Raw genomic sequence first — 56,983 nt, 5'->3', positions numbered from 1 at the left:
CTGATGTACCTGGTGGTCATCCAGTCCGTGTTCACCGCCGTGTCGGGCTCACGGCTGCGCTGGCAACGCATGGAACGGTACGGCAGCCTGCAGGCTCCCGGCGGAGTCGCGGAGCCGGCCCCGGCTGCGAGGGCTGGGTAGTAAGCAAGGCTCGGGGTCTTTGCTGTGGGGCAGGTGACGGGAATCGAATACGGGGGTGAACGTGGTTTCGGAGGTGACTGATGCTGCCGCTACACACGCCGTTGTCCAGTGGGCCGGCCGGTACAACACCGAGCGCCTGCACTCCGCCCTCGACGACCTTCCACCCGAGGAATTCGAGGCCCATTGCTACCGTTCTCAGGCGCCCCCGAACGCCGCCTGAGAACACGCAAACCGGCCGCTACGAAACTCGGGCAGCTCAGTAGCGGATCGGGCAACGGGCAAGGGTGCTCTACTCCGGTACCGCGCCGGCCCCAGCCGCGCCCGGACGGCCGCGCCCGGCATGGTGCGCCTCGACCTCCACGCCACCCCTCTCATCGCCCAACTCCCCGCTCCGACCCGTGCATTCCACACCGGCCCTCCGCTGGGCGGTTCCAGCTGGTGAGACCGCCACCTGGTATACGTGGCGACGGCAAGCAGTCCACTCATAAGGCTTCGGCGGATTCCGCGTGCGTGCCGATGGTGGAGCGGAACCAGGCGACCGTCCGCTCCAGCCCTTCCTCCAATCCGACCTTCGGTCCCCAGCCGAGGTGTTCGCGTGCGTACGCGATGTCGGGGCAGCGCCGGTCGGGGTCGTCCTCGGGGCGGTTGGTGAACGTGAGGGGCGACGCTGAGTGGGTTGTGCGCAGGATGAGGGCGGCCAGGTCACGCATGGATACCTCGTGGGGATTGCCGAGGTTGACCGGCCCTGGCACGGCAGAGGCATGCAGGGTGAGCAGTCCTTCGACCAGGTCGTCGACGTAGCACAGGGAGCGGGTCTGCGAGCCGTCGCCGGTGAGGGTAAGGGCGGATCCGCGCAGTGCCTGGGTGATGAAGGTGGGTACGGCGCGGCCGTCGTCCGGGCGCATGTGGGGGCCGTAGGTGTTGAAGATGCGGGCGATGGCCGTGCTCGTGCCGTGGGTGGCCCGATGTGCTGTTACCAGTGCCTCGGCGAAGCGTTTCGCCTCGTCGTAGGGGCTGCGGGGGCCGATGGGGTTGACGTGTCCCCAGTAGCTCTCGGGTTGGGGGTGTACACCAGGGGATCCGTACACCTCGGAGGTGGACGCCAGAAGGTATCGGGCCTGCTTCTCCCGCGCCAGGCCAAGGGTGTTGCGGGTGCCCGCGGAACCGGCCGCGAGGGTCTCCAACGGGTAGCGCAGGTAGTCGGTGGGGGACGCTGGGGAGGCGAGGTGGAAGACGGCGTCCACGTCTGCGCTGATCCGCAGTTGCTGTGTCACATCCGCATGGATCAGGCGGAACGGCCCGATGGACGGAAGCTCAGCGACGTTGTGGCGGCTTCCGGTGATGAGGTTGTCCACGCAGAGAACTGCGTAGCCTTCCTCCAACAGGCGGCGGGCGAGGTGGGAGCCGATGAAGCCCGCTCCGCCGGTCACGACCGCACATCGCCGATGCACAGGATCTCCCCTCATCGGGACCGGGACCCGGGACACGGGTTAGCTGTCCGCGGCGCCAGGATGAGCCGGAGCCGGCCGTGGCGCCAGAGCCTGGGGTGAATACCGGCCCTTCGGCGAGTGCCTTGAAAGCGTGGGTGCCGCCACCGGTTTGCACGTGTACGGTCCTGCCATGAATCCCGTGGACGGACGAGAGCATCCTCGTGTGTGCGTGGTGACGCCGACGAAGAACCGCCCGGACCGCTTGATACGGGCCATGGAGTCGGTCGCCGCCCAGACCGGAGTGACCACCCGGCACATCGTGATCGGGGACGACTGCCCCTACCTGGCCGATGCGCACCATGCCGAGAGGCTGCGGCGTCGATTCCCCACGGCCACCATACGGAACGTACAGCCCGGCGACCTGCCCGGTGTGTCCATTCAGGAGCTGCAATACGTCTCCGCGCGCCTGGCGCATCTGCGCAACCTCGGCATCCGGATGGCCGACGCGCCCTACGTGGCTCACCTCGACGACGACAACGTCTTCCACCCCGCCCACCTCAGCTCCCTGGTCGACCTCCTGCGAGACGACCCGTCGGCGCAGGTCGCGCACAGCTGGCGCCGCCTGCTCACCGAGGACGGCGCGGAGCTTGTGCCCGATGGTGCGGATCCCTGGCAGGGCGAGCCGTCCAAACGCGCTCACTCTTACGAACGTCTGCGGGCTCTGGGCGTTTTCGAGTCGGGCTCGTGCGTCATGCGGGACACCCTCCGCCCAAGTGGCCAGATCCGCGGCATCGACACGAACGAGTTCCTGGTGCGGACCGCTCTCCACCTGCGTATCCCTTTCCCGACACAGTTCACGCCCCGGCAGCAGGAACTCGGTTTCACCGAAGACCTCGTCTTCAGCCAGGAGCTCGCGCGCCAGGACGTCCTCGTCCTGTGCAGTCGGCGGGCGACCGTCGACTACTACATGGGCGGCTACTCCAACAGTCCGGGCTGGAAGAAGCTGCGCGACGCCCGCCTGAACACGTCTGACGCCACAGGGGATCAGTAGCAACTCCGCAGCAGTGCCGCCTTGGTCACGTCACACGATCAGGCGCCGAACAGCCGGGTGCGGGACCAGCTTCATCAACGCTGGCATCGACCCGCTGCGCGACACGATCAGCAGCGACAACCTGGACTCGAAGAAGCGCGGACTGACCTTCGCGCAGACCGCGCTGTCGCTGCTCCAGTCCTCCATCGCCTCCTCAGCGTCTGCCAGCAGACTGTGTGTGCTCTGCTTCGCCGAGAACAACCACATCAGCGTCGTGGGCATCGGCGGTGACAGCCGGTTCTTTGACGACACGCTCGACGCCTGGCGGTGCGCCCTGACCTGCCTGTCGAGCAGGCCCGGAGTCGTATCGCAGCGGATCGGGATCTGGGACACCAGCTACGCCGGCGGCTACGCCCTCGTGCTCGGCGCCGGCGGCCGGCGGCGGCGCTGTGTGGTCGCCCAGGTCCCCACCACCAGCGGCTACGAACAGGTGAGCTGTACCCGAGCAACTGCTGGCCGCCGCGGTGGACGACGTTACAGGCACGGTCAGCGGCAGCCGGAAAACCGGAGCGCCCACTTCTCCCGAAGCAGGGTCGGGGCACTGCCCATTCGACGAAAATGACTCAGAAGGACTGTTGATCTGTCCGGCCACTCCTGCCGCGAAGAAAGTGAAGCACTTGAGAAACAAACCCGACACCATCGAGTTCGTGTCCGGCGGTGCGCGTCACACCATCACCCGTGCCCAGGTCGAAGCTGCCGCCTCGCGCCTTCCCCCAGCGCACAGCACGACGTTCAGCCAGAACCGCACCTGGTACGCCCTTGTCGGCACCGGCCTCCACTACGTCTTGGATCTGATAGCCGAGGCCACCGGCACCAGGCCTTCCGAAGTGAAGACCGCCCGCCTCGCTCTCGACACCTTGGGCTTCCCAGTCGTCTGCTGGGCCTGGGGTGACCTTCTTACTGTCGGTCACTCCGGCCACACCGCGTCCGCATGAGATGACGACAATCCGCAGCCCAGCCCCTTGAACGACCACTCGCGTTCCCATCTGTCCGGTCTCCCGCCAGGGGCTCGAACCTGCGACTACGATGGAGCCAACTCCAATTCGGTGGTAACCGGCGTAATCCGTGGGGAATTGGTCCAACTCACCCCTCGGACACCAACCAAATCCCCACGGTTTCTCTGAAGCCGTGGGGATTTATCGTTTTTTGGGGGGTGTCGGGGGTGGGGGTGATCTGGGCGTGGATGGTGTGGTGGCCGGGGGTGTAGGTGAGGGTGAGGCCGAGCTGGCGGTAGATCTCGGCTTTGTCTTCGGGGGCGGCTTGGCGGATGGCGGCGGCGGGGTCGCTGATGGAGCGGACGAGGCGGGCGATCTCGTCGCGGGTCATGCGGCGGGGCTGGCTGCCGTGGGTGACGGTGCGGTGATCCACTGGGTGATCACGGTGGGGTCGGCGCCGGCTTCGAGGGCGGCGCGGTGGGTGGCGAGTTTCACGTCGCAGTCGGCGATCATGGCGCGGGCGGCTTCGGCTGAGGCGGCCTGTGGGGCGGTGGGGCGACTCTCGGGTGCTGCGGCGGCCATGAGGTCGATGGTGTCGTCGAGGCGGTGGGGCTGGAACACTGCTGTGAGCCACTCGTCGAGGGCCGGGCTGATCCATTTCTCTCGGAGGTAGACGTTTGCGGGGGTGGTGGATGCGGTTGGCCAGTGCGTATTCCTCGGGGAAGCGGCAGCGGTAGTAGGCATCCCCGTGTGACCACTGGGCCTGCATGCGGCGTGTGCAGGGCTGGCAGGTGATGCGGCCGCGCAAGAGGTAGGGGTTGTGGGTGCGGTGGACGGGGCGGGCGGCACCGGTGTGAGCTCGGCGATGGAGCATCTGCTGGGTGTGGGCGAAGGTGTCGTCGTCGATGAGCGGGGTGTGGACGGTCTTCTTGGAGATGATCCATTTGTCCTGGGTGTTCCAGCGCATCGCGGTGGTGTAGCCGAGGGAGACGTCCTCGATGTCCAACAGTGCCTCGAATTTGCTTTGCCTGTTCCAGATCTGGCGGCCGGTGTAGCGGGGGTTGGTCAAGATGGCGCGGACGGCGCTCTTGGCCCGGGCGAGGGCATCGCGGTGGGGGTTGCGGGGTCGTGGGCCGAGGGGCTGGGATGCCGTCGCGGGTGAGGTGCTCGGCGATGGCGAAGATGCCCAGGCCGCGCAGGAACTCGGTGAAGATGCGGACGACGAACGGGGCTGTGGCCGGGTCGGGTTCGAGGCCGTGGAGGCGTTTGCCGTCGGCGGCCTTGGCCGGGTTGGGGTGTGGCCCCAGGTCACAGAGTCGGTAGCCGTATGGTGGTCGGCCGCCGAGGTAGCGGCCTTCGGTGAAGGCTTGGGCAGCCATGGCGGCGTGGACGCGGACCTTGATGCGGTTGCGTTCGCCCTTGGACATGCCGCCGAAGACAGACATGATCAGGTCGTGGGCCTCGTTGTCCGCGTCGATGGGCCCACCGACTTCCGGGACCCACAGGGGGACGCCGTAGTGGGCGAAGAGCGGGAAGGTATTGCCGAACTGGGCTCCGTAGAAGGCGCGCTGGGGTTCGCCGATCACCACCGCGTCGAAGCCGCGGTGTGGGTCGGCGAGCGCGGCGAGCAGGTTGGCTGCGTGCGGGCGCCGCTTCCACGGCAGGGCACGCGTCTCGCCGATGTCGAAGTACTCGGTGGTGATCAGCCCTCCGGCCGGTTCGATGAGGCTCTGGGCGCGCCTGAGTTGCCATTGGCGGGAGGCTTCGGGGTCCTGATGGTCCTCGGTGGAGACCCGCCCGTAGAAGGCGAACTTCGATCCCGCTCGCAGGTGTCTGTCATCGGTGGCCTTTACGGGGGGGTGAGGTGGGGGTGGGGGGAGCCAGGGGAGAGGGGGTTGGTTTCCGGTCACGGTCGGGGGGCTTTCTGCTGGTGGTGATCGGGGTGGTCGTCCACGGATAGCTCGGGGTGGTCCAGAGCGCCAGCTGCTCTGTCTTCGGTTGCTGGGTTGTGGGGGTGTGTTCGGGTGGCGTGGCGGGTGAGGATGCGCAGCAGGGCCGCGGCGGCCGGCAGGTTCAGTTTGGGTGTGGGTGGGGTGATGACCACGCGGAAGTCGTCGGGCGGTGCATCGCGCCGGGGGCGCGGGCTCATGACGTGCGGAGGAGGGAAGAGGTGGTGGTGTGCATCGGCGGTTGGCGCCCGGGAGTGAGAGGTGAATCCGTCGGGTGCTGACGTGAGTAATAGAGATTCGGCAGTGTGTTTTTGCCACGGTCGTCGACAGGGCTCGAAGAGTCGGTTGACTCTGAGTCGGTGGGGACTGCTGGAGGCTGGCGCCGGGGGAAAGGTGGCCTTTGGCCTGCTCATGCGGCCAACGGGCCAGAGGTGAGCCACTGCCGAGGACCCGCGCCCGGCTCCGCAATAGGTCGGACGGGGCGGCTGGAAATCATCCGGACGGTGGTGCGGCTCGCCCGTTGTTCGCCCGGCGCCGTGGAGGAGAGGCGGAGCCGAAGTGTCGTCCCGCCCGGCGGCTTGGGCACACAGTCCCAAGCCGCCTGCTGCGTACTGCCGATGAAGGGGCGTTAGCAGCCGTGACGACCGTTTCGGCTACACGTGCGGAAACGGAATGCCTCGGTGTTTGGCGGCCTGTGCTCTCGTGGTTGCGCCGGAGCGGCGCGCCGTCCGGGCTTGGTGAACAGCAGGACGTCCTCAAGTGTCATCGTCAAGACCTGTGGATTGGTGACATTAGCTTTTGATCCGTCCACGCCATTGACGCTCGCCGTCGTGCCATGTGTCGGTGGGCGTGAGGCCGACAGCGGTGGCGACTGCGTTTGGTGTCCTCTTCCAACACCCCACGGTCAGCCCCTCGACCACTACCCGGCCAAAGGTCCCATCACTGTCTTGTCCGTCTGCCCGTGAGGGGCCGCGCGTTCTCCGGACAGGGACCCAATAGGGTTGTCCTGAATAGGAAACGAGGAAGAAGTGGCGCCACCGAGTAAGTACTCGCCGGAGTTCCGCGAGGAAGCCGTCCAGATCGCATTGAGGTCAAGCAAGACGATCTCCGAAGTCGCCCGGGAGCTTGAGCTGAACCCGGAGACGCTACGTGGCTGGGTGAAGAAGCACCAGAAACAGCAGGAACCGGCTCCCGCTGCGGAATTGACGGTGAACGAGCGGGTGCGCTTGAAGGAACTCGAACCACGCAACCGCGAGCTGGAGACGGAAGTTACCGTTCTGAATAAGCCGCAGCGTGCTTCGCGAAGGACCCCCGGTAGCAAGCAAGTATGAGTTCATCGGCGAGATGCGGCGCGACACCGAGGAGTACGCATAGAGCGTCGAGTTCATGTGTGGCCGACTCGGCGTATCCAGATCCGGCTACTACGACTGGCGATCCCGTCCGGAATCCGCGACGGTCCAGCGGCGCGAAGAACTGAAACCGCTCATCAAGAAAGCCTTCGTCATGTCCGACAGCACCTATGAGCACCGGCGCATCCAGGCCCAGCTGCACCGCCGGGGCGTCACCGTCGGCTTGGAGCTGGTCCGCCGCCTCATGCGTGAACTGGGCCTTCAGCCCTGCCAGCCACGGCCGAAGAGGTTCAACCTCGCCCAGGCCGCGGCCGGCCAGGTGCCGGACCTCGTCGGCCGCAACTTCACCGCGGAGGCGCCCGGCGAAAAGCTCGTCGGCGATATTACCTACATCGCGACCGGGGAGGGATGGCTGTACCTCGCGACGGTCATCGACTGCTGCACGAAGGACGTCATCGGTTACGCGATGGACAACCACTAGCAAACCCAAACCCCACTGATATCCAGGGCTATCCGCAACGCGGCACGAAACAGGAAGCTCGCCGCAGGCGTGATATTTCACTCCGACCGCGGCAGCAACTACATGTCAGTCCAGTTCGGGAAGACGCTCAACCGGTTTGGACTCCGTAGGTCTTCCGGCCGCACCGGGATCTGTTTCGGCAATGCCATGGCCGAGTCTTTCCTTGGCGCCCTGAAGAACGAGCGTGCATCAAGGGTGACTTGCCTGAACCGGAGGCTTCCCGGCAGGACATCACTCGCTACATCGAATTCTGGCACAATCGCAAACGCCTCTACTCGGCGGTGGGTTACCGCCCTCCACGTGAAGTTCACGCCGAGTACGAGAAGTTGCGAATCCCCCGCGCGAAGATGGACATCAGACACCTGTCCGGAGAACGCGCGACCCCTCAATCGCAGGGGCAGGGGCGGATCTTGGACAGCAGTCACGTTGCGGGGCGAGGGTGCAACACGTCGAGCCGGATTCCGCCGACGTGAGACCGCTCACGACATCGTAGTCGCCTGAACAGCCAGATGACGTACGCCCCAAGTCTGCTTCGTGCGCCCCTCCGTCGTATGTGTGCCCCGGAGGGCACGGTGGGGATTCGGTATGTATGCGGACGAGTTCCGCCCCTCCTGTGAGGAAGATCCGAAGGGGCCAGGGGCAGGATTCGCTTGGTGTGGAGGTGTCTTCTCACCGTCCCGCCCTGCTTGGACAGGGCAGGCGTTCCGCGACAAGTGACGACAAGCAATGTGGCAAGTGACGACAAGCAAAAGGGGCATCACCTATGCCGACTCACATCCTTGCTGGCCTGGGGACTGCCAGCTCCAGCTACAGTCCGCCCATCACCCAGAGCGCGCAGACGGTCACTGTGCACAGCGATACGACATTTGTGCCGCCTGTGCCCTGTGCCGATGACCCTACTAGGCTACTGGTGTCCTCTCAGGTCGACGGCACCTTTGTGACTCAGTGCCTGGGCACCGTCACCGACGCGAACCACCATGGCACGCTCAAGTGGTCGGACGGCACCACCAGCGCGTTCAACGTGGACACGTTCACTGCCGAACGCGTGGAAGGCCACATTGTCGGACATGCCGAGGGCACCATCATCAATGGGCACTACTCGGGTGCCACCATCAATCTTCTCCCTCTCCGGCTGGCAAACCAGACCGCAGCCTGCCTGGCCGGTGGCAGTGTTTCCGGCGGCACTGGTTCAGAAGTGGTCGTCGTGACAGCGCCCTGAGTCTGGATCAACCGGTCGGTAACGGGGGCGCCGGTCTTCTCCCGTCTCGCGCGTCGGCGGAGCCGGGGCGCACAGCAATGAAGAGATGGTGCATGTGAGCGGCGCGACAGCAGGTGCCTTGCGGGACTTGGAGCCGTCGGTGGGGCGTCTGCTCGACCGGCATCTGGCGGTGGCCCGTGAGTGGTTCCCCCATCAGTACGTGCCGTGGAGCGGAGCACGGGACTTCGACGGCCCGCTGGACGGTACGGGCTGGAGTGCGCAGCAGTCGGCGCTGCCGCAGGCGGTGCAGGGCGCCCTGCTTGTCAACTTGCTCACCGAGGACTATCTGCCCAGTCATCACTTCGAGATCGCGGCCCGCTTCGGCAGGGACGATGCCTGGGGCGCTTGCGTGAACCGGTGGACGGCGGAGGAGGATCGCCACGCATGTCTCATGCGGGCCTACGTCCACGCCCGTCGTGCGATGGACCCGGTGGCCCTTGAGGCGCTACGGATGCGGCATACGGGCGGCCGGGTACCGCAGCGACCTGCCGACCGTCCGGCATGCGCTGTCGTACGTGACGGTGCAGGAGCTGGCGACCTGCCAGGCACACCGCAACGTGGGCGTCATGTGGGGTGCCCCGGTGGGTGAACAGCTGATGGCGTGTATCGCCGCAGACGAGAGCTTGCACATGCTCTTCTGCCGGGATCTGTACGCCGACGCCCTCCGCGTGTTCCCGGACGACGCGCTGACGGCCCTGACCGACGTGATCTGCGACTTCAGGATGCCGGGCACGACGATTCCCGGTTTCCGCGCCCGCGCCCTGCGGGTCGCGGCCGCCGGCATCTTCGACCTCGATGTCCACCACCAGCACGTCGTGCGGACCCTTTTGCGCGCCCTGGGAGTGATGTGTGGGCCGGCAGGGGAGCAGGCCCGGGAGCGACTGGGGCAGCAGCTGGAGTCGCTACGGGCGCAGGCGTCCCGCGCGCGAGAACTGTACGAGCGGATGAACGCCGGTGACGGTCCAGGGCGTTCCCGTACCACAGCACAGGAGGTCACGGCATGACACAGGAAGTGGGACAGGACATCCAGCCGGTGCTGCCCGAGCGTTTGGTCACCCTGCTGACCAGTCATCTCGACGTCAAGGCGGACTCGCAGCAGCTGACGGCGACGACGACATTCGAAAGCCTCGGGATGGACTCCTTGTCCTTGATGGAACTCGTGGTGGCGGCCGAGGAGGAGCTCGGGATCGTCCTGCCGGAGGACGCCGTGGAACTGTCCCCGTTAGCCACGCTGGGCGAGGCCGCCCAGGTGTTTGAACGTGCGCGCTGAGGTCGCGGTCACCGGACTGGGTCTGGTGACTCCCGCGGGGCACAGCGCCGAGGACAACTGGGCGGCTCTGTGCCGGGGCCGCTCCCTGGCCGCCTCCGATCCGGAACTCGCCGGACTGCCCGTCGACTTCTCGTGCCAGGTACCCGGTTTCGACGCCGGCGCCGAACTGGGACGGTCGCTCGCCCGGCGGGTGGACCGGTTCATCCAGTTCGCCCTCGTCGCCGCCAGGCGAGCCGTCGCCGACGCCGCGCTCGACCCCACGTCCTGGCCGGCCGAGCGGGTGGGCGTCGTGCTGGGTGTGGGCTCGAACTGCCTGAGCACCTATGTCACCGAGTTCGGCCACCTCGGCGCGGGCCGCCCCGAGCGGGTCTCACCGCTGGCGCTGCCGCGCAGTGTGCCGAACATGGCGGCCGGCGAGGTCGCGATCGACCTGGGCGCCCAGGGGCCGAATTTCATCACCTCCAGCGCCTGCGCGTCCGGCGCGACCGCGATCGGTGTCGCACGGGACCTGCTGCGGTCGGGCACCTGCGACATCGTCCTGGCAGGCGGCAGCGAGTCCGGGCGCTCCCGCATGACGGCGACCTGCTTCACCCGGATGCGCGCGCTCTCCCGACAGCGGGAGCAGCCGGAGCTGGCCAGCCGGCCGTTCGACGCGGCGCGGGACGGCTTCGTCCTGGGCGAGGGCGCCGCCGTTCTCGTAATGGAACGCCTCACACAGGCAAAGGCCCGCGGCGTTCCGGCGCAGGCGCTGCTGCGCGGTTATGGAGCCGGTGCGGACGCCCGTCATCCGGTTGCCCCGGACCCGGCCGGTGCCGGAGCGGCCCGTGCGGTCCGCGCCGCGCTGGAGGACGGGGCCTGCGCTGCGCGTGACGTGGGTCTGGTCAACGCGCACGGTACGTCGACACCGTTGAACGATGCCGCCGAGGCCGCGGCCCTGACCCGGGCGTTCGGTGACGACGTGCCACCGGTGACCGCGTCCAAGGGCGTAATCGGTCACGCTCTTGGCGCGGCTGGAGCGATCCAGGCCGCGTACACCGTCCTCGCCCTGCGCCGCCGCCTCATCCCGCCGGTGGCGAACTTCCAGGGCCAGGACGGCGAGCACAAGCTGGACATCGTGGCCGGCCGCCCGCGCCCGGTCGACACAAAGACCGCTATCAGCTGTTCCTTTGGGTTCGGCGGGCAGAACGCCGTCCTGTTGTTCACGGCCCCCTGAGACGGACAGGATGCGAGTGCGAGCGTTGAGGCAGCTGCCCCCCACCGCTCCGGCCGCTGCCGGAGCTGACGCCTACGCCGGCCGGCTGGAGGACCTGGCGGATGTCATGGCCGTACGCGTCGTACGAACCCTGCCCGCACAGCAGGCGGCCGTGCTGCTGGCCGTCTCTCCGTCCGCTCCCGGCACCCGGGCCTCCCACGACGTGGTGCGGGCCGGGCGGAACACGCCCGCACCCGGCACCGTGGTCGTGGGTGGCCGAGCCGCCGAACTCGCTGACACCGTTGCGGGCGCCCTGCCGTGGTGCCTCACTGCGCTGGGTGTGGGACTGGCGCTCCTGCTCGGCGCCTTCACCCACAGCGTGATCGCGCCGCTGAAGGCGCTGACGGTGGCGGCCGTCAGCCTCGGAGCGAGCCTCGGGGCCCTCGTCCTGATCTACCAGGAAGGCCATGTCCGCGCCCTGCTGGGCGGCTTCACGGTGACCCACCCTCGATGCCTCGCGCCTGCTGTTCGTCCTGATCATCACCGTGGCTCTGTCGGTGGACTACGAGGTGTTCCTGCTGGGCCGGATCCGCGAGGAGTACGTGCGCTGCAGAGACAACCGCACCACGATCGTCGACGGCATCGGCCGCACCGGCAGACTGATGACGTCCGCCCCACCGGCCGTCGCGGTCTCCACGGCGGCCATGGGCACTTCGGATGTGGCCCTGCTCAAGCTCATCGGCATCGGCGTGGCGCTGGGCGGGGCCGTGGACGCCGTATTCGTACGCGGAGTGCTGGTGCCCGCCGTCATGACAGAAGCGGACCGCACACCCGGAAACGAGCGGAGGGTAATCGATGGGGGAACCGGCGCAAGACTCCACCACCCAGACCACATACCGCCACGCACGACCGCCGGCAGGCCCCTCGCCCTCTCCGCGGATCAGGGCGATCAGGACGGCGTTCCCGCCGTACCGCTACCCCCAGCACGAGATCATGGCCACGCTGGCGCGCACCACGCTCATGAACTCCGCGACCGGCGTCCTGATGCTGCGGAAGATCGAGGCCAACGCGGGCGTGGCCACGCGCCATCTGTCCCTGCCCCTGGGCAAGCTCGTCGAACTGGCCGATCTCGACGACTTCACACAGACCAACCAGGTATGGCTGCAAACCGCCCTGGATCTCGGCGAGCAGGCCCTGACCGGAGCCCTGAGCGAGGCCGGGGTACGTCCCGGGGACGTCGACGCGGTCATCAGCACCACCGTGACGGGGCTGGCCGTACCCTCGCTGGAAGCACGACTGGCCCAGCGGACGGGATTGCGGCCGGACATCAGACGCATCCCGCTGTTCGGCAACGGCTGCGCCGGGGGAGCCGCGGGTCTCGCCCTGCTCCGCGACTACCTGAGCGCGCACCCGGACCAGATCGCCGTCCTGCTGGCAGTGGAGCTCTGCTCCCTGGCCTACCAGCAGAAGGACGGATCGATAGCGAACATCGTCGCCGGCAGCCTGTTCGGCGACGGCGCGGCGGTCGTGGTGGCGGCGGGCGGCGACCGGGCAGGCGAGCGTCAGGGGCCACAACTGGTGGACGGCGCGAGCTGGTTGGTGCGTGACAGCGACGATGCGCTCGGCTGGGCGATCGGCTCCCACGGCTTCCGGATCCGTCTGGCGCCGGAGGTGCCCGCGCTCACCGAGGCACACCTGCCCCAAGCCGTGCACTCCTTCCTCTCCCGGCATGCGCTGACGACCGACCGGATCGGCAGCTGGATCATCCACGGCGGCGGGCCGAAGGTGCTCACCGCGGTGGAACGGGCTCTGGGCCTCGCGCCGGACGCCACCGTACTCACCCGCCGCTCCATGGCCGACCGGGGCAATCTCTCGTCCGTGTCAGTCCTCGATGTCCTGGACACCGCGATGGGAAGCCCGCCCCCGGCCGGCACTCATGGGCTCGTCGCAGCCATGGGCCCCGGATTCGCCGTCGAACTCGTTCTCGTCCGCTGGTGATCGGCTGCGGCTGCTGGAAAAGAGATGCCATCATGACCGACGCGGACTTCACCCCCCTCCCCACCTGGGAGAACGCAAGCCACTGTCAAGACCTGTGGATCGTGTCTGCGAGGCGCAGTGGCGGCACCTGAGTCCGTGCCACGCTCAGGGCGCGTTGGGATGATGACTGTCTGCCCCGAGTGGACGAGCGGCCCCATGAGCCTCAAGTGGTGTCAACGTCCTGTTGCCGAAGCCGGTGCCCTGGACGGGAAGTGTGCGGAACTCCGGTGTCACCGGCGCGTCCGCCACCGAGTAGATCAGCGCCTGCTCACCCCGCCGCACCTCCGCGACCAGGTAGGCCAGCGGCGTCATCCCCGGCAGCAGCACCCGGTTGCGCAGCAGCCATGTCACCGCCCGGTCGAACAGCGCCCTCGGCCCCTCCGTCGACACCCACACCCGCCCCGCGATGTACTCCCGCAGCGGCAGGTCGCCCTCCTCGAAGTCCCGCAGCTTCAGCAGCTTCCGGATCTCCCGCGCGTGCTCGTGCTGCGTCGGCAACCGCTCCGGATACAGCTTCAGGCACGACGGATCGTCGATCCCCAACTGCTCCGCGACGAAGTCCGCCACCGACGTCGGCACTGCGGCCGGCTCGGAAAGGAACGTGCCCAGCATCCGCACCGTCCCCCACTGCACACCCCAGCCCAGCCGGTTATGGGAACGGCGCTTCGACCGGGCCATCTCCAACGCCTCGGTGTCCAGCCTGAAGAAGGACTCCAGCTCCTGAACCGACGGCTCACCCGCGAACCGCCCGTACCGGGCAACCTGAGCATCCGATGGGTACTCAACTGGCACGGCCTGTCAACCTGCGGCCATAGGCAGACGGCATGACCACGAGGCTGTCAGTGATCAAATCGATACTCGGCGTTGGCCAGAGCCCTTAGCGTTCAATCCTGGAGCAATACCGGCGGGACCCCTGTGTGCCGGGGTTGACTGTGCGCTACCAGCGGCGCGCGAAGACCAGCACACGGTCATCCAGGGGATCGTTACCCTCTACAACTCCGGGGTCAACGAACGCCGTATCGCGGACGTCGAGCTCCAGAAACACATCATGGCAGGATGCGTCAGCGTCCCACTCCTCCAACCACCGAGTCGTCCTGATCGCCCGTCTACGCCACTGCGATAGTGACGGATGGTCAAGTCCGAGCGTGTTGGGGGCGAACGGGATTCCGGGTAGATCGTCTTGCGGTCAGGCTCGGACCTGTCCGCGGGTGGTCGGACGGCTACGGGTGCGGCCCTGCGTGATCCTGAGGCGTCGCCGATGTGGATGCGGCAGTGCGGCGGTGGGCGTTCCACAGGGTGATGGTGGTCAGAGTGAAGAACATGAGGTTGGCGAGGCTGAGTTGGGTGCCTTGGAGGGGGGTGTCTGCCGGGCCTGGGATGCCCTTGGCGAGGAGTTGCCGATGAGGATGCAGGCGAGGGGGGTGGCGGCGCATATCCAGCGGGGGAACGAGGTGGGGCCGCGCAGGATGGCGACAGTTATCCACAGGGAAGCGGTGAGCCAGCAGGTCAGGAGGAGGAACGGGGGAGGGGGAGGAGCTGGCGGGCCGGGCGCAGGCCGCGGTAGAGGTGCCGGCAGGCGGCGAGATGGAGCGGGCCGGTCAGTACGCCGAGCAGGGCGCCCCAGGCCAGGCGGGTGGTGGAGGCGGGAAGCATCGCGGCGAGGGAGTCGCCGGTGACGCCGTCGTACGCGCCCAGGATCGGGTAGCGGTCTGAGGAGGCCATGGGCTTGCCCAGCAGGAGGATGTCGCCGAGGAGCCAGGCGATGGAGGCCAGGATTCCGCAGGTGCCCGCGAGTCGTACCGCGCGTGTCCATGTGGCCTGGGTGTCGGGGGAGTTGATGTGGGTTGGCTGCTGTGCACGGTGCGTTGACTGGGCCAGCGTGTGCTCCCCTGGTGACATGCGGGATGATTGGTTAGGTGAGCCTAAGTTAGCTGATCTTGAGGTGTTGCGCCGCCTGTGGGTGGCCGTGGCCGTAATCCATGCAGGGCGGCCTGGGTGAACAGCTTCTGGAGGTCGGTCTCGGGGTGCTGCGCGCCTGCCGGGGCCGTCGGCATTCCACCGGCTGCCAGCGCTGCATGGGTAGCAGCCCAGTCGGCGTGAGGGCGCATGCCTCCTTGTGGGATCTCCTCGGCCGGGTATCGCGGTTGAACGTTCTCTGACCAAGTTGCCACCTGGCTCACTCAGCTGGGAATTCCAATCCCGACCTTGGGTAGCCCCTCAGTGATCTGCACTGTTGTCTGTGCGTGGCGTGGGGTTCGTGTCCGCGAAGGGATCATGAGCCGGATTCTGGTGTGGATCTCGGCGGTATGGCCGGACCGCTTCAGCGAGATCACCACCCAGCGCCAGCAAAATCATTACTCGCCTGCGGGACGCTGGAGTTGGGGCGTTCGCGGACTTCGGCCTAACCGGCGGACGATGACCCCGACGACTCGGTCATCGCCGCCGGCCGCCGGGCGCCCCGCGGTCATCCGCTCACCGTCCGGCACGAGCAGGCCGGCCGCGACCCACACCAGCTCTGTGACGAGCAACTTCAAGGTGGAATCGACTCCGTCGCGTATTGCCCTCTCAGTCGGTGACCTCGAAGGCTTTCTTCTCGATCAGCTTGCCGTCGAGGAAGCAGAAGCGGAAGACCGGTTCCTTGTTCCAGCTGCTGCCGTTCTCGCTGGACATCAGCGTGAGGCACTGGGCTGCCTTGGGTTCGGGTGGGGCGCCTTTGTCCAGGCCGTGGGCCAGGAACGAGTCTCCGCGGGGCAGTGTGGCGCGGACCTCCGCCTCGGACTGGCCCACCTTGATCGCGTCGTACTGCTTCGGCTCGATCATGGCCTTGCCCGACTCGCCGACCAGGAAGATCACGGCGAAAGCCCCGGCGGCGACCAGCAGCAGGCCGATCAGTGCCGTGATGCCGCAGCCGATGGCGATGCCGCTGCGTTTCTTGTTCCTGCTCATTGCCTTGACCAGCTCCTTCGGCAGGCCGATTCCGTCGATGTCTGGATCAGCCTTGCCCGGGGCAGCGGCTGGGATCTGCTCCCGAAAGTCGTCCGTGGGGTCGACGAACGTCGAGCGTGCCTGGGTCTGTGCCTGTGCTGGTGTGGCGTACGGCAGGACGCCCGCCAGTCGGAAGCCGCCATCCGGTGTCGGGGCCGCGTGCACCATGCCGCCGATGAGCCGGGTCCGTTCACCGAGCCCGGTCAGTCCCTGGCCGCCGCTCACCACATTCCGGCTACCGGTGCTTGTCGTCTCGGGGACGGGGTCGTTGGCGACCTCCACGACCAGTGCGTCTGGCTCGTACCGCAGTGCGATGGTGATCGGGGCGCCGGGGGCATGCTTGTGGGCGTTGGTCAGTCCCTCCTGGGCGATGCGGTACGCCGCGTGATCGGCGGTCGGGGCCAGCGCGCGCGGTTCGCCGGAGCGTCGCAGTTCCACGGCCGTACCCGCGTTCCGGGATGCCTCCACCAGGCGCTCGATGCCGGCCACCCCGCGTGACGGCGCTGTGGCGTCTTCGTCCCCCAAGGCGTGCAGGGCGGGGGAGGCATCGGTGTGGCCGGGACTTTCCGTACCGTCTCGGAGGAGCCCTACCACCTCGCGCAGCTCGTGCAACGCGGCCACTGATGCCTTGCGCAGCACACCTACGGCTGCCCGTTGCCGCCCGGTCAGCTCCCGGTCCACTTCCAGTGCTCCGGTGTGTACCGAGATGAGTGTGAGCTGGTGGCCGAGGCTGTCGTGCATGTCCTGCGCGATGCGCTGGCGCTCCCGCATCCGGGCCTGGCCGGCGACCATCGCGCGCTCACGCAGCAACTGGGCGTGGTACTCCCGGAGGGTGTCCGTCAGCGTGCGGCGCTGCGACCAGTAGCGGCTGACGAGCCCGGGTACGACCACCATCACCAGCAGCAGCGGGGCGGCCAGGGCGAGGGTCAGCGGCATGGCCTCCATCGACTGCAGGACGGCCGCGCCCAGGCTCAGGACGTACGCGGCAGCGAAGACGCCGACAGCTTTGCCGACCCTGTCGATCCGGCGTCCGGCCGACCAGGCGGCGACCATGAGCAGGGGGCTGAGGCCCGTGAACTCCGCCGAGGCGACGGCGGTCACCAGCAGGACGGTCGCGGGAAGCGTCCGGCGCAGCGGTGTCAGCAGCGCCACGGCCAGGCCCACCGCGGCGATCCGCAGGGTGCTGCCGCCTGGCAGGACGTGGAACACGGTCGGGGGCAGGGCCTGGGACAGGGCCTCGTCAGCCGCCGCCAGCAGCCCGAGCACCACGCTGAGCAATGATTCGCCCACGATGCGCCGCGCAGTCCACATTCCGGGGGCGAAGAGTGCCCGGACCGGGTCGGCGAGCCGCCGGGACGCCGCGCGCAGCACCGTCGCCGGCGTGCGGCGGGCCGCGGCCACAGGGCGGTCCGTACCTTGCACACGAGTCACGCTGCCACGGTAAGCAGCCGCAACCGGACCCCGCACCCGCCGTAGGTCGCGACGCCCCACGACGAAAGTCGCACGGCACCGGGTCTGGCCCCCTTGCCCGGCGTGGGCAAGGGCGGCCAGGCACAGGCAGGAGCGCGACTTTCGTTGGGAGGCTCCTCCTGCGGGCCGACGACCGAACGGCCCCTGAGGCTGACTACCGGGCCACGATCCGCTGCCAGGCTTATGCCATCGGTTCGACGGGGCCGTCCCCGGTGCTGCCGAACCAGTGTGGGACCCGGGTGCCGAACTCGGCGGCCTCGCCCGGCGTCCCCGGATGCGCTGACGGCCGTACCGTGGCAGGCATCCGCCCACCGCCGCAGCCAAGTTCGCGCGACGGAAGTGACGCTGGGGGCCACAGTCGAGGATCCCGCCGGCGACCAACTCGCCGTCGATGTCCCCGACACCTACGACCTCAAGACCGGCACCCTCTTCAGCTCGTCACCCGTCCCAAAGAGCGCGTCGCGGTCGCCCGCCGCATGTACGGCATGCGCTTCCCTCAGGAAGAAACCTCCGGCCTCACCCTCCAGCAACTACGAGGCCGGGAGGGCACACGCATTCGTCGGCTCTACGCTCAGCATTCCGAACGCACCGGAGTACCCTTGGACCAAGCGCGAATACAAACTCGGAGATGCCTTCGCAGAAGGCGACGACGCCAACCGACTGCTGTCCGCGGCGAACTCCGCCCTACACCGGGATTTCATCACCGCCCAATAGCCTGCACATGGAATTGACCAAGCGATATTCCGGCACTCTCGGGTATCGCCTCGAACCATGGAGACTTGGTGCGGAAATTCACTTCACGGCTGACACTGGTCGGCCTGTCCGCTGCTTTTCTCGGAGCAACGCTGATATCTCCGCAGGCACAGGCGGCTCAAGCCGCGGCAGGAGTGGCTGGGCGCTTCGTCGCCGATGCCGACATCCTCTCGGCTCCCGACGGAGCGCTCGTGGGCAAGGGGCACAACGGTCAGCCGGTCACGATCAACTGCCAAACCCCTGACGGCAATTGGCTGAACCTCAATGCCCCCGAAGCCAACGGCTGGGTATGGCAACCGAACCAGGTGCTGCGCGACTGGGGGACCCCCAACCCTCCGATCTGCTGACCAGCGGGGATCTCCTCCTCGGCCATGCGCCGGGACGGCAGCGAAGCGAAATCGCTGAGCGGGTGGGCGACAGCGCCCACAAGGATCGTGGGAACGGCGGGTGACTGTGTGTTCCGGCCGCGCTATTCCCGGTGAGGGGTCCAGCCGCTGTCCGTGCCTGTCTCTCCGGCGTACGCGGTGAGCCCTGGCCACCGCCACGACCCCAGTGGCGGTGGCCAGGGTGCCAGCGTGACGACGGCCGCTGGCGACGACGGGCCGGGAAAGCCGGCGGCCGGCGCGCAGCCCCGGTCCCGGCAACCGCCCGGCTCGGGACCAGGACGGCCACCGGTTGCCTGTCACGGCCCGGCGCCGCCGTCCGCGTCCCACCGCTCTGACACCACCTGCGCCACGTGCCGGCGGCCCCGCCCGGGACGAAGCCGAACGCCGCCCGATGCGCGAGCGCCTGAGCCCCCGCCCCGCCCGGACGGCGTCCCGCCTCGGAGCGCCGGATGCGGCGTGCGCGTATCGCTCGACGCCGGCACTCTGCGACCGAGGTCGCGGCAGGTGGAGCGGTGTCGGAGTGGATACTCCGACGCGAATGAGAGCCATCCACTGGCAAAGCATGGGTCATGTGTGGGTAATGTTGGCACGGCCATGCCGAGATACAGGGATCACCAGGGGGCGCATGGGCGGCTATTTCAAGGTCGAGGCGGACGGTCTGGGACGTCTGCTGAAGGATCTGCACGACAGCCAGGACAACATGCGCAAGGCGCTGGACGCGCTCAAGGACACCGGTCCGAAGTCGATGGGGGCGGAGGCCCTGGACAACGCCTGCGACGAGTTCCACGACAGCTGGGACAACGCGATCAAGAAGATCGCCGACGGCACGCAAGCCATCGAGGACAAGCTCAAGTTGGTCAAGCAGAACTACGAATCGGTGGAGCACGCGCTGCGCGACGCCTTCGCGAAGAACGCCAAGTAGCGCCGCACGGCCTGCACTCACCCGAGCCATCCGTACCTTTGACCATCCGACAGGGGACTTCATGACCACGCGGGACTTCCCCGCCCTCGGCTTCAATCCGGCCCCCGGCGACCTGGGATCCGTCGACTCCCTCACCGGCAAGCTCGACACGGCCAAGCGCTCCTTGGAGTCGGCCCACGCCGTACTGTCCCGCATCGGCAAGAGCGGTGGCGAATGGCAGGGTGACGCGGCGAACGCGTTCGCCGAGAACGTCGGTGACCTGCCGAAATACGTGAGTGACAGCCGCGATGCCATGCGCGATGCGGTGACCCAGCTCCGCTCCTGGCACAGCGCGCTCTCCTCGTACCAGAGCAAGGGCCGCCAGTACGAGGCGGAGGCCGCCGCGGCCAAGCAGACGGTGACCACCAGGAAGACCGAGAACGAGCAGGCAGAACGGGCTTACAACGAGGCCGCAGCCAACCCGGACCTCCGCCTGGCCGGCACCTTCTACACCGACCAGGCCGCCCTCGATGCCGCGCAGAAGAGGATGGACGCCGCAAGCGACCGCTTGGACCGGGCGGACCGGGCCCTCGACACTGCCCGCAGCCGGCTGGACTCCGCGACCGAGGAGTTGGAAGGCATCGTCAAGAAGGCCGAGGAACTCCTCGGCCATCACCAGGACGAGGCCCGAACCATCGCCGACCGCATCCGGCGCGCCACGGAAAACGCACCGGACCCGGGGTTCTGGGAAGGTCTCGGCGACTTCTTCACCCGCATGGGACACAGCATCCAGGAGTGGTGTGCCAAGCACGCCGACCTGCTGAAGGAAATCGGCGACTGGCTCTCGATCGCCTCCAGCATCCTGGGGGTCGCCTCGTTGCTCACCATGTGGTGCCCGCCTCTCTCCGGCGCACTGGCTCTCGCCAGCGCCGGAGCTTCCCTCGGGGCCCTCGCCACGCACGGAGCGGCGAAACTCGGCGGAGCCGATGTGGGCGTCATGGACCTCGTGGGTGACGGAATCGGGGTGATCCCGTTCGGGAAGTTCGGCTCCGTCGCGATGAAGGGGGCCAAGGTCCCCATGAAGCTGGTGCAGGTGGAAGGCCGCACCGTCGCCTCGATCGACAAGGTCAACAAGATCCGCGCCCTGCGTGACGCCGGGTTCACCGGCCGGGCCCTGGAAGGAAAGTCGCTCTTCGGGATGGGCAAGGAATACGTCGGCGGCAGCAAGGTCTTCACCGCAACCGGGGTCGGCAACCGCATGAAGCTGGCCTGGAACAGCCACGTCCAGGATGTGGTGGGCGCGAGCATCAAGGAGGCAGGTATCAGCAAGGGTCTGACCAAGGTCCTGGACAGCGGCCTCACCCCGGATGCGATCAAGACCTCCCTGCGCGGAGCCATGCGGGCCGACGGCTCCATCGACCCGCTCTCCTGGTGGTCGAAGGGCCCGCAGGTGGCTCAGCAACTGCCAGGCATCGCCATCGACACCCACACTCAGATCACCGATACCGGCACACCGGCTGCGGGGAGGCTGTGATGGCGCTGTCCCCGCAAAGCGTCTCGGTCGCGTTGGACACCCCCGAAGGTTTCCACGAACTACCACTGCACCTCCCCGCGGACGTCCTCGACGCCGCCCTGTGGGAGCTGGCGGAGAAGATCTGGCCAGGTGGTACCGAATTCCAGCGCGAGACCACCGCGACCCTCTACTCCGACCTCACCGCGTCTCTGACCGCCGACGAGCTTCTGCACGCCTCCGTCGCCCTCTACGAGACGGAGGACGGCGCCGCAAGCACCGCTCATCTCCTGGTACGTGCAGAGGCCGTGGCCCCGGAGGCGCCGGAAGTCATCGCCGCCTCGTTTCAGGAAACGCTGTCCCTCGACGAGCATCGCAGCGTCGCCCGCGTGGACCTGCCGTGTGGCCCGGCCGTGCTCTCGCTGCACGCCACTGAGACCGAGGGCGAGGCCGTCCTCCCGGCGTTGGAGTTCGCCCAGATCGAGTTGTACGTCCCCTCGCCGATTCAAGGCTGGCTGATCGTGCTCGCGCTGACCACGCCGTGCTTCGCCGATCTGCCGCGGTATACCGGCATCCTGCGGCAGATCGGTGAGTCGCTGGCCATCCGCCCGGCGGAACAATCCGACGAGACCTCCGCGAAGACGCCGGCCGCTGACGATGTCCGTGCGGTCTTCGGCTAGGGACGGAACCCCCATGACGCTTGTCTTCACCCGCCACCCCGACGCCGACCGATACGAACTGCGTCCCCGCGGCTCGGCTCCCGTCCACGTACTCCGCGGCGTCCCCGACGGCCATGCCCTCCGCCACGGGCACAAGCCACGCTTCACCCTCGCGGCCGGACCTGCCTGCGCCGCTCCGCTGGCCGTCGTCGTCCGCAAGGACGGCGGCCGCCTCGCCGTACTCACGCCGGATCACGAGGAGTTGGCCGAACTGCGCCTGCCACCGCGCAAGAAGCGGTGGCGCCCCGCATACGAGATCCACCTGCCCGACGGGACGGTGCTGCACGGACGGGAAGGGACGACGCCATCGCTGCTGCTGTGCCTGGTGCTGCTGCCCCTCGTCCTGCTGTACATGGCCGCCCTGGCCCTCTCCGACTCCCCCGCCGGCGCCACCACCGCGCCGCTGCGAACGGTGTGGAAGAGGCCGGGCAAACCCTTCGGCCGGGCGGCCCTCACCGAGTCCGCACGCGGCCGCTTCCGCGTCCACAGCGCAGAACTCGACCACCGAGTGGCCTACGCACAGGCAGTCGCCAAGTACTGGGAACGCTGACTCGGCCGGATGCCGGATGCCGGATGCCGGATGCCGGATGTCGGAGCGGCTGCGGGCGGCACGGCGTCCGGTGTCCTGGCTGACGAAGCCCTGACCCTTGGTCGCGCCGAACCCGCCGCCGCGCTCGCCGGACGGTGATCGCACACCTGCTGGTGGCTCCCCTGGCCGGCGGGGTGCGCTGTTCACGAACTGCCGGCGCCCAGCTTCGCCCAGGGCCAGCCAGTAGTCCCGTAGCCGGCCGGCCTCGGAGGGGAGGGCGAGGAACGGCTCGTCCAGGAGCTCGGTGAAGTCCACCGCCCCCTCGCTGTCGGCTGCGGCCCGCGCCGCCAGCGGGGTGCCCCTGCGGCAGTGCCGCCAGGCGTCGTTCCTGGGCCACCCCCGCATACTGGTAGCGGTCGCCGTCCGGCAGCGGCAGCCAGACAAAGGCGACATCGCTGGTCCCGTCCGCCAACCCGGCACTGGGGTCGGACCAGTTGACCTGCCGCAGGACGGGCCGCGCGGGCGGGTAGTGGGACACCAGCCTGGTTCGCAGGGCGGGCAGCAAACCGCGGCCGGGGCTGGTGGACATGCCGATCACCAACGTGTGCAGTGCGGCGTTCCTCGCCTCCTCCAGACCCGCGCCGAGCAGGTCTTGGACGTGCTCCCGGATGCCGGCGAAGGATGGGACCTGTCGGCGGGCAGGTCCCGAACGAAAGTCGACCAAGGAGACGAAGAGATGACGGACAACGGCAAGGTCTGGTTGGTCACGAGGGATTGGCCGACCTGGTCGCCGCGGATCCCGACCGGGTGGAGGCGATCGCTCTGGACGTCACCGACGGCGAGCGGATCGACGCGGTGGCCGCCGACGTGCTGGCTCGCTACGGCCGGGTGGACGTGCTGGTGAACAACGCCGGGCGCACGCAGGTCGGGGCGTTCGAGGAGACCACCGACGAGGAGCTGCGCGACCTGTTTGAGCCGCATGTGTTCGGCCCGGCGCGGCTGACCCGGGCGCTGCTTCCGCAGATGCGGAGCGCGGCAGCGGATCGATCGTGAACATCAGCAGTTTCGGCGGACAGCTGTCCTTCGCCGGGTTCTCCGCATACAGCGCGACCAAGGCAGCACTGGAGCAGCTGTCGGAGGGGCTGGCCGACGAAGTGGCGCCGTTCGGCACTGGCGCTGGACGCTGAGAACACCCCGCTGCGGCTCGCCCGCGGCGGCGATCGGCGAACGTCACGTACGCGTCCGTCGAGGCGGAGATGACCACCCATGGCGTCGCTTTCCTGTGCAGACTGCTGGAGGTGGCCCGCCCTTCCTTCTACGCCTGGCTCGCCGGGCGTAAACTTCACAGCGACGCCTTCGTCGCGCCCGGAGACAGCCTGACCCTCGGTGAGTGCCTCGCGGGGATCGACAGCAACCCGGCGGCCTCACTGAAGTTCGACGCACTCGCGAGCAGAGACATCGCGTTCTTGAATGCCATGCCGTCCACCGCCGCGGAGTCATGGTCGACCTCAGGGTTCACGGAACGGCCTCCGTCCGGGCGTTGCTTCGGTCAATGCTCCTCTCCTTCGGCTGACGGCTCGTCGCCGTGGAGCAGCCCGGCCGCCACCGCACGCAGAAAGCCGCCCTGGCGCACGTAACGCAGCTCCCGTTCGGTGTCCACGCGGGCCCGCATCCGCCACTCCGCGACGGGTTCCCCCGCGGCGTTCCGGGCCACCACATCGACCTCCCCGCGGGGGCGCAGGGCCCCGAGCCCGCGGATCTCGACGCCCTCGTGGCCGGTGAGTCCCAGCGCGTCGGCGTTCTGTCCCTGCGGGAACTGAAGCGGGATGATGCCCATGCCGATCAGGTTGCTGCGGTGGATCCGCTCGAAACTCTCGGCCAGGACCGCGCGGACCCCGAGGAGCGCTGGGCCCTTCGCGGCCCAGTCCCGGGAACTGCCGAATCCGTAGTCCCGTCCGGCCAGGATCACCACCGGGATGCCGTCGTCCGCGTAGGCGTTGGCCGCGGCGTGCACGCTCATCCGGCGGCCGGTCGGCAGATAGAGGGTGTGGCTGCCCTGGTGGGAGGGGGTGAGGCGGTTGCGGAACTTCGCGTTGGCGAAGGCGCCGCGGACCAGGACCTCGTGGTTGCCCCGCCGGCAGCCGTAGGAGTTGTACTGCGCGGGTGGCACCCCGGCCGCGGACAGGTAGCGGCCTGCCGGGGAGTCCTCGGTGATGGTTCCGGCCGGGGAGATGTGGTCGGTGGTGGTCGAGTCGCCGGCGAAGACCAGGACACGCGCCCCGTGCAGCTCCGTCAGGCTGCCTCCCTCGGCCTGCTCCTCGAAGAACGGGGAGCGCAGCAGGTAGGTGGAGTCGGCGGGCCAGTCGTAGACCGGACCCGACGGGAACTCAAGGCCCGTCCACTCCGCACCGCCTGAGAAGAGATGTGCCTTCTCCCGCTGGAAGTGCTCGCGCGACACCTGTCCGACGGCCTCGGTGATCTCCTCCGGGGCGGGCCACAGCTCGGCGAGGTGGACCGGGCGGCCTTCGGCGTCGACGCCGAGGGGTTGGGAGGAGAGGTCGCACCGCACCGTACCGGCGAGCGCGAAGGCGACCACGAGCGCGGGGGAGGCGAGGTAGGCGGCGGCGATGTCGGGGTGGATCCGTCCTTCGAAGTTGCGGTTTCCGGAGAGCACGGCCGCGAGCCGGACACCGGCCCGGGCCGCTTCGGTGGCCACGTCGGGCAGTCCGCCGGAGTTGCCGATGCAGGTGGTGCAGCCGTAACCGGCCACGCCGAAACCGAGCTTCTCCAGATGGGGCACGAGACCTGCGGCGTTCAGGTAGTGGACCACCGCCCGGGAACCGGGCGCGAGGGTGGTCTTGACCCAATTCGGGACTCTCATGCCGCGTTCCACGGCCTTCCGCGCCACGAGCCCCGCCGTGACCATGGACCGCGGGTTGGAGGTGTTGGTGCAGCTGGTGATGGCCGCGATGGCGATGGCGCCGTCCGGCACGGCAGCAGGGCCCGCAGTGGTGCGCGGCGCCTGCGTCGCTCCGTTGCCGGACGCCGGGAAGCCGGCGGCCACCGCGCTGAGCGGCAGGCGCTCCTGAGGGCGGCGCGGCCCGGCGACGCTGGGCTCGACGGCGGACAGATCGAACTCGAGGGTGCGCGCGCAGACCGGCTCGGCACCGCCGTCGCCGAGCGGCACGAACAGCCCCTGCTCCTTGGTATACGTCTCGACCCGCGCGACCTCGGCGGGCGAACGGCCGGTCAACCGCAGGTAGTCAAGAGTGGCCTCGTCCACCGGGAAGAACGCCACGGTACTGCCGTATTCCGGCGCCATGTTGGCCACGGTCGCACGGTCCGGCACGGCAAGCGTGCCCACACCGGGGCCGAAGAACTCGACGAATTCCCCCACGACACCGGTCCGGCGCAGGAACTGCGTCATGGTGAGCGCGAGGTCCGTCGCCGTGCTGCCCGCGGGCAGTTCGCCGACGAGCCGCACACCCAGCACCGGGGGGCTCAGCAGTGAGATCGCGTGGCCCAGCAGCGCAGTCTCGGCCTCGATGCCGCCGACACCCCAGCCCAGCACGCCGAGCCCGCCCGCCATCGGGGTGTGCGAGTCGGTCCCCAGCACGAGGTCGGGTGCGAGCAGCCCGGCGGGGTCCGGCATCACCAGGCGGGCCAGGTGCTCCAGATGCATCTGGTGGACGATGCCCCGGCCGGGCGGCACCACCCGCAGTCCCGGTATGCCCTGCTGCGCCCAGCGCAGGAAGCGGAAGCGCTCGTGGTTGAGCCGGTGTTCGCGGGCCATGTTGAGACGTACCGCGTCCGGCCGTGCCCAGGCATCCACCTCGACGGAGTGGTCGACGACCAGGTCGACCGGCAGCGCGGGCCGGGCGCGCCGCGGGTCGAGTCCCCGCTCCTGAAGGAGGGAGCGCAGGGAGGCGAGGTCCGCCAGCACGGGAACGCCGGTGTGGTCCTGGAGGATCAGTCGGGTGGGACGCAGCGCGGTCTCCTGCTCCGCTCCGGCGCCCGCACAGGCCAAGACCAGTGCGGTGGCGGCGGAGACCGCCCGGCCGAGCGCTTCGTCAGCGCCGTCGTGGCCGTCGGCCGCCGTCACCGCGGAACGCAGGACGTTCTCCACCAGGATCCGCACGGTGCGGGGAGCGGTGGACAGGCCGGCGACCCCACTCTCCTCGGCCGCGGTGAGGCTGACGAATCGGCCCGTCCCGTCCGGTAGTTGGAGCGTTCGCAGCAGATCGTGCCCGGCGTACGTGGCGTGCATGGCGTGGCTCTTCCTCCAGGGTGTCGGGCGGGGGCCGCGGCCCCTAGGGCGCCACGCCGTGCGCTCACCCGCGCACGGCGTGGCGCGCGGATCAGCGCCAGGGGTCAGGACCGAAGTGCGAATCCGCGGACCCGCGTCGGGGATCAGACAGCGGTCGCGGCGAGCGCCTGCTTGTAGATGCCGACCAGGTCCTCCTGGGAGACGGCGCCACCGGTACGGATGGACTGCGCCCGGACCTCCTCGAGGCACTGGGCGAGCAGTTCGTCCCTTGGTTCGACGCCCTGCTGCTCCAGCGCCCAGGCGACCAGTGCCCGGCCGGAGTGTTTGCCGAGCACATAGCGCCGCTCGCCGCCGACGTGTTCGGGCGGGAAGGGCTCGAAGGTAGAGGTGTCGCGGAGCATGCCGTTGGCGTGAATGCCGGACTCGTGCGCGAAGACGTTGTCGCCGATGACCGGCTGCCAGGGCAGGACGGGATGCCTGGCTGCCTCGGAGACGAGCAGACTCAGCTCCTTGAGCTTCGTCAGGTCGATGCCGAGGTCCCGGTCGTACAGCTTCTTGAGCGCCACGACGACCTGGGCCAGATCGGCCATGCCGGCTCGCTCGCCGATGGCGTTGACCGTCACGTGGAAGTACCGCGCACCGGCCTTGAGCCCGGCCAGGGTGTTGGCGGTGGCCAGCCCGAAGTCGTTGTGGGCGTGGCATTGGACATCGATGCCGGTCGTTGCCACCACGGCGCCGACCCGTTCGCCGTACGCCTCCGGACCCAGCAGCCCGACGGTGTCGGACAGCCGCAGCCGGTCGGCGCCTGCCTCTTTGACGACGCCGGCGTATTCCTGGAGGAAGGAGATCTCGGTACGTGCGATGTCTTCGGCGCTGATGGAGACGAAGGCGCCGCGGTCCTTGGCCATGCGGACGAGGTCCCGGGCAGTCGCCAGCAGCCAGGTGCGGTCCTTGCGGACGCTCGCCTTCAGATGCCCGGCGGACGTCGGCAGGCCGATGTGCACGGAGTTGAAGCCCATGTCGAGGGAGCGCTCGACGTCCTCACGGACGCCGCGGTGCCAGACGACCAGCCGAGCCTCGTCCTGGCGGTCCACGCACGAACGGATGAAGTCCAGTTCCTCCCCTCCCATGGCCGGGATGCCGATCTCCACCGACTGCACCCCCGCGGCGATGAGGGTGTCCAGAATCCTGGTCTTGGTCTCCTTCGAGAAGGCCACGCCCGGCGTCTGCTCGCCGTCGCGCAGCGTGGTGTCCTCCAGAACCAGGTCATTGCGTATGGACATGCTGCTGCTCACACACCTCTCCAAAGCCTTGGGTGGAAAACCGAAGTTCGACGGGCACCGAGCGGATTCACCCGACGACTACTGGCCCCATGTCAGATCGTCATCGTCGGCGGGGGCGGAGGAAACGGGGGTGGTGGCGCCTACCACGCCGGTGGTGGTGTGCCGAACGGAATCCTCGTTGGGCCCGGAAATTGCCGCCAGGGCCAGCACAGGCACGGCCAGGGACAGTGCGATGACCCTCGCGGACCGGCCTCCGACAGCGAACTTGAGGTTGTTTAAGGCACTCACTGGTACGTCTCCAGGAAACATGGGCCGAGCAACACGAAAATGCATCGGGAGTTCACTGCAGGAGCCCTCTGCCGACTCCCGTCGACTTCCTTCCGACGTTTTCCACTGTGGCGATGCGCAAGGGCGGAAGGAAGGGATTTCCACTGGACGAAACCGGCCTTGGCACATTCCGTCCAGTGGCAGGCCGGTCGGCGGGCGCCGTTTATCCGGTACGCGGGAGCCAGCCGTTGCGGACCGCGTGGACACCGGCCTGGAACCGGCTCCGTGCTTCCAGACGCTCCATGAGATCGGCCGCCACGCGACGGGCGGTCCGCGGTGAGACGCCGAGCCGGGTGGCGATGGCCTGGTCGGTCAGCCCCTGCGCGAGCAGGGACAGGCTCTCCGCCTCCTGCGGAGAGAGCCCGGAGGGGTCGGGGGAGGCGGCGTCGCCCAGCGGAACGGCCGTGGCCCACACACTTTCGAACAGCGCGCACAACGCGGCGACCACGCCCTCCACGGAGAGGATCACCGCGCCGGCGCGGGCATCGGAGGTGTCCATGGGGAGCACTGCCTGCCGCCGGTCAACGATGATCATCCGAACGGGAAGCGTGGGAGCAGTGCGCACGCGTCCGCCCTGGCTGTTCAGCCACGCCACGTGGTCCAGGGTGGGCTGGTGGTTGCGGACACTGTCCAGGTAGACCGTGCGCATGCGCACCCCGCGAGCGAGCAGCGCGGCGTTCGGTCCCCGGCTGGCTTCCAGGTCCGCCGTGGAATGGGCGCCGCCCGGCGCGAAGGTCATCACCTCGGACTCGGCGGTGTCGCCGAGCCGCGCCAGCCGCTCCCGGATTGCCTCTGCACCCCGGATCTGCTGCTCCGCATCCAGGCTCCCGGCCTGGGGGGTGAGCGTCGAACACTCGGCGATCAGCCGTGCAGCGGCGGCTCGCGAGGCTTCCAGCCGCTGCTGCTGCGCGGCGAGCTCGGCCTGCTGCTGCGCCAAGAGGATTTCCATCGCCACCTCGGGGGCGACCGTCCGGAATCCGATGCCCTCGCTCTCGGAAGGGCGCACCAACGCGAGCGCGCTGAGCGTGTCGAGGCCCTTGCGGGTCTCGTACTCGGAGATCTCCAGGTGTGCGGCCAACTGCGCGACGCCATCGGCTGGATACGCCAGCATCGCACGGTAGACCCGTTCGGCGAGCGGATCCAAACCCAGTGATTCCAGCACCCGACCCCCTTTGTAGGCCCCCTCATACCCGGACTCCCGGGACCGAGGTGATCGACCGCAGCCGGAGGAGCGCTCGGTCAACTGCTGGCTGCGGCACGTCGTTTCAGGCATGGTCCATACGCATAGGCGCAAGCGAACGGATTATAAACAGAGCCTGACATGAAGGGGCTGGTCAGGGGCGCTATCTGCGCAGACGCTGGCCGGTTTCGGCAATGGCATAAAGCGTCCAGCCCGGTGGTCTGTGCAGGCCCGCCGCAGGCGTTCGATGATGCGGACATGTACCTAGTCCAGGCCCGACTGCGGGGGGCGGCCGATGCGATGCTGCCCCCGGACGTTGCGGCACGGATCACCCGGCACGCCGAGGCCGGAACAGGTCTTGAGCACGTCACCGTTCATCCTGAAGACAAGGGAGAGGCCGTCCTGGGGCTGTTCCTCGTCGCCGCCTCCGCCGAAGCGGCCGAGAGCGCAGCGTGGGAGATCTGTGTGCGTACCCTGGCCGGCACTCCCGAGTTGGACGCGTTCTGCCTGAAAAGCTGTCGCGTTTCCGTTCCCGTGGTGTGTCTCGAATGGCTGCTCAGGGACGACGACCGGCTTGGCTGACCGCCGCAGGGTGAAGGCGGAAGACACCACCGACCGGCACGGGCCGTGGAGTGACGGCCCGTCCAGCACTGGAGGAAACGTGAACAAGCGAGCCATGCTGCGCAGGGCCATTGCGCGCAACGAATTCTCCCTCGCCGCGGGTGTGCACGACGCGCTCAGTGCCCGTATCGCCCAGCGCAGCGGATTCCAGGTGCTGTGGGCGAGCGGCCTGGGAATTTCGGCGTCGTACGGTGTTCCGGACGACAGCATCCTGACGATGACGGAGTTCCTCAACGCGGCGCGTGCCATGAACGACGCCACCGAGCTGCCTGTTCTCGCGGACTGCGACACCGGATACGGTGACATCCGCAACGTGGCCAGGATGGTTGACCAGTACGAGCGGGCCGGAATCGCCGGCGTGTGCATCGAGGACAAGGTCTTCCCGAAGAGGAACTCCTTGGGGAGCGGCGCACAGGTCCAGGAAACCGTCGAGGCGTTCTGCACCAAGATAGAGACGGCGAAGAAGACGCAGCGTACATCCGACTTCGTGGTGGTCGCGCGGATCGAGACCTTCATTTCCGGAGGCAGCAAGGAAGACGCGATCCGCCGCGCCGACGCCTATGCGGAGGCCGGAGCGGACGCCGTGCTCATCCACTCCAAGGCCAGGGACGGCCGGGAGATTCTCGACTTCGGTCGCAGCTGGCCGAACAAGGACGTGCCCATGGTCGCCGTGCCGACCACGTATCCGGACATCAGCGCCGAGGAACTGCGGTCGGCCGGGTTCTCCCTCGCCATCTACGCCAATCAGGCACTACGGGCCTCGATCACGGCGATGCAGCAGAGCCTGACCCACATCTCCAAGCACTGCTCGACCAGTCAGCTGGAGAGCGAAATCGCCACCCTGGGCGAGGTGTTCAAGCTCCAGGTGTGAGCCGGTCCGCGTCACGCGAGCCACTGTCGAAGTGCGACGCCACGAGGAGGATCCCGAAAGCTCATGAGCGTGCCGGAAGACCGAAAGCTGGTGCTGGGTGCCTACCTTTCCTATGGAACGGGGCACCATGCCGCCGCCTGGCGGCACCCGGAGGCCGTGGCCGACGGCGCACAGAACATCGCGCACTACGTGAACATCGCCCAGACCGCGGAGCGCGGGCTGTTCGACTTCATGTTCCTGTCGGACACCCCATCCGTCTTCAACGACGATGATGCGGGATACGGCAGCAGGGTCGTCGTCTTCGAGCCCATGACCCTGCTGTCCGCCCTCGCCATGAAGACCACCCATCTCGGCCTGGTGGCCACGGCTTCGACGACGTACAAGGAGCCGTACAACATGGCGCGTGAGTTCGCCTCGCTCGACATTCTGAGCGGCGGGCGCGCCGGGTGGAACATGGTGACCTCCTCCAAGAGCGATGCCGCCCTCAATTTCGGGCTCGACGCCCACCCGGACCACGACGAGCGCTACCGACGCGCCGCCGAGTACTTCGACGTGGTGACGGGCCTGTGGGACAGCTGGGACGATGACGCGTTCATCAGGGACAAGGAGCGCGGCGTCTTCTACGACCCGGCACGACGGCACCAACTCGGCCATACGGGAAGGCACTTCCGTGTACGTGGGGAACTCAACGTCTCCCGCCCCGTGCAGGGATACCCGGTCATCGTTCAGGCCGGGTCCTCGCACGACGGCAGAGAACTCGCGGCGAGAACCGCGGAAGTCGTCTTCACGGCGCAACCCACCCTGGAATCCGGGCGCGCCTTCTCACGGGACCTCAAAAGCCGGCTGTCCGGATACGAAAGGCTGAACGGTGACGTCCTGATCCTGCCTGGGCTGTGTCCCTTCGTCGGCGAGACCGACGCCGAGGCGCAGGAGAAGTTCCAGGCCCTCCAGCGCCTCATCCATCCGCGGCTCGGCGTCAGCATGCTCTCCGACCTCGTCGGTGGGTTCGACCTGTCCGCCTACGACGTGGACGGGCCGCTGCCGCAGCTGCCGCCGTCCAACGGCAATCAGAGCAGGCGCACATTGATCGAACGGCTCGCACATGACGAGAAGTTGACGGTCCGACAGCTCTACGAACGGCTGACGGTTGCGCGCGGTCACGCCGTTATGATCGGCTCCTACCGACGGGTGGCCGAGCAGATGGCCGAGTGGTTGACCGCCGGGGCAGCGGACGGCTTCAACATCATGCCTCCCTATCTGCCCGGCGGACTGGCCGACTTCGTCGACCACGTCATCCCCGAGCTGCAGAGACTCGGCGTGTACAAGAGGGCGTACGAGCCGGGGACACTGCGCGAAAAACTCAACCTGCGGCGTCCGGCGAGCCGCTACCAGAAGCTGTGACATATCGGTGAGAAGCCGGCCGCGCGGCCGACTGTGGCGAAAGGAGCGCTGATGGCATACCAGGAGAAGAAGTTCGATGGCCTGTCGGACGACTACGACCGTTACCGACCGCGCTATCCGGCGGAACTTCTGCGGGAGATCGCCCGGAAAGCGCCGGACCGGGATCGACTGCACGTTGTCGACGCCGGTGCGGGAACGGGAATCGCGCTGGAGGGCCTGGTCCCTCTCCTCGGCCCGGACTGCCGGTACGAGGCGGTGGACGTCTCTTCCGACATGGTGGCGAAGGGCCGCGCGAAGTTCCCCGAGGTCGCATGGTCCCAGGGGCCGGCAGAACCCTTTCTGGAAAAGGCCGGAGACGTCGACCTGATCGTCGCGGCCCAGTCCTTCCAGTGGATGGACCGGCCACGTTTCCTGCACGCGGCTCAGCACTGCCTCAACCCCGAGGGCGTTGTGGCCATCATCCAGAACAACCGGAACTACGGCGCCAGCTCGTTCCTCGACGCCTATGAGTCCCTGCTGGAGGAGGTGAGCCCCGGATACAGCCGGCACTACCGGGATTTCGACTTCAAGGCGGAGCTGACCGAGGTCTTCGGCCCGCAGGAGGGGGTCATCGAGGTCACGACGGCCGACTGGGAAATGCCGATGCCGCGTACCGCGTTCGTCGGCATGGCGAAGTCCTCGACGCAGGTGCAACGAGGGATCAGCACCCACGGTGACGTCGTCGTCGAGCGTATCGCCGAGCTGGTCGACCGTTTCTCCGAAGGGGATACCCTGTCGATTCCCTACCGGAGCGAGCTGTTCACCGCACAGACGCCTGCCGCTGGAGCGGGGGGTCGGTGATGGGCCAGGGAGATTCCCGATCGCCCGCCGCCTTAACAGCGTCGGATGCCACGGCTGCGGACATTCCCGGAATTCTCGACCTCCTGGAATGCGTCTTCCAGCCCTTCGCCTCGGAGTTCCGTCCCAACGCGCTGCGGGAGACGGAGGAGACCATCGCCCGCAACCTCGGACGCTGGATGGTCATGCGCGAGCGGGGGCATGTGACGAGCTGTGTCACGCACTGGCCGGAAGAGGACTGCTATCGGTTCCGCTTCCTTGCGACCCGGCCCGAGGCGCGGGAGCGCGGACTCGGTTCGGCTCTGGTCGAGGCCGTCATCGCTCGCGCCGAGGATTCCGGTCACCGGGAGGTCCGCATCATCCTCAGGCGGACCCTGTCACGGAACATCTCCTTCTTCACGCGGCGGGGTTTCCGGTATATGGCGCCCTACCGGTCGGGGCAGCACGACATTTACCACATGTGGCCAGGAGGACGCTGATGGGAGCCGCCTCTCCATGCTGTCACTGAAAGTCCCGGCTCCGGCGGACACCCCCGCGTCACAGCATTCGCGGGGCGTGTTCTTCCTCCTCTTCTTCGCCTTCTCCGCACTGGCGGAGGGGGCGCAGGGGGTCGTCCTGCTATGGCTGACCTACGCGCTGACGAACAATGCGTTTCTGATCGGCGTGATGGTCGTCCTCGGGTATCTGCCCGCGGCCCTGCTCGGCCTGGCATACCAACGTGTCGCGGACCGCGGGCGGGCGGACCGGTTGGCCCGCACGACCAACACCGTCCTGTCAACCACCTCCTTTCTGCTGGCGGTTGAGCAGCTTCTGGCCGGACACCGGATCGGGTTGTCCCTTGTGGTGATCGGGATGGGCCAGGTGGTGTTGTCCCTCGTCAAGATGGTCAACAAGGCGGCGCTGGGCCGGCTGATCCGCGTCTCGTTCGATGCGGACGGTGCGCGGCGGTTCCTGGCGATGTCGTCGTCGGCGTCCCAGATCGGGCAGGTCGTCGGGGCGGGTCTGGCCGGCGTGGTGCTGGCCCAGGGGTGGGTGGTCGGCGGGCTGCTGGGGTCGGCCCTCACCTACGCCGCCAGCGCCGTGTGCATGGTCCTGGGCACGAGGGGCGTCGCTCGTGTCATCAACACCGTGGAGAGCGCCCCGAGTTCGGGGCGGGCGGCGCCGAATCGTGCGAACCCCGAACGGGCGCGGTCGTCTCTGCGGTGGAATCCGCGCCTGGTGGCGGTGCTGGTGTTCTCCGTCCCGAGCAGCGGCGGACTTCAGTTCATGACGACTCTGCTCGTCCCTCTGGCGGCTCTGGTCGCGCCGAATCAGCCCTCCTATTACTCGTTGCTGAATGTCGTCACCGTGTGCGGCGGATTCCTGGCGGGCATCGCGCTGTCGACGAACGCTGTCTCGCCTCGCCGCGTACTGGGGTGGGCGTTGCCCGTGGTGAGCGTAATGGCCCTGGCGCTGGCGGCACTTGCGCGGTTCGATACGAAGTATCCGGTGGCGCTGCTCAGTTTCGCGCTTTCCCTGGTCATCACCTGTCATGTGGTCTGTATGCAGGTACTGACCAACCAGGTCCCCGAAGAACACGAGACAGGACAGTTCGCGGTCGTACGGAACAATGCGGCCGCACTTGCGAAGGCCGCCTACTCCTTCGCCGCAGGGGCGCTGATCGGGGTGTACGGCGTTGGCGTCGCGGTACGTCTCCTCGCGGTGAGCATGGCCTGTTTCTCGCTGGCCTGGGCCGTGCTGCGACCGGCCTGGCGCCCCGGTGTCGCACAAGCGTGAGGAAAGGCGGACCCGAACCCGATGTCTCTCGATACCCTGGTGGTACGGCGGGCGTTCCTTGCCTGGCTCAGATCAAAACGCTCCACGCTGGTACCGGGCGGTTCCGGTCGGCATCGCCGGGAATGCCTCGACGTTCTGGGCCTGGACGAAGCGACACTGACGGCCTGCGCGAACACGCCGCAGCTGATCGTCACGCTGCCGCACGCAAGCCCCAATGTCTTCTTCCCCCGGGTCGGTGTCTGCTGGTACGCGCGGCATCTTCAGGAGGTCAACGCCGCCGCCTTTCACCTGCGTGTCGTCCTGACCCACGTCAACTTCTCAGACCTCGGCTGGCGCCCCTACGCCTGGTGGTTCCTCGACGAGGCAGGGGAGCCGGCGCGGGAGACGTTCTTCACCCGCAACAAGAAGGCCAAGCACGTCGTCGTAGCCAGCCAGGCCCCCATCCGTGCCGTTCCCCCACAGGCGGTAAACGCCGACCGCGCCGCCGCGGAACTCGGACTGTGCGGCGCGGACCGCGCGGTCTCGTACATGCTGATGACGGCGGCGATCGAGCGGGCGGCGGGCCTCACCATCCCGGGCAGAACGCTCTACGTACCGCTGAATCTCATCGTGGAATTCTTCCGTGACGACCACGGGAACGGCGCGGACGCCGCTGCGAAGTGGGCATCGCCACTCATGGGATCGGGAGCCGGCGCGAGGAAGGTGGGCCGGTCCGGCAAACTGGAGCCGGCGGACGCTGTCCGCGAAGCGTTCGTGATGGACAACCCCACCAACATCGCTCTGCTCTCGCTCCTGTCATCGCCCGAAATCGTGGGCGGTGGAAAGATGGCGGGATACTGGAGCGACATCGTCGAAAGAGTCGACAACGCCAACCGCACCAGCGGCCTCAACATACCCGCCCCCAAGCTGTCTCGGCTGCCCGACAACGTCAACTACCAACAGCATGTAACCCCGTCCCTCAGCCTCCGACAGGCGCTGGAGACCGAGGGCGTCGGCTACTCCCAGGGAATGGCGGTTACGGAGCACGGGGCCTTTGCAGAGAGGTGGAACCCCTTCACGTGACGGTGAGCGCCGCCGTCGTCGGCGGTGCGCCGCGGCGCGGGCGGCGAGAATCCTGGTCTTGGGCCGGGTGGGGTTCCTGCCCAAGCGGACCGGACGGCCGTAGCGGCGCCCCCGTCCTCGTCGACCAGGCCGACCAGCAGATGCCCGGCCGTCCGCTCGCGTACGAGTTCCAGCGCATCTCCGCAAGCTCTCCCACGAGCCAGCCGAGATCGGCCTCCGGGTCTCCGGCGGACAGCTCCTCTCCGGTCAGCAGGACTGTCGGTCGCCCCCGGGAGACCGGGGGGACGAGGGCCGCCAGGGAGGCCGCGCCGTGCAGCAGACGCGGGGCGGGTGCGATGGCGTCCACGCTCGTGTCCCTTAGCCGGAGGCTCCAGTCCACGACGGTGTCGATGCGGCGGCCGCCCCATGAGGAGCGCAGATGGGCGAGCAGCCGAGTGGCCGCCGCCGAGCGGAGGGCGGCCCCGGTCAGCCAGGACCGGAGCCGGGCGGGGCCCGGAGGCCCGTCCGGCACGGCGGGCGTCGGGGGACTCAACTGGTGCATCGCGCGCCCGGGACCGTGACGCGGAGTCCGCCTGGCTCACCCGCATCAGCACCGCCTACCGCTCCTCCCACATGAGCACCCTCGACCGACTGCTCGCAGCCCCCCCCACCCCTCCCCGTCCGCCCGACTCTCGCCACCACCCCGCCCTCACCGACCCGCCCCGCCAGGAGACCGCATGACCCTCGCCACCCGGCCGGCAACGCCCCAGACCGGGGCCACCCCACCACCCGCGGCGCGGCGCCTCACCGACACCCTGGATCCGAAGAACGTCATCCTGGCGCTGGTCGCCCTCATCGGCGTGGCCAACCATGGCCTCCCCGGCCTGGGTTGGGCCCTGATCGCCGCCCTGTTCTGTGCCGTCCTCCCGGTCCTGGGCATCAGGTACGGTGTCCGTCGGCCATCACCACCGTATGGAAGGTCAGCGCGCACACGGCCGTCTCCTCCGGAGCCATCGTCATGCTCGCCACGGGGCTCGGACCGTGGTGGCTCATGGTCTACCCCCTCGTCCCCCTGGTCGGCTGGTCCAGAGTCGCCCTCAGGGATCACACCATCGCGCAGACCATCGTGGGGGCCCTGGTGGGTGCCGCTACCGCCGGCGTCGCCTTCGCCGTACTGCGCTGACGCGGCGCCCGTTCGTCGTCCGCCCTGCCGCACCACTCGGCCGAGCACGGTCGGCGGCGACAGCCACGCGAACGACCCGCCAACCAGCCCTTACGCACGTACGGTTGAGCACTGCCTGCCCGCCTCGCCCGCACCGCACCAGCATCACAGAAAGAACTCCAGATGAGCACGTGGACCACCGCGCTGGACGACGCGGGCATACACGATCCGCAACTCCGCGCAGACTTCACCCGGCAACGCTCACTGGTGGCCCGTTACAAACGCTCGGCCTACATCGCGGTCCGGCTGCTCCTGCCGCGCTCCCTGGGGCCCCATCTCATCGCCGCCATCGCCTTCATGCACCACACCGACAAACTCCTCGACCACGGCCCGACGGCCCAGCGCGCCGTGGCCTACACGGCATGGGAGAAGGAGGTATGCCGGGCCCTTGCCACCGGTAGCAGCGAACACCCCGTCATCCGCTCCCTGCTGCACACCTCCGCATGCCACCCCGGCCTGCTCGGCCACGTGGAGGACTTCCTCGCCACCGCCGTAGCCGACCTCGAATTCACCGGTTTCGCCACGGAGTTGGACTATCAGCACTACCTCGACCAGTACTCACTGCCCGCTTTCATGCTGGTCGCCTCCCTGCTCGCACCCGATGCCGAACCGACCGAATATCGCGCCGCCTGCCGCACCTACATCGACGGCAGTCAACGCCTCGACTTCGTCAACGACCTCGCCGAAGACCTGGCCGACGGACGTCTGACCATCCCCCGAGAGACCTTGCTACGCCATGGCGTGACCCCCACCGACCTCGCACACGCCCAGGACACTCCGGCAATCCGCGCGCTTCTGCGGCACCTTCTCCACCAGGCCCGTACCACCCTGGTCGACAGCCGCCATGTGATCGCTCTCGTACCGCCCGTCAACCGCCCGTTCGTCCGAGCCTTGATCGACTTGGAAGAGGCCACCGTCCACGCCGCCGCATCCAAGGGCCCGGGCCTCCTCACCGCTTCGGCACGTCCTGCCATTCCCGCCACGCTGAAGATCCTCACGCGTGAATACCGGCACGCGCGACGCCTGCGTAGCTCCCATTTCTGACATGGACACGGGCGAACCAGACCAGTAGGGCGAAGCGCGGTGACAATTCGTCCAGTAGGTCTTCTCCAGGGCAGCTTTGCCGCCTTGTGCATGACCAGCATGGAGAAAGAAGACGCCTGTCGCGCGCCGGACCGCGTAGTCGAGGCCGAGCACCACGACGAGCCGAGCACCACGACGACGAGTGCGGCGCCCGCCAGGAAGCCAACCGCGGGCTGATGGCGAGGAAGAAGAGCGTGAGCACGGCGCCCAGGCCCCCGTGGTGCCACCACGGGGCGGCGATGCGCGTGGCCGCACGGGTCTGGGAGGCGCCGACGGTGTCCAGAGCCGAGCGGGCCGGATCAGGAGTGGTGTCCTCGGAGTTGGCCGAGTTGGTTTCCATGACGGAAAGCGTTACAGGGCACTTGCCGTCTGCCGCCATGGCAAGTGCCCTTGTCGCACCCCTGCGGCGGCCATAGAAGCGGAGGACGGGAATCTGCACTGGACGGCCCGGCGTCAGGGGCCCGGCTCGGAGGCAAACCTCCTGGGCCGGAGCGCGGCATGCTCCGCAGTAGGCGTGGGAAGGGAGGACGGCATGTATGACCGTCTCGTTCTTCGGCCCGCACGCGCCGACGAGGCGGACGTCATCGCCACGATGTGGAGCGAGGCAGCGGCGTGGCTCCGCTCCCGCGGCACCGACCAGTGGCAGTACCCGGCGAACGTCGGAGGGATCGCGCGTGACATCGCGCGCGGGAACGTCCATGTGCTGCTCGACGGCGCCGCCTACCTGGGGACGATCACCGCCGACGGGTTCGCCGATCCCGAATTCTGGGTACCAGCCGATGCCCCCGACGAGGCGCTCTATGCGCACCGACTGATCACCCGCCCCAGCAGCAGAGGCGCTTCCCTGGGGAGCACGATGCTCGACTGGGCCTCGCGTGAAGCGGAAAGGATCGGCAAGCGCTGGCTCCGTGTCGATGTGTGGAAGACCAACGCCGACCTGGGCCGCTACTACGAGGCCCAGGGGTTCGAGAAGGTGCGGACCGTGGATCTGCCGCACCGTCGGTCAGGTGCGCTCTACCAACGGCGGGCCGGAGCGGAGAGTCCGGCAGGCGGGTGCCCGCCAAGCACACGATGCCGTTCCCCGGCCACCGACCCTACGGCGTTACGGACTCCACGGCGTCCTGCGTCCGTAGGCAACGGCATACGGGGTGCCGTGCTGAAGAGTGTGCGCCACCAGCTCACTGGTGGCCAGGACTCCGAAGTCGCATATCTCGGCCTGGAGATGCCAGGAGGCGAACAGGCCCTGGGCGAAGGCCCTGGCGCGCGGGGCCGTCTCGAGGCCGCCGAGGAGGTCCAGCGCTGCGTCGTGGAAGAGCTCGGCGTCCGCGCCGGTGCGGGTAAGGACGCTGAAGGTCCATCACGGCGACGTCGTCGCCGTGATCGGCGTCAGCGCCCGGGTCCGTATGAACCGGTCGCAGGAGACGTCGGGGGTGCCCTGAGTATCAGCGAGAGCACGCTCCAGTACGGCCATGCCTTCGTCAATGTTCTCGCCGCTGCGTTCGACCAGGCCGTCCGCACAGCGGGCGGCGGTGGAGCCGGGCTGCCTGGCGGGTTGTGCCGCTGCAGGACAAGACCTGCGGCACCGCCCACGGCCACGGCAGGATCCGTCGCCTCGGCGGACAGCGTTTTGCCCCACCTGGCCATGGCCTCACCTGTCGGTGATCTCGGAGAGCCATGCCGTGTCCTCCGGGCCCGGCGCTTCGGGGCCGAGCGTGGGCAGCCAGCGGACCTCGCCCGTGCGCAGGGCGACCGTGGCCCGTGCCCTCATCGGCCCGTCGCCTCTGCGTGAGAGCAGGACGAGTTCCCAGACCGTCGCCGTCATGGCGTCGAGCCGGGTGGCGCAGTCTGCGGTGACTCGCCGCGGATCCCGGGTCCGGCCCAGGGACAGATGTGGGGTGAAGTTCTTTGCGGGCCCACGACAGCGTGGGAACCGCTGCTGCAGTACGCGGTGCAGATCCGCCCACGGTGCTTCGCCGGCCGCAGTCGGGTCGAGCCACACGGTGACGTACGTCCTCTGCCGGAAGGTGCGCACCCCGCCCAGCCGAGCGGTGAAGACCGGCGTCTCGGCCGTCGCCGCGGCGAGCAACGGGGCCGCCCGCTCGAAGTCGGACTCCGGGACGAAGCCGAAGAGCACATTGACGTGCGGCGGCCAGCGGTGGATCTGTGGATCGTAATCCCGGCGGATGTCCTGGATCGGCGGCCACAGCTCCGCAGGCGGGATCCAGGCCACCGCCGTGCGGGCCGTCGGGGACACATCGAGGACGCCGGCGGGCTCGCTCCTGGCGAAGCTCGGGTCCGCTTGTGGGGCCCGCACCCGGCCGGCCCCCGACGCGTCGATGCGGTCCAGACCTGTGGCCCGGTCCCAGACCACCTCGCCGTCCGCCTCGATGAACATCACCCGGTGCCACGGGATGTCGCCCCCGGGCACAAAGGAAAGCAGCGGGATGCGTTTGACGGCATCCCTGCGCTGGCTGATCCCCAGCACGAACCGGGTGGGGTCGAACCGCGGGTCCCAGCGGACCCGGTGATAGATCTCGTCGCTGGTTCGCATCACGCCTCCTCTCCCGCCTTCACACCTTCTCTTCCTCCAGGGTGCCGCCTGCTCGGTCTTCGACCGTTGTTCCGCTCGCACCGTGACGCATCAGGTGCGGTGCGTGATGGCGCCGGCGTATGTCGGGACGAGTTCTCGGTCAACTCGGTGTCAATGACGCCGCCGAGTGTCGGCGTCGAGCGAACCCTGGTCCGGCCGTCGTCGAGAGGCACCGGTTCGAACGCTGAGCGTGGACACCGCGGACTACCTTCCGGCCTCACCGAATTCCATGTCGGGCGACGCCTGCCCGTATCACAGCACGAGCCTTCACACGGCGGGCTATGTGCCTGCGCACCTGCAGAGTATTAACTTGCGGAAAGGAGAGAGAGCTTCCTGTGCGGCACACGGTAGACATGTGCCGGCCGTGCGCGGCTACACCGGCTGCAATCCGCCCCGCATCACCGGCATGTGGGTATGGTTCAGCGCGGACCTGTTCCAGACTTGGTGGCCGGTGTAGCGGGGGTTGCTGAGGATCGCGCGGACGGCTCCCTTGGACCACGCGATGCCCCTCCGGTGCGGGTTGCGTCGTCGGTCGTGAGCGGACGGGCAGGGGATGCCGTCGGCGGTGAGTCCTTCGGCGATGGCGTAGTAGCCGCGGCGGCTGAGGTATTCGCGGAAGATGCGCTGGAGGTCGGGGCGGCGACGAGGTCGATCTCCAGCTGGTGAAGTCGTTTGCCGTCGGCTGCCTTGGCGGGGTTGGGGTGGGGGCCGGCGTCCACGAGGTGGTAGCCGTGGGGCGGGCGGCCGCCGAGGAAGCGTCCTTCGAGTTGGGCCTGGGAGGCATGGCTGCGCGGACGCGGATCTTGATGCGGTTGCGTTCGCCCTTGCTCGTGCCGCCGAAGACGGACATCACCATGTCGTGGGCTTCGCTGTTGGGGTCGGCCCGGCCGCCGACTTCGGGAACCCACAGCTCCACGCTGTAGTGCACGAAGAGGGGGAAGGTGAGGCTGAACTGGTTGTCGTAGAAGGCGCGTTGCGGCTCACTGACGAGCACCGCGTTGAAGCCGTGGTCGGGTGCCTTGAGGGCGTCGAGCAGCCGTGAGGTGTGTGGCCGGCGTTTCCATGGCAGGGACCGGCTGTGGCCGATGTCGAAGTACTCGGCGACGATGCGGCCGCCCGCGGGCTCGATCAGGGTCCTGGCGCGGTGAGCTGCCAGTCCCGGGAAGCCGCCGGGTCCTGCAGATCTTCAGTGGAACACCGCCCGGCGAATGCGAAGGCCGTCATGTCTGTCCTTCCGGCTCATCCGCCCCGGTGTGCAGGTCAGGGGTAGTGGAGCGGGGCGGACGTCCTGTCGTACAGCGACCCTCCGCAAGCCACGATCCCGGCGGCGGCGGAGGTGACGATCCGTCCGGGCACTGCCGATTTGCCCACCCTGGAGAGCCGGTGACGACGAGAACGTGGCGGGGTGCGGTGTCGCTCGTCATCCACCGCACCAGAGCCAGAACGCCGAATTCGGCTCCAGTCGGACTCGGGCGGACAGGCTGGTCAGGGAACGGTCACCGCGTACACCGGCGCCCGCACCGCCGCCCAGGCCCTGCTCGCCCAAGTGGCCGACGCGTGCCACCGGCTGGAGCTCGTCCGGGTGCCCGGCTACACCGGCGGCCTTGTTGGGTTCTGTGTTGCCGCGCCGGCGTTGGTGCTGCTGATCGCCAAGCGCAGCGGCGACCAGAAGGGTTTCGTCGCATTGCCGATGTCACGCTCGCGTACTGCTGACCTGACGATGATTTGCATGGACTCAAGCGCGTCCTGCCATGCACCTGTCGTCTATGCAGTAGCATCGCGTTTGTGCATGTTTGGCCGTTATATCGCAGATGGCGGTCGGGTCGACCGGGCGCACCAATGAACGACGTGCCCCTGGGTGGAGGTCATGACATTGATTTCCCACGCCGGCGCCAAGGACGACATGGCCATCGTCGCCGCCGTGATGCGGTCCACCCGGACCCGTCCGCTCCCGCCCGCGCGCCTGCTGGCAGAGGCGGTCACCCGGGCCGGGCTCTGGCAGCGACTTGACGAACGCGCGGCCGGCGATCCGGACCGGTTGTCAGTGCTGGTGACGCCGGGGGCATCCGCGTACGGCGATCCGACGACCGCAGTCAGCGCTGCGCTCGTCGAGCAGCTGATCGACCTGCTGTGCGACAGGGGCTATCGGAACATCACCGTCGGAGCTTCCCGCTGCGGTCCGGACCTGTGGCTTGAGGGCCCCGGGCTCCTTCAGACCTGCCGCCGGCTCGGCTACGGCGGGTGCACCCAAAGAGGCAACACCTACCGGATCGTGGACCTCTCCGAGGACATCGAACCGGCGGGGTTTCCCCCTTCCAGTGTGCTGCACGGCAGTGGAATGGCGCGTGCCTGGCTGGAGGCGGACTTCCGCATCAATATCGCGAAGAACAGCACCCACCCGGAGTTCGGTTACGCCCTGTGCCTGGCCAACCTGTTGGGCGTGCTGCCGCAGGCCGACAAGCACCACCACTACCGGGCACGGCGTGACGGCGCCGAGGTCATCGTGGATCTGCTGGGTTCCTACGCGCCGGACTTCCACATCATCGACGCGGTGGTGAGCAGTCACGGATGTGCCGGATCGTACGTGGGCAAACCACTGGGAACGGGGACGGTCATCGCCGCGCCGGACGGGGTGCTGGCAGACATGGTCGGTGCCCTGCTCATGCACGTCGACCCTGTCTCATCGCCGCTCAACGCGCGGGTACTCCGCGACCACGGGCTGCCGGACGGCTATCACCTCGACGGAGACCTGACGCCCTATCAGGGATGGCGCAATCCGCCGAGAGCCCTGGTCGAGGCGGTACGCCGACTCGCCCCGGACGGACGGGCGCACCGGCTGTTCAGCATTGCCTCCTGGCAGGTGACCCCGGGCGCGGCGGAGGTCACCGATCCCGCACTGGCGCGGCTCTCCCGCCTTCTCACCACGCTGATCCGCGTCGCGGACGAGAACCCGGCGGCTTCCGCCGCCCTCTGCACGGTGGTCGGAGCAGCCGCGTCCGCGTCGTCCACCGTACGCGCGTGGCGGACCGGGTTCGGGAAGGAGAGGATCCGGCGGAGGGAGGTCTCTCTCGCCGTCGACCCGGACGCCTATTCCCACCGTGACTTCGACCGGATCAACGGCCTCCTCCAGCCGTTGGAAGAAATCATCGACGCGCTTCCCGCAGATGCCTGGCTGATGCGATGGCAACACCTGGGACACTCGATCCTCTTCGGTTGCGAACGCACCGTCAACGCGCCGTACGCGGAGTTCGTGCGTCGGGTGGACATCAGCCGGACCATCAGCTACATGACCGACTATCTGGGCGGACGGGTCCACGTGGTGTCCCGCGACGTGCAGGGGCGGCCCACTCGCCAGATCGAACGCAATCTGTATCTGGCGCAGCCGAACTACATGGCGTTCTACGGCGGCCCGCCCATCGATGTCTGCAAGCTTGAGTCGATCAGCTACGAGGAGCGGTCGCAGCGGATTGCCTGGCAGACGGTCCACAGCCCGAACGGCTCCGCCGAGTACGACGACGGTTCAGTGGTCTTTCTCCCGGCGGACGGCGGAAACCGGACCCGGATCGTGGTCCGGGTGCGTCAGCGGTTCACGCTGCCGCTGACCTGGCAGGTGTTCCGTCCGGAGACCCGGCCGAAGGTCAGGGAGCCACTGGTGCAGGACTCCTACCGGCGGTTCTTCACCCGCACGCTCGACAACTTCGAGGCGCAGTACGAGGGGCGGCCGTACCGGATCGGCCGTCCTTGGGAGAAGCATGACGACATGCTGGCGGCCGAGTTGCCAACCCAGCGGTTGACCGAGGCCGCCCGGCTGGTACGGAGCATCACAGTCCAGGCATTGGCCGTGTCGAAGTTGCCGGGCCAGTTGGGGCCGGATGGGTTCAGGCATGTCGCGCCCGGCGACGTCCCGTCCCGTTTCGGGCTGCTGGAGGAGCTCCGGGAGGAGCTGCGCCCCGCGGTCACCGGTTTCTGGCAGGGGCTGCGCGAAGCCGTGGCCCGGGACAGGCGATCGAGGTAGTCGTTGTGAAAGCGTGTGTGACCGGAGCCACCGGACTCGTCGGCGCGCAGGTGGTGCGCTCTTTGTTGGGCGCCGGCCATGAGGTGAGGGCGGTGGTCCGCCGAAGCAGCGACACACGACAGCTGCGTGCACTCGACGTCCCCGTGGTTGACGCGGACCTTCGCGTCCCCGCCACGTTGCGGCCCGCGTTCGAGGGCTGTGAGACGGTGTTCCACTGCGCCGCCGTGTTCGCGTACTGGGACGTGACCCGGGAGGATCTGGCCCGGGCCAACGTGGAGGGCACCCGCGAGGTGCTGCGGGCGGCAGCGGAGGCAGGGGTCCGGCGGGTGGTGGTGACCTCGTCGTCGGTCACCTGCGGCTCGTCCGACGGTCCGGCCTCCCGCGACGAGAACGGGATGCCTGGCGAGGAGTATCTGCCGGACTACTTCCTCACCAAGCTGGAGCAGGAGCGGACAGCGCTCGCGTTGGGCACCGAACTGGGGCTGCAGGTGGTGGCCGCCTGCCCGACCATCGTGGTCGGCGGGCCCGACTGGCGGCTGGTCCCCAGCAACGCGCTGCTCACCCGCTATCTGGCCGATCCCCTGCGCACCACCTACCCGGGCGGATGCAACATCGTCTCCGTCCGAGACGTCGCCGACGGTCACGTACTGCTCGCGGAGCACGGAACCGCCGGGGAACGCTATCTGCTGGGCGGTGAGAACTGGGCGTGGCGGACCATCCACCAGACCGTCTCCGAGTTGTGCGGCACCCATGGGCCGTGGGCCACCGCCTCGCACGCCGGTGCGTACGTGGCGGCGACGCTGGCGGAGATCCGGGCGGTGCTGAGCGCTCGGCAACCTTCGACGACCCGCGCGGAGGCCCGGACCATGGGGCGCTACTACTGGTACGAGCACGCCAAGGCCGCTGCTCTGGGATATGCGCCGCGCCCCGCGCGCCAGGCGCTGGCCGAGGCCCTCGGCTGGCTGGTGACCAGCCCGCACGTGCCGGACCGGATCAGATCCGGGCTGCGGCCACATCCGGAGGTCATGACTGCGCGGGAACTGCTTCCCCGACAGCTGGACGAGGATGTCAGAGCGCTGAGCTGACCACAGCGCCCAGGCAGGGGCGGTGGGGCATGGTCAGGCATCGTTGCCTGCCACAGTACGTCGGCTGCCCCGGAACCGTCGTCATCGCTTCGTGCCCCTGGAACGGGGCGAGGGACCGGCCTTGGTGCCCCCTCCTCCGCCGGGTCCGTCATCCGGCACCGCTTCCGGTGCAGAGGTGCGCAACTGCTCGCAGAGGCGCCGTTCGTGCTCCCGGGTCAGCTCCGCCACGTTCCGGACGTAGTCGATGCCGAGTCCGCCCAGTGCCGAGGCGAACTTCACGCCCTCGTCGCCGACGAACTGCCAGTACGCCCTGTTGACGTCGCCCCAGGTGGGTTTGCCGTTGAGCAGCCCGGTCACCAACTCCGCATAGTCACCCCACATCGCGGTCTGGAGTTCGGCAATCCGGACGGTTGCGGTTCGGAAGTGTTCCCAGCTTCGCCGGATTTCGGCGGCCAGCTCTTCGGTCGTCTCAGTGCTCATGGACACTCCTCAGGTCGGGCACCGGCAGGGGCAGGGACCGGGCTCAGCAGGGTGCTGTGGTGGAACCCCAGCCGAGGATCGGTCCAGACAGGCAGATCGGGAAGGTATGCGCGCAGCTCCGGCATCTCGACTCGCAGCCGCACGGCATTGGCCGGATAGTCGTACACGGTGATCGTGTTGAGTCCGCGGTTGGCGGTGAACAGCAGCTTCTGGTCGGCGGACAGCTGGCAGGCGTAGACCGAGTCGAGCAGCGTGCCGCGCGTGACGCGCAGGGCACCGACGAAATGTCTGCTGCTCGGGACGGGGGACCCTCGGGTGAAAGCGTCGGTGACCTGCCGGGCGGCCTGCCGGGCGGAGCGCATCTGCCAGGACAGTCCCGGCCGTTCGTCGATGACACGGTACGAGGCGAAGTCGGCGAGGTCGATCATGATGATGGTGCCGCTGCCGCCGTTGCAGTAGATCAGCTCGCGGTCGGAGACGCACACGTCCGAATTGATGTGCGCGGGCACGTTCTGACTGCACGTCCAGTGCCGCAGGATCTGCCCGCTACGGGCGTCGATCTCGAACACGTACTCCTTGAAGTAGGCCATGGCCCATTCGTGCCAGTCCCGGCCCTCTTGCGGATGCACCCGGAACGACAGCGCGTAGAAGACGTCCTCACGCGGATGGCAGGCTACGTGCCAGCAGGTCGTCGGCAGGGGGATTCGCCGGGCGACGCGTTTTTCGAGGTCGAAGATGCCGACCTCGGCGGCCTCTCCCTGACCCGGATGGTCCATGCCGCCGTAGACGAGATAGCGGCCGGAGGCGGTGCGTTTCATGGCGTGCGGCAGTTTGAGCAGGTGATCGCCGACGCGCTCGGCCTTGGTCGGGCGATCGAGGTCCACCAGCCAGAGGCCGTCACCGATCGCGGTGACACCCTGGGTGTTGTCCAGCCACACCATGTGCGTGCTGCTCTTGATGGATGCATCGGGAGTTTCGAACCGCAGGGTGGAGACCCGCTCGCGCTCGTCCAGCGACTCGACGTCGTAGAACAGGAGCTGCTGGCCGGCATTGCCGAGAAACCCGAATTTCCGATCGGGCGTGATGCTGATGGCATGGCCGCCTGCCACACCGTCGTAATACTGCACACGGTAGGCGTACTCGCCGCTGTCCGGGTTGTAGCGGAAGACACAGACACCCGCCGCACCCTCCAGCCCGTTCAGACCGTTCCCGTCAAGGGCGATGTGGAAGGCATAGGGATAGCGGTCTGTAGACGTAGCCATCATGGACAGTCCTACCGTGGTGACACCATGTCGCTTACGGGGGATTCATCCATGCGTCAGCCTCCATGGATCATCGTACGAGGGGTGCGACCAGGTCGCATGTCGTGCGAAAGCGCCTCACAAGCCTGCGATCAGCGTGGGCGATCCATCGCGGGAGCAGGGCAGGCAGGGCCGGGGCATATCGAACTGGCGCTCACCCCTCATGTCACCGTGAAGGGGCAACATCTCACGCAGAACGCCGATTCGGTCGGTGGTGCGGCGTTTCCTTGGGGGTGCGGTCACTGGGGCCCCTTGCGGTTGAGGGGGTCGGCTTTTCTGTCGGTAACGGTTCTCTTCGGTCGGGTAGCTCCGGGCATGGCAATCGGACTTTGGGCCACGTACGGATATCGCCGAGGCAGACCGGAATGGTTTCGGAAACGTCGAAGGCGGAGCGGAATTCGGTCCGGGAGCGCAGCCCATTGCTGGAGTCGAAAAGGCGGAGCTTGGCGTCCCGGCTGAAACCCACGTGGCCCTGGACTTATTCATCCACTCCAGCCGATTATGTCCATATCCAGGGCATATGTCGAGCGCATGGGATCTCAGGTGCGCCTTTGGGGGAACTCCCGCAGTGACCGGACCAGCCCGCGCCGCAGTGGACGCCTTCTGCGCGGCAGTCCTCGCGGTGGGCGTCGAGGGCCTGCATGCGCCCCGGCTCCGGCCGGAGTACCACGAGTCCTACTCCGGGGCATTCGTCCGTGATCCCGATGGCAACGACGTCGAGGCCGTCTGTCATCAGCCCTCAGGGCTACCCGGCGGTCATCTTTCCGACACGGGCAGGCGGGTCCCGCGTTTCGGTTGAAGCGCGCCGTGTGGCGGTGAGTGATCGCAAGGCTGGCGTCGGGCTGGAGGTATGCGCCCTGGACGGACCTTGAGTGGCTGTGGCCTCGCAGTTGTCTAGTTGATTAACTCAATCAACTAGATTACGATGGTGTCATGCGACCAAGCAGAGATGACGTGGCGCGGTTGGCGTTCGCGGTGAACACGGTGGCTGCCGGTGTGGAGCGGGCCCGGCGCAGGATTCCGGAGGCGGCGTCCCTCGCCGTCCTCCAGGTGCTCGGCTGGGCGGAGCGAGAGGTCCCGGGCAAGGCGGTGCGCCCGTCCGATCTCGCCTCCGCCCTGGAGGTGCACCGATCGGCCATCACCCACCAGCTGAAGACGCTTCAGCAGGCCGGCCACGTGACCCTGACGACCGATCCGGCGGACCGCCGCTCCAGCATCGTCACGCTCACCGACTCCGGACGGCACGAGCTCGACCGGCTGGCCGAGCAGGGCCTGGAGCGCTTCACGGCCTTCGTCGCCGACTGGGACGCCGCGGATGTGCGAACCCTGGCCGACCTGCTGACCAGGTTCGAGGAGTCCAAGGCGAAGGTGGCCAATCCGCACCTGGACCGGTGACCACCCGGCGGCAGCGTACGACCAAGACACACCATCATGATCATGGGGGATCGCGTGACACTGCGGGTACTGATCGCCGGCGCGGGCGTGGGCGGCCTCGCCCTCGCCCAGGCACTGCGCCAAGCCGGCCTGGCCGTAACGGTCTTCGAGCGGACGCCGACGGCAGCGGCCGACCGGCGGGGATACCGGATCAACATCAACCGCGTGGGTGGCGACGCCCTCGCCGCCTGCCTGCCGAACGAACTGTTCCGGCTGTACCTGGCCACCTCCAACGACGAGGCACGGGCCCGGGTGGCCGTCTTCGACCACCGCATGCACCCGCTGCACGCGACCGACGTCGGCGTCGACGGCACCGCCACCCCTCACGACCACACCGGGGTCAACCGGCTGACGCTACGACAGATCATGCTCGCCGGACTGGAACGGCAGGTGCGCTTCGGACAGGAGGTGGTCGGCTTCGAGCAGACCCCCGACCGGGTGCGGGTCCACCTCGCCGACGGCTCGACCGCCGAGGGCGACCTGCTGGTCGGAGCCGACGGCGTGGGCTCGGCCGTACGTGCCGGGCTGCTGCCCCACGTACGGACCCGTGACACCGGCGTCCGCTGCCTGTGGGGGCGCACCACACTGAGCCCCGCACTGCGGGACCAGCTGCCCGCGCCACTCTTCGACCGGGTCGCGGTGACGCTCGCCCCGCAAGGCCACATCGGGATCTGGGGCGCCTACCGCGCCCGCCAACCGCACGCGCAAGCCGCCGCCGCGGTGACGCCGCCGGTGTCACTGGACCCGGAACCCGACTACCTGATGTGGGTGCTCAGCGGAGAGGTGGGGGGACCGTTCGCGGGCGAAGAGCGGTGGCGTACCGCCTCGCCGGCCGAGTTGCACCGGTACGCGGTCGACGCGACGACCGGATGGCACCCCGCCTTGCACCGGGCGGTGCGGCAGGCCGCGCCGGAAGACTGCTTCGTCCAGAACGTACGTGTCGCCGACCAACTGCCCACCTGGCCCGCCGGACGCGTCACCCTGCTCGGCGACGCGATCCACCCCATGTCGCCGGCCGGCGGCACCGGTGCCAACACCGCGCTGCGCGACGCGGCCGTGCTCGCGGACAAGCTCACCACCGTCCAACATCCTGCCGGATTGGTAGCGGCGGTGGCCGCCTACGAGACCGAGATGCGCCGCTACGGCTTCGCCGCCGTAGCGGAGTCCCTGCGCTACGGCGAGCGGCTCGCCCAGGCGATCCGCCACGCCGAAATGGAGAGCCAACGATGACCAGGACCCTGCGGGCCCTGCTGCCCACCCTGCTCGACCTGATCGTGCCGACCGTCGTCTACTACCTGCTGCACTGGTCCGGCGTCGCCGACGTGCCCGCACTGATCACCGCCTGCGCGGCCACCGCCGGATACACCGTCCCCCGCATGATCCACGGCCGGCGAGTGGACGCGCTCGGCCTGCTCGTCATCGCCGAACTGGCGGCGACGGTCGCGTTGTTGTCCGTCTCCGGTGACGCCCGGCTGGTGCTGCTGCGCCCCACCGTCTACCTCACCGTCGCCGCCGCCGTCTTCCTGCTCTCCTCCTGGCGCGGTCGCCCGCTCACCTACACCGGGGCCACGCCGATGGCCACCAAGGGCGATCCGGAGCGAGCCGCGGCATACGAGCGCAGTTGGCACAACTCCCCGCAGATGCGGTCCACCCACCGCCGGCTCACCGCCACGATCGCCGCCGCCATGCTCGGCTACGCCATCCTGAACGCAGTGATCGTCTACTCGTTTCCGGTGAGCCAGGCCGACGGGTTGCAAAAGGTGCCGGGGATCGCCCTGATCCTCGCGGTCATGGTGATGCTCCGGTCACGCGTACCGCGCCTGTCCCGCATCGTCGACGCCGAACAGCAGCGTTCCACCGATGCACACCAGTCATCCACGGACGCACGCACCTAAGGCAAGCACTCCGCGTGGATTGCCGAGACGAGTTCGGCGATGCCCTGTTCCTTCAGCACGCTGTAGTGGTCGCCGTCCAGGTCGACCACCGTGGGGGGAGCGGCGGAGTAGCCGGAGCTGCCCTCGATGAACGAGTAGTCGTCCCCGGCGGCCTTGAAGAGGGTCACGGGTGCCTTCACGCGCCGCTCGGCCAGTTCGCGGAAGCTGTACTCGAACTCGTACGTTTCCCCGACGATCCGTGTGATCCTCCGGATCAGCTGCTCGTCCAGGGTGGGGAGCATGCCGTGGACGAACGACACGAAGCTGTTCTCGTCCCGCACTGTCTTGAGGCACTGATCCAGGCCGGGCCCGCTGATCGAGCCGGTGAAGACGGAGAAGAGGATGGTCACATACGCCGGATTGCGGTACGAGGCAGCACGCCCGTAGCGCTCTCCGGCGGCCTGGCGGACCTTCGGATTGCCGGGGCAGATCAGCAGCAGGTTCTCCACCTGCTCGCCGGACCGTTCCAGCTGCCAGGCCGCTTCGAAGGCGACTCGGGCGCCAAAGGAGTAGCCCCAGAGGGTGTACGGCCCCTCGGGCTGTACGCGCCGGATCTCCGCGACGTCGGCGGCGGCCATCTCCCGGATGGTCGGGTAGGGCTCCTCTCCGGCGTTGATACCGCGTGCCTGTACCCCGTAGAACGGCCGGCCGAGCCCGGTCCGCTGCCCCAGGAGACGGAGGTTCATCGGATAGCCGCCCAGTCCCGGCCAGCAGAACACCGGGTTGCCCGCGCCCTTGTGCAGCGGCACCAGCCGTGCGGCCGGATCGGTCGTGTCGCTTTCGATTCGGGCCGCCAGTTCGGCCAGTTTCGGGCAGGCGAAGACGACCTGGAGCGGGAGCCGCGTGCCGAACTCTCGGTTGATCTTGTTGACGAGCGCGACAGCGGTCAGCGAGTTCCCTCCGGCGGCGAAGAAGTCGTCCTCCACCGAGACGTCTTCGTATTTCAGTGCCTTCCCCCAGGCTTCGGCGAGCCACTGCTCGTGACGCGTGACAGGCGCCACGTACGGGGTCGCGCTGTCCGCGGACCGCACGTCCTGGGAGGCGGCGAGGGCCTTCGCGTCGACCTTTCCGTTCGCGGTCAGCGGCAGCCGGTCCAGCACCAGGACCCGATTGGGGATCATGTACTCGGGCAGGACGTGGGCCAGTTCGTCCTTGACGATCTCCGCCGGGCCCTTCATGTGGACGGTGTCCTCGTACATGCCCTCGCTGCGGATCTGCTCCTGACTCACCTTGCCGCCGAGGAAGAAGTACGAGGCGCCTGACCGGATGCCGCAGGCGGCCAGGATGTCGTCGATGCGGCGGGCGGCCGGAAGCGGGTGACCGGTCTTGGAGCTGTAGCCCGAGGACATGAAACCCAGTCCGAGGCCGTTGCGCTGCAGGTGGTGCAGCTTCCTGCCCAGGCTGATGTACTCCAGCCACCCCTGGTCGGCCCGGCTGACGGCGGTGATGCCGAAGCTCGCGCGCTCGTGGACCTGCTGGTTGATGGCGATCACGTGCCTGGGCAGCAGCAGGTCGTCCGAGATGCGCTCCAACTGCCCGGCGGTGTAGCGGTACTGGCCGGCCGGCATGCCCGCCACCCGTCCGGGATGAGTCTGCACATAGACCTCGGTCGGGTCCTGTCGTGGCGTGCCGTCATGGGAACGGATCTCGAACGTGCCCAGGTAGTGGTCTTCGGAGGCGACGTCCAGGATGTCTTTCACGGACGGCCGGTAGCCCAGGGGCCGGATGCCGAGCCCGTACGCCGGCAGCACTTCCTCGAACACACCCACCATGTGCCCGGTCTCGAACTCCAGCACTTCCTGGATGTTGTTCTTGTACACCGGCTCGATCGCGCGCGTCTTGCCGGCGAAGTGCACCGAGAGATACGGGCCGGACGGGCCGGATCGCTTCTCGGAGTCGCCGGTCCGTACGCTTACCAGCGTGTGGTCGACGGGGTGGTAGTAGTAGACGCCCGCGTCCAGGCCGGACACGCCGCCGCCGGTTTCCAGGTACAGCTGTGTCGCGTACAGGGCTCCGGGGGAGGCGTAGGCGTACTTCGGCAGCAGCCGCTCGTCACTGCGGTACGCGCCGAACCAGCGCAGCAGCTCGCCGAGTTCGGCGAACGTCAGCTCATCGAGACCACGGGACAGGCCGTCGGCCTCGACCGTCGGCTCGGCGAGGAGTTCCAGCAGATCCGCCCGGGTGACCTCGCCGCCGTCGTAGAAGCGGTAGGTCTTGCGGGCGAAGACCTCCCGGCGCCGGCGCTGCGTCTCCTGCCTGCCGGGCAGCTCCACGACCGTGCGGCCGGCACATTCCTCGCGGTCTCGCACACCGGGGTCGGACAGCTGTGCCCTCACCTGGAGCCGGCTGGCCTTGGACCGGTGGTGCGCGCCGTGGTTCCCCTGGTCCATCAGAGCCGCTTCTTTGGGGTTCAGCTCGATGCAGGCCACCAGGTTCTGGAAGCCGGTCCGCTCGTCGTCGGTGACGAGCGCGGCCGCGTGCCGCACCCAGGGGTGCTCCTCGATCGCCAGGGCGATCTCGTCCAGCTCGACGCGGTAGCCGCGGAGCTTGACCTGGTTGTCGGCCCGGCCGGTGAACTGGATGGTGCCGTCGGGGTTCCAGTACGCCAGGTCGCCGGTCCGGTAGAGCCGCTGGGTCGGGACGAACGGCGAGGGGATGAACCGCTCCCGCGTCTGCTCGGGTCGGTGCAGGTAGCCGCGGGCCAGTTGGATGCCGCCGATGTACAGCTCGCCGGTTTCCCCGATGTCCACCGGCGCCAGGTTCTGGTCGAGGATGAAGCACTGGGTGTTGTCGACCGGCACCCCGATGGGGACCGTGCCCGGGCCGTCGCCGGCCGCGTCCGGGTCGACCAGGCACGCGGTGGCGTTGATGGTGCACTCGGTCGGCCCGTACAGGTTGACCAGTGACGCCCACGGGAGAGCGGTGGCGAAGGACCGCGCGAGCCGCCAGGAGAGGGCCTCACCACCGGAGAACACCCGTCGCAGCGTGCCGCACCGGTCGAACTCCTCGGTGTCCAGCAGTGCTTGCAGCAGGGTGGGCACGCACTGCAGCGCGGTCACCTCGTGCGTGACGACGGCCTCGATCACGGCCGCGGGGTCGCGGTAGATGCCCGGAGCGCCCATGACGACCCGGCCACCCACCGCGGGGGCGAGGATCTCCCACTGCGCCGCGTCGAAGCTCATCGGCGTCTTCTGCAGCACCGTGGTGCCCTTGCCCAGGTGCCCGTAGGCGTGCATCCAGCGCATCTGGGACAGGATGCTGCGGCGCTCGATCATCACGCCCTTCGGCCGGCCGGTGCTGCCGGAGGTGTAGATGACGTAGGCCAGGGCGTCCGGCCGTACCGTCGCCGGGTCCACGTCGACGCAGTCCGCCGCATCGGCCAGGGTGACGACCCGCGTTCCCGGCCGGGCAAGCTCCGCTACGCGCGCGGCCAGGTGGCCCTGGGCGACGATCACTCGGGTGCGGCTGTCCTCGATCATGTAGCGCAGCCGGTCTTCCGGGTACTCCGGGGACAGCGGCAGATAGGCGGCCCCGGCGAACAGGATGGCCCACACGCCGGTCATCAGCTCCAGGGACGGCTCGGCGTACAGGCCCACACAGTCATCCGTGCCCACACCCAGGTCCCGCAGACAGGCGGCGAGCCGACTGCCTGCCTGCGCCAGCTCCCGGTAGGTCAGGTGCTGGTCGCCGCACACCACCGCGATGGCTTCGGGCTGCGCCGCGGCCTGTTCCCTGAGCAGGCCGGTCAGGCACCCGCCCAGATGCGTGCCGGGTATGCGTGCGTTGAACGGTGCGGTCTCCATCACAGCTTTCCTCCGCCGGCCGGTATGTGGTTGTCGGACGCCTTGACAGGCCCGTCAGCCGGCGCCTGGACACTGCGCTGCTGCCTGGGCTGCGCCAAGGCCACCGCGGCGACCACGGCCGCGGCACCAGTCATCTGCAGAGGCGTCAGTGCCTGGCCCAGGACGACGTATCCCAGGACCGTCGCGGCCAGCGGGCTGGCGAACCCCAGGATCGACACCGCCAGTGCGGGCAGCCGCCCGATGCCCCGGAACCAGATCGCGTAGGCGAACAGGGCCCCGATCACGCTCAGGTACGCGAACCCCGCGATGTTCGTGCCGGTGATACGGCTGGGCAGACCTTCGACGACCAGCGTGACCGGTGCCAGAGCCAGACCTCCGACGGTCAACTGCCAACCGGTGAACGTCACAACGCCCACACCGTCCGGGCGGCCCCACCGCTTGGTGAGCACGATGCCGGACGCCATGCAGACCGCGCCCCCCAGCCCGGCCAGCACGCCGACGGCATCCACCCCCGCCTGCGGCTGCAGGACCAGCAACGCCACGCCCAACACACCGAGTACGCACGCCGCCAGCTGCATCGGCCGGATCCTGTCCTTCAACAGGAACGCCGCCAGCAGCAGCACCAACATCGGCTGAAGCGCCACCACCAGCGCGGCCACGCCGCCGGGCAGGTGGTAGGCGGCAACGAACAGCAGGTAGAAGAAGGCCCCGATGTTCAGCACGCCCAGCACCAGAGCACGCCACCACCACACCCCGCGCGGCAGTACGCGACCGGCCGCGAGCAGCACCAGCCCCGCGGGCAGCGCCCGCACCGTGGAAGCCAGCAGCGGTCTGCCGGGCGGCAGCAGCTCCGTCGTCACCAGGTAGGTGCTGCCCCATACCGCCGGAGCCAGCGCCGTCAGGGCCGCATCGAGCGCCAGCCGGTTGCCCTTCACCTGGCCCCCGCAACCATGGCCAACCCGGCAGCGGCCACGACGGATTGCACGAATTCGGGCACGATGATTCCTCCGATTTGGGCGGCACTTACGTAACGCCCTGCGCGTTGCGGCCCACATGGTGTGAACCAGCATCGGAGAATAAGTGAGGCAAGGCTTACCTAACAAGCCCACAGGTCGGTTTTTCTCCCGGCAGCCTGAAAGTTGGTCGACTTGCGCCCTTTCGCCTGCCTGCCGCGCGGCGCCGCAGCCTCGGCTGAAGGTCGACCCTGCCGGCAAAGCCGGCCTTCCCCATGCCTGGTCTGTGAAGGCGATCAACTCGCCGACGCCGCGAGCGATGCCAACCGCACACACGACGAACGACGAACCCGTCTTGGGGTGTTGGGGAAGGGGGAGTGGCTTCTTCGGATTGAGGTATGGATCTGCGACTGCGCGTGCGCCGCCTGTGGGTGGCCGTGGCCGCAATCCATGCAGGGCGGCCTGGGCGAACAGCTTCTGGAGGTCGGTCTCGACCTTGGCCGCCGAACTCACCGACGCCGCAGCGCACTGGATCCTCAATGCCCAGGCCGCACAGCGGTACCAGGACGTCCTCGTCAACCTGCAGCCGCCGCAGGGGTAACCGACCCTCACCGAGTGACTGCGAAGGTGCTGTCTCCGGACTGGGGTTTTGCCGCTTGGTCGTGCTCACGGTCCGCTTTGGGCAACCGAAGGAGGTGCCGGGGCATCCCTGGTATCCCTGGCATCCCCGCGTCGCACCGACCAGCCGAAGTCAGTATCGGTCAGCGAGCCGGTAGAGCTGGATGCCGGATCGCTCCATCACCAATCGGTAGCCGAGCGACGGAAGTTCCGGCAGGCGGGGCAGCTCCCACGCGAGGTCAGGCAGGCCACCACGGGCGGGGTCGCTGATCAGCAACCACTCCGGCTCGGTGCCGCTGTCCAAGACCTGTGGGAACCGGTAGACGCGGGCCCGCGAGGTGAGCTGCGGGGCGAGGCGGTTGACGGCTCCGATCTCGGCGCCGTCCGGCACGGCGGCCAAGACCTCGCGGGCCGCGCCGGCCCAGGGGCTGGGCCGC

The 56,983-nt window shown here is 68.4% G+C and carries 48 protein-coding genes and 10 pseudogenes (2 of these 58 only partly in view); 34 read left to right on the top strand and 24 right to left on the bottom strand.

Features of this window, described 5'->3' with window-relative positions:
- Positions 1–141: pseudogene (locus ACRAS8_RS06935) on the top strand (bifunctional polysaccharide deacetylase/glycosyltransferase family 2 protein) (it extends 2,083 nt beyond the left edge of the window).
- A gap of 482 nt (positions 142–623) precedes the next feature.
- Here the strand turns inward: ACRAS8_RS06935 and ACRAS8_RS06930 are convergent.
- Positions 624–1,607, bottom strand: a complete 984-nt coding sequence (locus tag ACRAS8_RS06930; RefSeq protein ID WP_438484891.1) for a UDP-glucuronic acid decarboxylase family protein — start codon at positions 1,605–1,607, stop codon at positions 624–626.
- 154 nt (positions 1,608–1,761) lie between these two features.
- Between ACRAS8_RS06930 and ACRAS8_RS06925 the strand changes: the two genes are divergently transcribed.
- Positions 1,762–2,622, top strand: coding sequence for a glycosyltransferase family 2 protein (locus ACRAS8_RS06925; protein WP_438484890.1), 861 nt, complete (start codon positions 1,762–1,764; stop codon positions 2,620–2,622).
- 30 nt (positions 2,623–2,652) lie between these two features.
- On the opposite strand, the gene ACRAS8_RS06920 is transcribed toward ACRAS8_RS06925, so the two are convergent.
- Entirely contained in the window at positions 2,653–2,994 is a 342-nt protein-coding gene (locus ACRAS8_RS06920; RefSeq protein WP_438484889.1) for a hypothetical protein, read from the bottom strand.
- A 131-nt stretch (positions 2,995–3,125) separates the two neighbouring features.
- On the opposite strand from ACRAS8_RS06920, the gene ACRAS8_RS06915 reads away from it, so the two are divergent.
- On the top strand, positions 3,126–3,596 hold the full coding sequence (locus tag ACRAS8_RS06915; RefSeq protein ID WP_438484888.1) for a hypothetical protein: 471 nt from the start codon (positions 3,126–3,128) through the stop codon (positions 3,594–3,596).
- Positions 3,597–3,744: 148 nt separating this feature from the next.
- On the opposite strand, the gene ACRAS8_RS06910 is transcribed toward ACRAS8_RS06915, so the two are convergent.
- The 4 genes and pseudogenes from ACRAS8_RS06910 to ACRAS8_RS06895 all read right to left on the bottom strand — a co-directional run.
- Positions 3,745–3,987, bottom strand: coding sequence for a hypothetical protein (locus ACRAS8_RS06910; protein WP_438490694.1), 243 nt, complete (start codon positions 3,985–3,987; stop codon positions 3,745–3,747).
- Positions 3,984–4,217: a hypothetical protein gene (locus ACRAS8_RS06905; protein ID WP_438490693.1), complete on the bottom strand. Its 234-nt coding sequence runs from the start codon at positions 4,215–4,217 to the stop codon at positions 3,984–3,986. The genes ACRAS8_RS06910 and ACRAS8_RS06905 overlap by 4 nt, the downstream gene beginning before the upstream one ends.
- A 298-nt stretch (positions 4,218–4,515) precedes the next feature.
- Positions 4,516–4,908, bottom strand: a pseudogene (locus tag ACRAS8_RS06900) (recombinase family protein); the annotation flags it as partial.
- A 112-nt stretch (positions 4,909–5,020) separates the two neighbouring features.
- Positions 5,021–5,506, bottom strand: a pseudogene (locus tag ACRAS8_RS06895) (hypothetical protein); the annotation flags it as partial.
- A 1,067-nt stretch (positions 5,507–6,573) separates the two neighbouring features.
- Between ACRAS8_RS06895 and ACRAS8_RS06890 the strand changes: the two are divergent.
- From ACRAS8_RS06890 to ACRAS8_RS06850, 9 genes and pseudogenes are all read left to right on the top strand, one after another.
- Positions 6,574–6,876, top strand: coding sequence for a transposase (locus tag ACRAS8_RS06890; RefSeq protein WP_438484887.1), 303 nt, complete (start codon positions 6,574–6,576; stop codon positions 6,874–6,876).
- A gap of 172 nt (positions 6,877–7,048) precedes the next feature.
- The gene (locus ACRAS8_RS06885) at positions 7,049–7,375 is read left to right on the top strand and encodes an IS3 family transposase (protein ID WP_438484886.1); all 327 of its coding nucleotides are present in this window, start codon (positions 7,049–7,051) and stop codon (positions 7,373–7,375) included.
- Positions 7,376–8,177: 802 nt separating this feature from the next.
- Positions 8,178–8,633: a hypothetical protein gene (locus ACRAS8_RS06880; protein ID WP_438484885.1), complete on the top strand. Its 456-nt coding sequence runs from the start codon at positions 8,178–8,180 to the stop codon at positions 8,631–8,633.
- 85 nt (positions 8,634–8,718) lie between these two features.
- A pseudogene (locus ACRAS8_RS06875) lies at positions 8,719–9,066 on the top strand (acyl-ACP desaturase); the annotation flags it as partial.
- A gap of 43 nt (positions 9,067–9,109) precedes the next feature.
- Entirely contained in the window at positions 9,110–9,676 is a 567-nt protein-coding gene (locus tag ACRAS8_RS06870) for an acyl-ACP desaturase (RefSeq protein ID WP_438484884.1), read from the top strand.
- Complete coding sequence (locus ACRAS8_RS06865) at positions 9,673–9,942, top strand: acyl carrier protein (protein ID WP_438484883.1); 270 nt, start codon at positions 9,673–9,675, stop codon at positions 9,940–9,942. Before ACRAS8_RS06870 ends, ACRAS8_RS06865 begins: the two co-directional genes overlap by 4 nt.
- Positions 9,932–11,155, top strand: a complete 1,224-nt coding sequence (locus ACRAS8_RS06860; protein WP_438484882.1) for a beta-ketoacyl-[acyl-carrier-protein] synthase family protein — start codon at positions 9,932–9,934, stop codon at positions 11,153–11,155. The genes ACRAS8_RS06865 and ACRAS8_RS06860 overlap by 11 nt, the downstream gene beginning before the upstream one ends.
- 524 nt (positions 11,156–11,679) lie before the next feature.
- Positions 11,680–11,904, top strand: a pseudogene (locus ACRAS8_RS06855) (MMPL family transporter); the annotation flags it as partial.
- 85 nt (positions 11,905–11,989) lie between these two features.
- On the top strand, positions 11,990–13,132 hold the full coding sequence (locus tag ACRAS8_RS06850; protein WP_438484881.1) for a type III polyketide synthase: 1,143 nt from the start codon (positions 11,990–11,992) through the stop codon (positions 13,130–13,132).
- 144 nt (positions 13,133–13,276) lie between these two features.
- On the opposite strand, the gene ACRAS8_RS06845 is transcribed toward ACRAS8_RS06850, so the two are convergent.
- The 4 genes and pseudogenes from ACRAS8_RS06845 to ACRAS8_RS06830 form a co-directional block, all read right to left on the bottom strand.
- The gene (locus ACRAS8_RS06845) at positions 13,277–13,963 is read right to left on the bottom strand and encodes a DUF4158 domain-containing protein (protein ID WP_438484880.1); all 687 of its coding nucleotides are present in this window, start codon (positions 13,961–13,963) and stop codon (positions 13,277–13,279) included.
- A 714-nt stretch (positions 13,964–14,677) separates the two neighbouring features.
- Positions 14,678–15,070 carry a hypothetical protein gene (locus ACRAS8_RS06840; RefSeq protein ID WP_438484879.1) on the bottom strand — a complete coding sequence of 131 codons (393 nt, stop codon included), beginning with the start codon at positions 15,068–15,070 and terminating at the stop codon, positions 14,678–14,680.
- 666 nt (positions 15,071–15,736) lie between these two features.
- Positions 15,737–17,467, bottom strand: coding sequence for a sensor histidine kinase (locus ACRAS8_RS06835; RefSeq protein ID WP_438490363.1), 1,731 nt, complete (start codon positions 17,465–17,467; stop codon positions 15,737–15,739).
- 352 nt (positions 17,468–17,819) lie between these two features.
- Positions 17,820–17,891 (bottom strand): annotated as a pseudogene (locus ACRAS8_RS06830) (XRE family transcriptional regulator); the annotation flags it as partial.
- Between the two features lie 169 nt (positions 17,892–18,060).
- Between ACRAS8_RS06830 and ACRAS8_RS06825 the strand changes: the two are divergent.
- From ACRAS8_RS06825 to ACRAS8_RS06800, 6 genes and pseudogenes are all read left to right on the top strand, one after another.
- A pseudogene (locus ACRAS8_RS06825) lies at positions 18,061–18,316 on the top strand (type I-E CRISPR-associated endonuclease Cas1e); the annotation flags it as partial.
- 92 nt (positions 18,317–18,408) lie between these two features.
- Complete coding sequence (locus ACRAS8_RS06820; RefSeq protein WP_438484878.1) at positions 18,409–18,726, top strand: hypothetical protein; 318 nt, start codon at positions 18,409–18,411, stop codon at positions 18,724–18,726.
- 664 nt (positions 18,727–19,390) lie between these two features.
- The gene (locus ACRAS8_RS06815; protein ID WP_018540305.1) at positions 19,391–19,687 is read left to right on the top strand and encodes a hypothetical protein; all 297 of its coding nucleotides are present in this window, start codon (positions 19,391–19,393) and stop codon (positions 19,685–19,687) included.
- Positions 19,688–19,748: 61 nt separating this feature from the next.
- Positions 19,749–21,200 (top strand): putative T7SS-secreted protein, encoded by a 1,452-nt coding sequence (locus tag ACRAS8_RS06810; RefSeq protein WP_438484877.1) that lies wholly within the window; start codon positions 19,749–19,751, stop codon positions 21,198–21,200.
- Positions 21,200–21,856, top strand: coding sequence for a hypothetical protein (locus ACRAS8_RS06805; RefSeq protein WP_438484876.1), 657 nt, complete (start codon positions 21,200–21,202; stop codon positions 21,854–21,856). Before ACRAS8_RS06810 ends, ACRAS8_RS06805 begins: the two co-directional genes overlap by 1 nt.
- 13 nt (positions 21,857–21,869) lie before the next feature.
- Positions 21,870–22,445 (top strand): hypothetical protein, encoded by a 576-nt coding sequence (locus ACRAS8_RS06800; RefSeq protein ID WP_018540308.1) that lies wholly within the window; start codon positions 21,870–21,872, stop codon positions 22,443–22,445.
- Between the two features lie 189 nt (positions 22,446–22,634).
- On the opposite strand, the pseudogene ACRAS8_RS06795 reads toward ACRAS8_RS06800, so the two are convergent.
- Positions 22,635–23,064, bottom strand: a pseudogene (locus tag ACRAS8_RS06795) (LysR substrate-binding domain-containing protein); the annotation flags it as partial.
- A gap of 128 nt (positions 23,065–23,192) precedes the next feature.
- On the opposite strand from ACRAS8_RS06795, the pseudogene ACRAS8_RS06790 reads away from it, so the two are divergent.
- Positions 23,193–23,593, top strand: a pseudogene (locus ACRAS8_RS06790) (SDR family NAD(P)-dependent oxidoreductase); the annotation flags it as partial.
- Positions 23,594–23,766: 173 nt separating this feature from the next.
- Here the strand turns inward: ACRAS8_RS06790 and ACRAS8_RS06785 are convergent.
- The 4 genes from ACRAS8_RS06785 to ACRAS8_RS06770 all read right to left on the bottom strand — a co-directional run bounded on the left by ACRAS8_RS06785 (position 23,767) and on the right by ACRAS8_RS06770 (position 29,463).
- Positions 23,767–23,943 carry a hypothetical protein gene (locus ACRAS8_RS06785; protein WP_438484875.1) on the bottom strand — a complete coding sequence of 59 codons (177 nt, stop codon included), beginning with the start codon at positions 23,941–23,943 and terminating at the stop codon, positions 23,767–23,769.
- A gap of 30 nt (positions 23,944–23,973) precedes the next feature.
- Positions 23,974–26,691, bottom strand: coding sequence for an aconitate hydratase AcnA (gene acnA, locus ACRAS8_RS06780; RefSeq protein ID WP_438484874.1), 2,718 nt, complete (start codon positions 26,689–26,691; stop codon positions 23,974–23,976).
- 143 nt (positions 26,692–26,834) lie between these two features.
- Positions 26,835–27,974 (bottom strand): homocitrate synthase/isopropylmalate synthase family protein, encoded by a 1,140-nt coding sequence (locus ACRAS8_RS06775; RefSeq protein ID WP_438484873.1) that lies wholly within the window; start codon positions 27,972–27,974, stop codon positions 26,835–26,837.
- A 490-nt stretch (positions 27,975–28,464) separates the two neighbouring features.
- The gene (locus ACRAS8_RS06770; protein ID WP_438484872.1) at positions 28,465–29,463 is read right to left on the bottom strand and encodes a LuxR C-terminal-related transcriptional regulator; all 999 of its coding nucleotides are present in this window, start codon (positions 29,461–29,463) and stop codon (positions 28,465–28,467) included.
- A 159-nt stretch (positions 29,464–29,622) separates the two neighbouring features.
- Here ACRAS8_RS06770 and ACRAS8_RS06765 point away from each other — a divergent pair, with 159 nt between their 5' ends.
- The 7 genes from ACRAS8_RS06765 (at position 29,623) to ACRAS8_RS06735 (ending at position 36,049) form a co-directional block, all read left to right on the top strand.
- A complete protein-coding gene (locus tag ACRAS8_RS06765; protein ID WP_438484871.1) occupies positions 29,623–30,063 on the top strand; it encodes a hypothetical protein in 441 nt (146 codons plus the stop codon).
- Positions 30,064–30,142: 79 nt separating this feature from the next.
- A complete protein-coding gene (locus ACRAS8_RS06760; RefSeq protein ID WP_438484870.1) occupies positions 30,143–30,973 on the top strand; it encodes an isocitrate lyase/phosphoenolpyruvate mutase family protein in 831 nt (276 codons plus the stop codon).
- 63 nt (positions 30,974–31,036) lie between these two features.
- A complete protein-coding gene (locus ACRAS8_RS06755) occupies positions 31,037–32,374 on the top strand; it encodes an LLM class flavin-dependent oxidoreductase (protein WP_438484869.1) in 1,338 nt (445 codons plus the stop codon).
- Between the two features lie 51 nt (positions 32,375–32,425).
- Positions 32,426–33,214 carry a class I SAM-dependent methyltransferase gene (locus ACRAS8_RS06750; protein ID WP_438484868.1) on the top strand — a complete coding sequence of 263 codons (789 nt, stop codon included), beginning with the start codon at positions 32,426–32,428 and terminating at the stop codon, positions 33,212–33,214.
- Positions 33,214–33,690 carry a GNAT family N-acetyltransferase gene (locus ACRAS8_RS06745; protein ID WP_438490362.1) on the top strand — a complete coding sequence of 159 codons (477 nt, stop codon included), beginning with the start codon at positions 33,214–33,216 and terminating at the stop codon, positions 33,688–33,690. The genes ACRAS8_RS06750 and ACRAS8_RS06745 overlap by 1 nt, the downstream gene beginning before the upstream one ends.
- A gap of 76 nt (positions 33,691–33,766) precedes the next feature.
- Entirely contained in the window at positions 33,767–34,987 is a 1,221-nt protein-coding gene (locus tag ACRAS8_RS06740; RefSeq protein ID WP_438484867.1) for an MFS transporter, read from the top strand.
- A gap of 21 nt (positions 34,988–35,008) precedes the next feature.
- Positions 35,009–36,049 carry a hypothetical protein gene (locus ACRAS8_RS06735; protein ID WP_438484866.1) on the top strand — a complete coding sequence of 347 codons (1,041 nt, stop codon included), beginning with the start codon at positions 35,009–35,011 and terminating at the stop codon, positions 36,047–36,049.
- Here the strand turns inward: ACRAS8_RS06735 and ACRAS8_RS06730 are convergent.
- Positions 36,042–36,581: a hypothetical protein gene (locus tag ACRAS8_RS06730; protein WP_438484865.1), complete on the bottom strand. Its 540-nt coding sequence runs from the start codon at positions 36,579–36,581 to the stop codon at positions 36,042–36,044. The genes ACRAS8_RS06735 and ACRAS8_RS06730 overlap by 8 nt on opposite strands.
- Positions 36,582–37,046: 465 nt before the next feature.
- On the opposite strand from ACRAS8_RS06730, the gene ACRAS8_RS06725 reads away from it, so the two are divergent.
- Complete coding sequence (locus ACRAS8_RS06725) at positions 37,047–37,211, top strand: phosphatase PAP2 family protein (RefSeq protein ID WP_438484864.1); 165 nt, start codon at positions 37,047–37,049, stop codon at positions 37,209–37,211.
- A 162-nt stretch (positions 37,212–37,373) separates the two neighbouring features.
- The gene (locus ACRAS8_RS06720) at positions 37,374–38,294 is read left to right on the top strand and encodes a phytoene/squalene synthase family protein (RefSeq protein ID WP_438484863.1); all 921 of its coding nucleotides are present in this window, start codon (positions 37,374–37,376) and stop codon (positions 38,292–38,294) included.
- A 1,183-nt stretch (positions 38,295–39,477) separates the two neighbouring features.
- On the opposite strand, the pseudogene ACRAS8_RS06715 reads toward ACRAS8_RS06720, so the two are convergent.
- From ACRAS8_RS06715 to ACRAS8_RS06705, 3 genes and pseudogenes are all read right to left on the bottom strand, one after another.
- Positions 39,478–39,876: pseudogene (locus ACRAS8_RS06715) on the bottom strand (PAS sensor protein); the annotation flags it as partial.
- A gap of 105 nt (positions 39,877–39,981) precedes the next feature.
- Positions 39,982–40,884, bottom strand: coding sequence for an RNA repair domain-containing protein (locus ACRAS8_RS06710; RefSeq protein WP_438484862.1), 903 nt, complete (start codon positions 40,882–40,884; stop codon positions 39,982–39,984).
- Between the two features lie 411 nt (positions 40,885–41,295).
- A complete protein-coding gene (locus ACRAS8_RS06705; RefSeq protein WP_438490361.1) occupies positions 41,296–41,505 on the bottom strand; it encodes a recombinase family protein in 210 nt (69 codons plus the stop codon).
- A gap of 1,000 nt (positions 41,506–42,505) precedes the next feature.
- On the opposite strand from ACRAS8_RS06705, the gene ACRAS8_RS06700 reads away from it, so the two are divergent.
- The 3 genes from ACRAS8_RS06700 to ACRAS8_RS06690 are packed head-to-tail and all read left to right on the top strand — an operon-like array spanning position 42,506 to position 46,023.
- On the top strand, positions 42,506–42,766 hold the full coding sequence (locus ACRAS8_RS06700) for a hypothetical protein (protein WP_438484861.1): 261 nt from the start codon (positions 42,506–42,508) through the stop codon (positions 42,764–42,766).
- Positions 42,767–42,790: 24 nt separating this feature from the next.
- The gene (locus tag ACRAS8_RS06695) at positions 42,791–44,938 is read left to right on the top strand and encodes a DUF362 domain-containing protein (RefSeq protein ID WP_438484860.1); all 2,148 of its coding nucleotides are present in this window, start codon (positions 42,791–42,793) and stop codon (positions 44,936–44,938) included.
- Between the two features lie 17 nt (positions 44,939–44,955).
- Positions 44,956–46,023, top strand: a complete 1,068-nt coding sequence (locus ACRAS8_RS06690) for an NAD-dependent epimerase/dehydratase family protein (protein WP_438484859.1) — start codon at positions 44,956–44,958, stop codon at positions 46,021–46,023.
- 81 nt (positions 46,024–46,104) lie between these two features.
- On the opposite strand, the gene ACRAS8_RS06685 is transcribed toward ACRAS8_RS06690, so the two are convergent.
- Together ACRAS8_RS06685 and ACRAS8_RS06680 are read right to left on the bottom strand one after the other, a co-directional pair.
- A complete protein-coding gene (locus tag ACRAS8_RS06685) occupies positions 46,105–46,503 on the bottom strand; it encodes a hypothetical protein (RefSeq protein WP_438484858.1) in 399 nt (132 codons plus the stop codon).
- A complete protein-coding gene (locus tag ACRAS8_RS06680; protein WP_438484857.1) occupies positions 46,500–47,768 on the bottom strand; it encodes a hypothetical protein in 1,269 nt (422 codons plus the stop codon). Before ACRAS8_RS06680 ends, ACRAS8_RS06685 begins: the two co-directional genes overlap by 4 nt.
- Positions 47,769–48,737: 969 nt before the next feature.
- Here ACRAS8_RS06680 and ACRAS8_RS06675 point away from each other — a divergent pair.
- Genes ACRAS8_RS06675 through ACRAS8_RS06665 form a run of 3 tightly spaced genes read left to right on the top strand, consistent with a single transcriptional unit; the run spans position 48,738 to position 51,133 of the window.
- Positions 48,738–49,199 carry a MarR family winged helix-turn-helix transcriptional regulator gene (locus tag ACRAS8_RS06675; RefSeq protein WP_438484856.1) on the top strand — a complete coding sequence of 154 codons (462 nt, stop codon included), beginning with the start codon at positions 48,738–48,740 and terminating at the stop codon, positions 49,197–49,199.
- A 42-nt stretch (positions 49,200–49,241) separates the two neighbouring features.
- On the top strand, positions 49,242–50,468 hold the full coding sequence (locus tag ACRAS8_RS06670) for an FAD-dependent oxidoreductase (RefSeq protein WP_438484855.1): 1,227 nt from the start codon (positions 49,242–49,244) through the stop codon (positions 50,466–50,468).
- Complete coding sequence (locus ACRAS8_RS06665; RefSeq protein WP_438484854.1) at positions 50,465–51,133, top strand: VC0807 family protein; 669 nt, start codon at positions 50,465–50,467, stop codon at positions 51,131–51,133. Before ACRAS8_RS06670 ends, ACRAS8_RS06665 begins: the two co-directional genes overlap by 4 nt.
- On the opposite strand, the gene ACRAS8_RS06660 is transcribed toward ACRAS8_RS06665, so the two are convergent.
- The 3 genes from ACRAS8_RS06660 to ACRAS8_RS06650 form a co-directional block, all read right to left on the bottom strand.
- Complete coding sequence (locus ACRAS8_RS06660; protein ID WP_438484853.1) at positions 51,130–54,975, bottom strand: amino acid adenylation domain-containing protein; 3,846 nt, start codon at positions 54,973–54,975, stop codon at positions 51,130–51,132. The two genes, ACRAS8_RS06665 and ACRAS8_RS06660, sit on opposite strands and share 4 nt — an antisense overlap.
- On the bottom strand, positions 54,975–55,910 hold the full coding sequence (locus ACRAS8_RS06655; RefSeq protein ID WP_438484852.1) for an EamA family transporter: 936 nt from the start codon (positions 55,908–55,910) through the stop codon (positions 54,975–54,977). Before ACRAS8_RS06655 ends, ACRAS8_RS06660 begins: the two co-directional genes overlap by 1 nt.
- A 769-nt stretch (positions 55,911–56,679) precedes the next feature.
- A protein-coding gene (locus ACRAS8_RS06650) for a DUF2079 domain-containing protein (protein WP_438484851.1) crosses the window boundary here: on the bottom strand, positions 56,680–56,983 show its 3' end. It continues 1,109 nt past the right edge of the window; the window shows 304 of its 1,413 coding nt (coding positions 1,110–1,413); its start codon lies off the right edge, out of view; the stop codon is at positions 56,680–56,682.

It is taken from the genome of Streptomyces sp. S186, from assembly GCF_051603415.1.
GTDB lineage: Bacteria > Actinomycetota > Actinomycetes > Streptomycetales > Streptomycetaceae > Streptomyces.
This window is presented reverse-complemented; position numbering and strand designations above follow the sequence as displayed.

Bases quoted from the DNA above. Each gene is read 5' to 3' on its own strand.
- ACRAS8_RS06835 (WP_438490363.1), bottom strand. From the start codon at position 17,467: ATGTGGACTGCGCGGCGCATCGTGGGCGAATCATTGCTCAGCGTGGTG.
- ACRAS8_RS06865 (WP_438484883.1), top strand. From the start codon at position 9,673: ATGACACAGGAAGTGGGACAGGACATCCAGCCGGTGCTGCCCGAGCGT.
- ACRAS8_RS06670 (WP_438484855.1), top strand. From the start codon at position 49,242: ATGGGGGATCGCGTGACACTGCGGGTACTGATCGCCGGCGCGGGCGTG.
- ACRAS8_RS06925 (WP_438484890.1), top strand. From the start codon at position 1,762: ATGAATCCCGTGGACGGACGAGAGCATCCTCGTGTGTGCGTGGTGACG.
- ACRAS8_RS06660 (WP_438484853.1), bottom strand. From the start codon at position 54,975: ATGGAGACCGCACCGTTCAACGCACGCATACCCGGCACGCATCTGGGC.
- ACRAS8_RS06850 (WP_438484881.1), top strand. From the start codon at position 11,990: ATGGGGGAACCGGCGCAAGACTCCACCACCCAGACCACATACCGCCAC.
- ACRAS8_RS06680 (WP_438484857.1), bottom strand. From the start codon at position 47,768: ATGATGGCTACGTCTACAGACCGCTATCCCTATGCCTTCCACATCGCC.
- ACRAS8_RS06725 (WP_438484864.1), top strand. From the start codon at position 37,047: ATGCTCGCCACGGGGCTCGGACCGTGGTGGCTCATGGTCTACCCCCTC.
- ACRAS8_RS06735 (WP_438484866.1), top strand. From the start codon at position 35,009: ATGTCTCTCGATACCCTGGTGGTACGGCGGGCGTTCCTTGCCTGGCTC.
- ACRAS8_RS06675 (WP_438484856.1), top strand. From the start codon at position 48,738: ATGCGACCAAGCAGAGATGACGTGGCGCGGTTGGCGTTCGCGGTGAAC.
- ACRAS8_RS06800 (WP_018540308.1), top strand. From the start codon at position 21,870: ATGACGCTTGTCTTCACCCGCCACCCCGACGCCGACCGATACGAACTG.
- ACRAS8_RS06805 (WP_438484876.1), top strand. From the start codon at position 21,200: ATGGCGCTGTCCCCGCAAAGCGTCTCGGTCGCGTTGGACACCCCCGAA.
- ACRAS8_RS06695 (WP_438484860.1), top strand. From the start codon at position 42,791: ATGACATTGATTTCCCACGCCGGCGCCAAGGACGACATGGCCATCGTC.
- ACRAS8_RS06840 (WP_438484879.1), bottom strand. From the start codon at position 15,070: ATGTCACCAGGGGAGCACACGCTGGCCCAGTCAACGCACCGTGCACAG.
- ACRAS8_RS06910 (WP_438490694.1), bottom strand. From the start codon at position 3,987: ATGACCCGCGACGAGATCGCCCGCCTCGTCCGCTCCATCAGCGACCCC.
- ACRAS8_RS06775 (WP_438484873.1), bottom strand. From the start codon at position 27,974: ATGTCCATACGCAATGACCTGGTTCTGGAGGACACCACGCTGCGCGAC.
- ACRAS8_RS06755 (WP_438484869.1), top strand. From the start codon at position 31,037: ATGAGCGTGCCGGAAGACCGAAAGCTGGTGCTGGGTGCCTACCTTTCC.
- ACRAS8_RS06815 (WP_018540305.1), top strand. From the start codon at position 19,391: ATGGGCGGCTATTTCAAGGTCGAGGCGGACGGTCTGGGACGTCTGCTG.
- ACRAS8_RS06745 (WP_438490362.1), top strand. From the start codon at position 33,214: ATGGGCCAGGGAGATTCCCGATCGCCCGCCGCCTTAACAGCGTCGGAT.
- acnA (WP_438484874.1), bottom strand. From the start codon at position 26,691: ATGCACGCCACGTACGCCGGGCACGATCTGCTGCGAACGCTCCAACTA.
- ACRAS8_RS06880 (WP_438484885.1), top strand. From the start codon at position 8,178: ATGCCGACTCACATCCTTGCTGGCCTGGGGACTGCCAGCTCCAGCTAC.
- ACRAS8_RS06685 (WP_438484858.1), bottom strand. From the start codon at position 46,503: ATGAGCACTGAGACGACCGAAGAGCTGGCCGCCGAAATCCGGCGAAGC.
- ACRAS8_RS06665 (WP_438484854.1), top strand. From the start codon at position 50,465: ATGACCAGGACCCTGCGGGCCCTGCTGCCCACCCTGCTCGACCTGATC.
- ACRAS8_RS06765 (WP_438484871.1), top strand. From the start codon at position 29,623: ATGAAGGGGCTGGTCAGGGGCGCTATCTGCGCAGACGCTGGCCGGTTT.
- ACRAS8_RS06930 (WP_438484891.1), bottom strand. From the start codon at position 1,607: ATGAGGGGAGATCCTGTGCATCGGCGATGTGCGGTCGTGACCGGCGGA.
- ACRAS8_RS06810 (WP_438484877.1), top strand. From the start codon at position 19,749: ATGACCACGCGGGACTTCCCCGCCCTCGGCTTCAATCCGGCCCCCGGC.
- ACRAS8_RS06750 (WP_438484868.1), top strand. From the start codon at position 32,426: ATGGCATACCAGGAGAAGAAGTTCGATGGCCTGTCGGACGACTACGAC.
- ACRAS8_RS06885 (WP_438484886.1), top strand. From the start codon at position 7,049: ATGTCCGACAGCACCTATGAGCACCGGCGCATCCAGGCCCAGCTGCAC.
- ACRAS8_RS06720 (WP_438484863.1), top strand. From the start codon at position 37,374: ATGAGCACGTGGACCACCGCGCTGGACGACGCGGGCATACACGATCCG.
- ACRAS8_RS06710 (WP_438484862.1), bottom strand. From the start codon at position 40,884: ATGCGAACCAGCGACGAGATCTATCACCGGGTCCGCTGGGACCCGCGG.